The organism is Neobacillus sp. 204, from assembly GCF_046562815.1.
Lineage (GTDB): Bacteria > Bacillota > Bacilli > Bacillales > Cytobacillaceae > Neobacillus.
Map to the genome: position 1 here is coordinate 57,672 of NZ_JBJORY010000004.1, position 57,671 is coordinate 115,342.

Genomic DNA, 57,671 nt, shown 5'->3' on the forward strand with positions numbered 1-57,671 from the left:
CGGATTTATATAACGGCAACATATCTATTTTTGATGAAAAGGGAAAATTCATTAAGTACTTCGAAGAGCAGGATAAGAAAGCTAAGTTAATTCATTCTCCAGCAGGAATTAGAATTATAGATGAAAAGTTGTATGTAACTGATATTAAATCATCTAAGCTAGTAGTCTTTAATTTACAAGGAAAAAAATTGCTAGAAATAGCAAATGGAGCAAATAAAAAAGACCTATTAAATGCACCAAACGGTGTTACTACTGATAAAGATGATAATATCTATGTCTCTGACTCTGGAAATAACCGTGTAGTGGTTTACGATCAAAAAGGAAAATATTTAAGAACAGTAAATGGCTCCAAAGATGGTAAAGGATCGTCATCCTTCGTCAACCCTCGTGGAATTGCTGTTGACTCACGTGGAATACTGTATGTGGTAAACAACCTGACTCACTTTATCTATGGTTTTGATGAATCTGGTAAAGAGGTATTTACTTTCGGTGGGATGGGTGATGGAAACGAACAATTCTACCTACCAAATGGGCTCTTTGTTGACAGTGATGATCAAATCTATATCACCGATACATTAAACCAACGGGTTGCAGTTTATTACTAATCTATTTATTACCTTATCCTAAGTTATTTAAGGAGGTGATGTGCTCAATATAGAGTAATAGATATACCTCATAAGTAGATATTTATAAAAAGAGAGAGAAAAGAGATTATGGGAGGTTTTTGGAATGAGTAAGATTAAATTAAGCTTTTCATTCCTACTAACACTATTATTAGTGGGAATGTTTAGCGCCTTAGCTTTTGCTGCTGCACCTAATGCACCAACTGGGCTTAAAGCAGAATTAGAAAAAATTAAATCTACTACCTCTACTGGACAAAATGTTACTGAGTATGATTTAGATCTTACTTGGGATGCAGTAAGTGGTGCAACTAGCTACGATGTTTATCTAAATGGTGTTTTAAAAGAAAATGTTACAGAACAAGAATACAGTTTTGTAGGAATTGAAGAAGAGACTAGTATCGAAGTTGCAGCGGTTAATGCTGATGGTACTTCCGCAAAAGCAGCTTTTGCATGGAACGCAGACGTTAATGTAACCAAAGCGGTTGATGATGATGAAAATGACAACAGCTTAACAAACGCGAACCAAACTGGTCTAGGTGCTGGTGGACAGTCCGAAAATTATTCTAATGTGATTAAATCTGGTGGAATGACAAACAAAGATGGTTCAACTTCAACTCATAAAACACACGGTGACTATGCAAACAACACTAACTCTTGTGCAAGCTGTCACCAAACACATACAGCCGCTTCTAAGAACTTATTGTTCAAGAATGGTGTTTATGCAACATGTACTGCATGTCATGATGGTACATTAGGTTTCTACAACGTATTTGCAACTGGTACTGATGCTTCTAAATCTGCTGGTACTTTTGGTGGTACTGAAGATGGAAATATGTCAGTTCACTTAGCTACTGGTGCGGTAGCAATTAAAGCAGCTCCTGGCGGTAACAAAACTGGTGAGGGTTCTTGGGCTGGTGAATTTACTTGTGCAAGCTGCCACGCACCACATGGATCCTACAGTGATCGATTATTACATTACAATCCAAACGGTATCGCTACAACTCCTGTAGCTGATGGCGGTCAAAAATTAGTTGGCGTTCCTGTTGTTACTGGCATTCCAACTGAAAAAACAACAGATTTCATTCTTGTTAGAAATACTAATATTGATGCTGCAAAAATAGCAGCTGATAAAATCTTTGGATTATCTCCAGGAGCAACTGTTATCCAATTATACAAATGGAGTGGAACAGCATATGTTTTAGATACAACTCCATGGGTATACACTGGAACATATGATGCAACTCACACTTACAAAGTGTATGATACTGCATTCTGGGCTCCAAAACCAACAGTACCAGCTTCAGGCAAGACTTTAGAACAAACTATATATACAGATGCCACAATTGCAACTCCTTTGAAAAGTGGTAAAGATATTCGTTCATCTAATAACTGGATCGGTTCTAACACAGGAGCTGCTGGTAAAGTACTTTTAGACGCTGCAACTGAAGGCGATATCGCTCGTGCTTATGTTGTGGATTTAGACGTAACACCAGTAGCGGACGCTGGTTTAGCTGCTAAAAATGTAACAAAAACAAATGTTTTATCTTTATGGAATGGTTTAAATTGGGATGAAACTGGTGCTAAAAAATCAGGTAAAGGTGTTGTAATGTCAGGCTTCTGTTCGGCTTGTCATACTGACTACCTTGCTAAATCTGGTTCTGAATCTGGTACCTACAGTCATGCATATCGTCACACTACAACTTCTGATACTTACTCTTGCGTACGTTGTCACTTTGCACATGGTACTGACGTAACTGTTATGAAGGATGCTCAAGGCTTTACAGCACAAGATTTAGTTGACAATGGTCAAATTGCTGACATCACAACTGCTAAAGCTTATATGCTTGACAAAGCTCCATCATCTGCTTTAAAACGTTACACAAACATGTCTGTATGTTGGGGATGTCACACATCTTCACATGCTGAAGGTATAAGAAACGACCAAGGCTATGGTAATGATTCTGATGACCCAATGCCAGGCGGATTAGATGCTAGCAAACAATAAAAAAGCTACCAAATAGCCCTACTATTTGGTAGCCCTGAATGAAATATGTAAGTTTTAAGAGGACAGCTCATTTAGGTGGGCTGTTTTCTTATTCGTATTTTTGCACACGTTCACAAATTTGTCAATTATCAACTTCACAGAATCGTCAACAATTCTTCACCGTTCTGTTATTCATTTCCCATATCCAATATAGGTATAATAATAATGTAGGTTAGTGTTTTTTTCCAAACGCTAATTTTCCATAATCTATTCATTCTAACTATGACATTACTAATATAACAACACCATTAGATAACTAAAATAAAACACCAAAAGGGTGGATTAACAATGCTACAATCAATATACAGATACTTAATTATTTATATTGTAATTCAGCTTCTGGTTAGTGTGGTCTATCCAACTTTTCCACTTGCAGTGGATGTGATTGAGCCAACGATTACAGAGCCTGTGTCAGGTGACAATGCTGAACCAATTACTACTCCATCAACGGATGAGGGTGTTGAGACGACTACTAATCCAGTATTGTCTATTACCACGGATGTTAAGGGTAATGAGGTCACCGTAAACGGCCAGATTATTGCCGAAGGGGATCTAAGTGAAGTCCAACTAAAGATCGATGGCGGCACTGATAACTTCGTACCTATCCCTTTTGATGAAAGTACGGGTAATTTTTCCTATATAATGCCAAAGGAATTTAATGATGGTAAATATACGTATAGAATGACGGCAACACCTCTAACTGGTTCTCCTACCGAAGTAGATTTTTCATTTACGGTAGATACAAAGTTGCCTAGCTTGAAAGTCACTAGCTCAAGATTACAAAATAAGAATGTTACCATTTCCGGGACTGTTAAGGATAATATTACATCTGGAAGTGAAATCATATTGCAACTTTATAATAAAAGTGATCCTAATACTCTGATTACAATAAACAATACTATTAACAATCAATGGACTTATACTTTTCCCGATGAATTTGTTGAAGGGCAATATAATTATATAATTAGAGCAACCGATTCTAACGAAAATTATACGGAGAGAAGTTATAGCTTTTACGTAGGGGAATTGCCTAAGGTTGCCTCTATTAAGGTTAATTATGCGGATGTAAATCCTACGACGGGTGAAAGAACTACACCACTTGTAGATTTACTTACTAGCGAAGACATGAATCATGTAACTACAAATACAAAAATTACAGTTCGAATTTCTGATAATATGATAACAGCTGATACTATTAAAAATCCTATCGCCGTATTAAATAGTGAAGGCGGTAGTGTTGAAGGTGTTATTTCGGAACCCCAAAAAATTGGTGATGATATTCAAGTAGATTTTACACCAAATGGTGATTCATTTAATCATAGTACCACCTATTATGTCTTAATTAATCCATTATTAATTAATAAAAATAATGAGGATTCGAATTGGACAACTGACTTTTCAGGTAACCCTCTTTTACCATTGATTAGAAAATTTACAACCGAGAGGGAACCTAATATTTCTGAAATACCAGGGGATAAACAGGGTTACCATCAATTAAAAGATCCACACGGAAATAATGGAATGAATACCAATACCTGTAGTACTTGCCACAGTACACACGCTTCAAACCTGAGGGAGAAGACGGAACAACAAAATTCTAACTTAGGGGATAATTTACAACAAACAAACTTTGAATATTCAACCTATAACTATTGTATGGCTTGTCATGATGGTACGGTTGCTCCAATGCCAGAAAATATGCACCAAAATAATCATACACCGAAGTATTCCAATTCTACTTCTTCAGTAATAAATAATGCGGGAGATTGTGCATCATGCCATAATCCACATCTGTCGTGGAGCAAAGAGAATCCAAATAGATTGAAGGATCATTTTGTTCATACACATAACGATACGGGTATAGGAACAATTGATAGTTTAGATCAACCTTGTGAAATGTGCCATGACAGTGATTCTCAAAAAGTAAAAGATCAATATATTTATGAGCATAATGATATTACTAAAAAGGACAATGAGGAGTACCCATACTATCCATATGGCCAAAAATTTAATAGCCAAAATCAGCCTTGTGAAAAATGTCATATAAGTTCATCAAAATTAGTAAGTCTAATTAAGGAATATGATTCTAAAAATCAAGATCAGCCCATAGCAGTAAACTATAAAGTTCTTCAATATCGAAATGCAAATGCAACTGGAATACCTGACGATTATGCATTATGTTTCAGGTGCCATGATGGTTCGAAGAAATGGACCGATAGTGAAAAGAATGAACATACGATTACAGACATTAAACAGTATTATGACGTAGATAAGGATGATAATGACACGACTAATAGTAATCTATCAGCGCATCGTATTACTGCAATAGATGGTAGTAATTTAGTTAAAACCGATGGGACGACATCAAATGACGGACATATCCCATGTGCAGTTTGCCATGACACTCATGGCTCAGACAGTATAAATATCCTTAACAAGAAACTTGGTTTAGAGGATAGACGTACTTTATCAACTGTCTCGGGTGATTGGGATAACGAAAAGGAACGAAAGTTTTGTATAACTTGCCATAACGGTTCAACAGCAATTTACGGTGTTACCGGAAAAGCAATTTTTGATGAAACTACGGGAATAACTTTAGATCAAACCAATACAGAACATAATAGAGAAAGTACTAAAGCATGTTCTGAATGCCATGGTACCGGCAAAACCATTGAAGAAAAAGCAATGAGTGCTGCCCATGCACCAATGGTAGGACTGCAGTGATTTTATTTATAAAGGAAAAACCGAGAGAGCTCTCTCGGTTTTTCGTTTGGTGTCATCTTAGGGTTAATTTTCCGGTAGTAGTTTTCTTACTTCATCAATCTGTTTTAACTTTTCATCTTCATTTTCTAAAGGAATATTCCCATATTTGGGCATCATTTCAAAAAAAACCTTTTTTGTTCTAGTTAGGAAAAATAAATACACTTGATTCTTTTTAAGCAATGGAGATCTTTCGTAGGAAAGGAGATATAAATTCCCATTCTCCTTATAATATCCGCCCTCTTGATTGACGGTAATGTCTCCGAGGAGGGCACCTTTTATGTTTTGCGTTATCCGTACTAAAAATTGAGTATTCGGAATGCCTGTGTATTCTTCATTCCCAACCTCCCGAATCACCTCACCAATAAAAATATTATCAACAGCATTCGTTAATCTTCGTTTATCTTGATAATTATCCTTAAATGAATAGTGCTTATTAACAATAATGGCTGAATCCTTTGAATCCAATAATGTCGTATAATATTTAATCGAGAAAATTCCTACCCCAATAAGAATCAAAACTATAACTATCATCCATTTTTTCATTAAACAGCCTTCCCTTCAAATATCACTCCTGTTCCCAATTATATCTCCAAGACCTAAAGTGTTTTCTTGGGTCTTGTGAAACTTTCAGGAACTAATCCATAATTTGAAATCGCTCAATATAATAGGGATGGGGTCAATTCAAAAAAGCCCTCGGTAACTAGGTGTTACCGAGGGCTTAAAATGTTTAGGGAATTCTTATTTGTTTTTCGACCACTCCTCCAACCCTTCAATCTTCTTCCACAAATGCAAATGCATATTCGCATAGACAATTGCTTCATTTTCATCACCAAAGCCGTAATAGTCAGGTGGATAGGCGGGCAGGCGTTTTTTTTCTGTTAGGTAGTTTAACACAAACTTATTTACTTTTTTTGCTTCCTTCAGCAGCTTTGCGGCTTTTGAAGTGAAGCCTTTTTCATGAATCTCAAGTAACAACTTATTATATGAATTTTGGGCGGTCTCCTCTTCATATTGTTTCAGCAAGACCCCAGCTTTCTGATACTCTCCTGCATCTATGTAGGACACAAACAACGAGTACCGAACACCTTGGTTATCCATTGGGTTAAGTTCTAGTAATTCTTCATATTGCTGGGTTGCTTCGGAGATTTTTCCCAGCAAAGTCAAGGCCTCAGCGTAACAAAGTTTTGCGCGCATGAAGGGTCTTGTTTCAACCAATCCCCAGAAATAACCCTTGTTTTCCTTGAAAAAAGCTTTACCGAGTTCACGCTCCCCCGCCTGGATTCCTTTTTGATAAAGGAGGATGGCTTCTTCGAGACTTTTTGTTTTTTCAGCCAGAATGACATAGGCATCCGAACAATTTGGATTCAGTTTTAAAGCTTCGTTAGCCAGCTTATAACGCTGCTGACCGTCAGTTTGATAAGCGTCGTAGATTAAATTTCGAGCACGCTCCTCATCCTGCCTAGATACCTTTCGAGCAAGACCCTTTGCTTTCTTACTTGATGGTTTCACAGGCGTTAGTGTCTGAATATTTGAATCCGTGACACCTTCTAATTTCACTGTTTCTCCAGTACCTGAACCACTTTTTCTTGGAAACTCAATTACAGACGCTCTTTCAGTGACTAACTGCAGCGGTGGATCATCGAAACCGTAGACCATTCCCATTAACTCATCGAGTTCCTGCGATAATTCTGTTTCTAATTCTGAATATACAGAAGAAACAGACCCAGCTGATACTCCATAGTACTTGGCCAATTCCTTTTGAGTATAGACTTTTTCCAATGGTGCAATCTTGGACAGTAAATAATGAAGGGCAGCTACATAAATTTTTGGATTTTGGATGCGCTTCTTTCTTCTTTGACAAAAATTAAGCCAAAGAATAACAACTGTGTCGATTACAGTTTTAGGTATATCTAGTGCTTTCAACTCTCGTTCAAAAATACTGGCAACATCTTTATAGACCGGTGCTGGCCAGTTCATGCTATCAATATCCAAGAGACCACTGCTAATCATCGGAAGATCGCTCAACACCTCCATGAAGAAGTCGGTCAAATATTCCTGCGGTAAGTCGTAACCAGCCTCTATACTGCCGGCTTCAATATATGTAAAGGCATCTTCAGGTTTTAGATCTGGTAAATCAAAGGGAGATGGGTAGAAGACATAATGTTGGTTATATGGAACCATGATTCCTGCGATAAATGAATCTTTTTTTACTATAGCGGACGCATTAGCAACTATCGCTTCAATTACTTCAGACGTAAAGCCATCCTCGATGAATAAACGGTTGCTTTCAACGGCTAGAACCTTCCCCGCAATTGTTCGAGCATCGGTCCATGTTTGTAATATCTTTCGAAGTCTTGGTCGTTTAATTTTCCCGATTTCAGCAGAAATAAATTTATTGATAATCGTTTCACCATCATCTAACCCTTCAAAAAGAGTAAACCAGATGGCATGAATCAATTCATAAAATTCCCGTTCTTTTTCATTATCGATATCAATCACTTCACCAAGGTCTTCGAAATCTTCCTGAATTTCTTGTTCGAAATGATTGTAAGCGTAATGGAGGATATGCTTTTGGAGTACTTCAATTTCACTATCAATCAAATCGGTGATTGATATAGCTTCATTTGCCCCGCAACACTTTTTATACTTTTTCCTGCTTCCACATGGACAAGGGTCATTCCGGTTTATCTTCTCCAACATTCTCCGCTCCTTTAATAACTCTATTTCTCTTAGTTTAATAGTATCATTATTGACCAGTTGAAATGGATAAAAATGATAATGAAATTGCTAGGATGGAATGTGTAGATGTTTTCATTTACACAGGTTCGCCCTTTTTTTGGCCAAACTTTGAAATTTAGACGGCTATCACGCTATAATGGTATAGGAACTGAGAATCGTTTTCGGAATAAAATACAATACAGGATATATTTTAATTTTTTATAGAGGTGAAAATAATGGAATTAGCAGAAATTCGTAATGAACTTGAAAAAACAGCTAAGAAATTAGCGGACTTTAGGGGGTCTCTTTGACCTTGAGAATAAAGAAGCAAGAATTGCTGAGCTAGATGATGAGATGCTTCATCCTGATTTTTGGAATGATCAGCAAGCAGCACAGACAGTCATTAGTGAAGCAAATGGACTAAAGGATCAGGTTAATGAATTTTATGATCTAAACAATAGCTTTGAAAATCTGGAAATAAGCTATGAACTTGTCAAAGAAGAAAATGATGAAGAATTGCGTGCTGAGTTAGAAGATGAACTTCAACAGCTAACAGCGCGATTAAGTCAATTTGAACTGCAGCTTCTCCTAAGTGAGGAGTACGATAAAAATAATGCGATTTTGGAGCTTCACCCTGGTGCTGGCGGAACAGAATCACAGGACTGGGGCTCGATGCTGTTACGGATGTATACCCGTTGGGCGGAGAAAAAGGGCTTTAAGGTCGAGACACTCGATTACTTGCCAGGTGATGAAGCGGGGATTAAGAGTGTGACGCTGGCGATCAAAGGACATAATGCCTATGGCTACTTGAAGGCAGAAAAAGGGGTTCATCGTCTGGTAAGGATTTCTCCATTTGATTCCTCAGGCCGTCGCCATACTTCGTTCGTTTCCTGTGAAGTAATGCCTGAACTTAATGACGACATCCAAATAGAAGTTCGGACCGAGGATTTAAAAATTGATACGTATCGTGCGACTGGAGCGGGCGGACAGCATATTAACACCACTGATTCAGCTATCCGGATTACCCACCTGCCAACTGGCGTGGTTGTCACATGCCAAGCGGAACGTTCGCAAATTAAAAACCGCGAGGCAGCGCTGAAAATGCTAAAAGCCAAGTTGTATCAACTGGAAATTGAGCGTCAAGAACAAGAGTTACTAGAAATTCGCGGCGAGCAGAAAGAAATCGGCTGGGGAAGTCAAATTCGTTCTTACGTTTTCCATCCATATTCGATGGTGAAAGATCACCGGACTAGCACAGAAAGCGGGAATGTTCAGGCTGTTATGGACGGGGATTTGGACCAGTTTATTAATGCGTATCTAAGGTCGAGAATTTCATAATTCGGACAATAAATATATGAAGCCTTTGCCGACCCATTCGGCAAAGGCTTATTTTTTTGGATTTAGTTGCCGATCATGTTGGGGGTAGTGTGATCGTGTCTTAGGGGCTGAGGTAGAATTACTTAAAATTTTGAAGCTACACTGCTCCAATGAGAACTCTTTATAAAAACCAGTTAAATGGTAAATGCTAAGGGTAATTTTAATCCTTTACCACGTCAACTTACTGCCATTTACACCAAAATTTGACCATGCTATACTCACTTTCGGTTGGTAGAAATTATCTTTAAATAAGGCTCTTTTCGTAAATATTGTTGCTTTTGGAGCTTTATAAGGGTCATTTACTAAGTTTCTAGGCATTTTCGCAAATGTTCTTACGAAAAGATGCCACGAAGCATATAGGTATACGGGTTGATGAACTTATACGAAAAACAACAATCTATGCGAAAATAGCCTTAAATAATCAATTTTTGAGGAGAATAGCTTTATGAATATATTAAGTAATTTAACACAATCCTATCCCAAAATGAGAATAGCGATCGATTATCTTTTTGTCTTAATTGGTTCGGGAATTATTGGTCTTGTCTTTAACGTTTTCTTGCTTCCGAACCAAGTGGCCTCAGGTGGAGTAAGCGGCATTAGTACGATTCTAAAAACAGTCCTAGGTTGGGAGCCAGCATACGTACAGTGGGCTTTTAATATTCCCTTATTTATAGCAGGTGTGGTCTTTTTAGGAAAGCATTTTGGTGTAAAAACCCTAGTGGGAACGATTTTTTTACCGTTAGTTGTTTTTTTTACAAACAAATTAGAGCCTTGGACGCATGATGCCTTACTCGGGGCATTATTTGGTGGAATTGGTGTCGGGCTTGGTCTGGGAATTGTTTTCAGGGGGAAGGCATCGACTGGAGGGACGGACCTTGCCGCCCAAATTATCAATAAATATACAGGGTTTACCCTGGGACGATGTGTTGTCATTATTGATGGATTAATCGTACTCACTGCTGCGATCGTGTTTGATATCGAGAAGGGATTATATGCATTGATTGCCCTCTATGTAACCAGCAAAACGATTGACCTCGTTCAGGTTGGGTTTGGAAGATCAAAAATGGCCATGATTATTACAAATAAACAAGATGAAGTTCGTGCAGGAATTTTGAATAAAATAGATCGTGGTGTGACAAAACTATCAGCATATGGTGGATTTACCGACCATGAACGACCAGTTTTAATGTGTGTTGTTGATCAAACAGAGTTCACAAAATTGAAACAATTGGTCAAAGCTCTTGACCCATCTGCATTTGTGGTCGTTATGGATGCTGCAGAAGTGCTGGGAGAGGGTTTCAAACGGGAGTAGGATTGGTATAATAGGGCATTGATGGTAATTATTTCTGAAGGGGGTAAAAGTATGAAAAAAAAGCTACTTACAATGTTGATGGGAACGGCATTGGTTTTGGGTCTTGCTGCCTGCGGAGGCAACGATAAAGACAATGACAACAATGGAACAGAAACCGCGACTAGCGATGCGGGGGCAAAGATTTTTGACCAAAAATGTTCTAGTTGTCATGGCGGCGATTTAACGGGAGGTATGGGTCCAAACCTAACTAAGGTTGGTTCTAAGTACTCTAAGGACGAAATATTAAATATTATTAAAAATGGTAAAGGTCAAATGCCTGCAAACGTAGTGAGCGGCGATGATGCAAATCAAGTGGCTGAATGGCTTGCAGCAAAAAAATAAGAGTATCTAAAACGTTCTGTTAAAAAAACAGGGCGTTTTTTTTCGCCTGAAAATGAAAAAAATGTCGAGTTTTGTAATTCTTTGAAAAGAAACTGTAATATTTTTACCGCTTTTTTTAGCAATTTATGATGTTATAATAGAATTATGCGAAATTATGCACATATTTTTTGTTATCCTAGTCCATTTTGCAAATAAATAAAGATTATTGTCGAAAAAGTTTCGAGAAAATCTTTAAATAAAGGTGATAAAAATGATAGAACTACAAGATGTTTATAAAAAATATCCAAATGGAGTTTCAGCCATTAATGGGATGGACGTCCGGATAAACCAGGGCGAATTTGTCTATGTCGTCGGACCAAGTGGTGCCGGAAAATCGACATTCATTAAAATGATGTATCGTGAGGAAGTTCCTACTTCTGGAACGATCACCATGAATGGTGTAAACCTTGCAAAATTAAAAATGAAAAAAGTTCCTATCTTCCGACGGAATCTTGGCGTTGTCTTTCAAGACTTTAAGCTTCTACCAAGATTAACTGTCTATGAAAATGTAGCCTTTGCCTTAGAGGTTATTGAAGCCCAGCCTAAGGTTATTAAAAAACGAGTAATGGAAGTACTCGAGCTTGTTAACTTAAAGCATAAGATAAAAATGCTGCCATCAGAGCTTTCTGGTGGAGAGCAACAACGTGTTTCTATTGCCCGCTCCATCGTCAATTCGCCGAAAGTGGTGATTGCGGACGAGCCGACCGGAAACCTTGACCCGGAAACATCGTGGGAAATCATGAAAATATTTGAAGAAATAAACTCAAGAGGAACGACTATCGTTATGGCAACCCATAACCGAGAGATTGTTAATACATTGCAACATCGTGTAATTGCCATTGAAGGCGGAAAAATCGTGCGAGATGATGAAAGAGGTGAATACGGTTATGAAAATTAGAACAATTGGCCGTCACTCTCGAGATAGTCTAAAGAATATCAGCAGAAATGGCTGGATGACCTTTGCATCCGTAAGTGCTGTTACCGTTACCTTGATTTTAGTTGGTGTCTTTTTCGTTATTATGATGAATCTTAACAGAGTGGCAGAAACGATTGAAGAGGATGTGCAAATTCGCGTTCACATTGACGTTGCTGCAAATGCACAAGATCAGCAAAAATTAAAAACTGAGATAGAAAGCATGCCTGAAGTAAAAAGTGTCACCTTCTCCTCTAAACAGAAGGAACTAGACAATTTAGTTGAAAGTCTTGGGGAAGAAGGCAAGTCCTTTAAACTTTTTGAACAAGATAATCCTTTAAACGATGTATATATCGTAAAAACGAAAAAACCGACAGATACAATGGAAGTAGCTAATCAAATCAAAAAATCCAATTATGTTGCCAAGGTAAAGTATGGCCAGGGCAAGGTGGAAAAATTATTTAAGTTTATTAAAGCAAGCCGCAATGTTGGAGTGGTATTGATTATCGGCTTATTCTTTACGGCTATTTTCTTAATCTCAAATACTATTAAAATTACGATTATTGCAAGACGTAGAGAAATAAAGATTATGAGGTTAGTAGGAGCAACCAATACGTTCATCCGTTGGCCGTTCTTTTTAGAAGGACTATGGCTCGGTATAATTGGGTCGATTTTGCCAATTATCTTGATTTCAATTGCCTACTATCGTGCTTATGATTATATTGGCCCGCGTCTTGAAGGAACCTTCATTAAGGTGCTTCCATTTGACCCATTTATGTACCAGGTTTCCGGGATTCTGATTTTAATGGGTGCGCTGATCGGAATTTGGGGCAGCTTAATGTCCGTAAGAAAATTCTTAAAGGTATAATCAGTAAAGCAAAAGCGATCGTTTAGTAGCAACAAGTCTGAAATCAATATCGAAATAGTTATGTTTCTTATTGAATCAGGAAGGATGTCTCTTTGACCCTTCCTGATTTACTATTGTCGTCCGACCTATTACTAGAATAGACGCATGAGTCACTCAAAATGTTTCGTACAACAACATTCGTCCACAAACAGATAAACATTCGATTTACCTGTACATAGAGAGAAGGGGAGGAGTAACCGGAAAATGAAGAAATCAGTAATCACAATCGCCGTTGCTGCAACGGTTGGGCTAGGGACAATATTTGGCGGAGTTTCTATTAAAACAGAAGCTGAATCAATTTCCAGTCTAAAAGGTGAACAAAATAAAATCCATGACAAACGTTCCAGTATAAAATCGGATATCAATCAAGCAAACGATAAGATTAACACATTAAAAGATCAGCAGATAGACGTAAAGAGTGAAATGAAACGTCTTGACTTTGCGATTGAAGATACCATCACGAAAATAGATGATAAATCGGAAAAGATAAAAGAAACAAAAGCCGAGGTTGCGAAACTCCAAGCAGAAACCAAAGTTATCATCGAGCGGATTAAAAAGAGAAATGTACTTTTAAAGGAACGGGCCCGCACCTATCAAGAAAATGGCGGCATGGTCAATTATTTGGATGTGTTAATGGGATCAACGAGCTTTAGCGATTTCATTGACCGTGCCAATGCGGTTGCTACCATCGTGCAGGCAGACCAAGAGATTATTAAGCAGCATGAGGCCGATAAAGAGGAACTTGCTCAGAAACAAGCAAAAGTAGAAAAGGATCTTTCCAGCCTACAAACCATGCTAGCAGACTTAAAAAATATGAATCAGCAATTGAATCAACAAAAGAAAGAAAAAGATAAACTATTAGCAAGTCTTAAAGACCAGGAAGAAGAAGCCCATGAGGGTATGATGGAATTGCAAGAGGAGGAGCAACTTCTTGCTGCTCAAGAAGCTGCGATTCAAAAGGCCATTCAAATGGAAAAAGAGGCTCAAGCAAGAGCCGCAGAAGAAGCGAAAAGAAGGAGTACCACAAGCTCAAACAATGGAAATAATAGTGGTTCTCAATCTAATTCCACACCGAATGTTTCCAGCGGATATTGGACCCAGCCGGCTGCGGGATACCTTAGTTCGGGTTTTGGCGGTCGTGGTAGCGAGATGCACTATGGCGTCGATATTGCTAACGGGAACAAAGTGGCAATCGTTGCGGCAGCAAGTGGTGTAGTAAGTAGATCCTATTATTCTAGTACGTATGGAAATTGTATTTTCGTTTCTCACTCGATTAACGGACAAGTTTATACAACCGTCTATGCTCATATGACCTCACGTTCTGTCGGCAGCGGAGCTTCTGTTAAAAAGGGTCAAAAGATTGGTATTATGGGTAATACGGGTGCCTCACATGGGCAGCATTTGCATTTTGAACTTCATAAAGGTCCATGGACAATGGATAAGCGTTATGCAATCAATCCTGTCGGTATTGTCCCATTACCATAAAAAATCGGAGAAGCTTCTTGCTTCTTCTTTTTTTATACCTATCTATCATCATAACTCGTCCATTCCTTACATATATGTTAATTAACGGGCAGGAATTTGGTGCCTTTTTAGAAAAATAGATAGGACAGGCATTTTTAACTCGAGGAGGACCTGAGATGAATCGTAGATGGATTGCCCTGTTAATGACGGGTTCGCTCCTGACAGGAGCGGGAGGCACATATGCAAGCATGCAGTTATTAGATCATAATGTGGGCAGCAAGAAATTTGAACTCATGCAAGCCCCAAAAGCGAATGGAATGATTACCAAAGACAATGGCGCGGAGCTTGAAAAAGTAGAAGATGCCTATGATCTTATTTTAAGCAGGTACGTTGAAAAAGTAGATCAGGAAAAATTAGTGGAAGGCGCGATCCAAGGGATGTTATCTGTCTTAAAGGATCCATACTCTGTCTATATGGACAAGGAAACCGCCAAACAATTCACCCAAGCCTTGGAATCGTCCTTTGAAGGAATTGGAGCCGAAGTGGGGATGGTGGATGGGAAGATTGTAATCGTTTCGCCGTTCAAAAATTCCCCTGCTGAAAAAGCAGGCATCAAGCCAAATGATCAAATTTTAAAAGTCAATGGTAAAAGTATTGAAGGGCTAGACTTAAATAAAGCAACACTCAAAATCCGCGGTAAAAAAGGGACAAAGGTTCACTTATTAATTGCCAGAAAAGGATTAAAAGATCCGCTCGACATTGATGTCACCCGCGATGAAATTCCACTTGAAACAGTCCATGCTTCTATTAAGAAACAAGAGGGCAAAAAAATAGGCTATATCGAAATAACGTCTTTTTCAGAGGATACGGCCGCTGATTTTGAAAAGGAATTATCTGCCTTAGAAAACGATGATATTAAAGGGTTGATTATTGATGTGCGTGGAAACCCTGGCGGACTTTTAGACAGTGTCGGCGAGATATTAAAGGAATTTGTCCCGAAAGATAAACCTTATGTTCAAATCCAGCAGCGGAATGGTGAGAAAAAACGATATTTCTCAAACCTGACTGAGAAAAAGGATTATCCTGTACTTGTCCTTGTCAACAAAGGCAGTGCCTCCGCATCGGAAATTCTTGCCGGTTCCCTACAAGAAGCGGTTGGTTACCAACTTGTCGGCGAGACTACGTTTGGAAAAGGGACTGTTCAACAGGCTGTACCGATGGGCGATGGAAGCAACATTAAGTTAACATTATTTAAATGGTTGACCCCAGATGGACATTGGATTCATAAAAAAGGAATTGAGCCTGATGTAGCTATTAAACAACCAGCCATCTTCGCCACTCATCCGATTCAGGTAGAGAAGACATTGGAAGAGGATATGAACAATGAGCAAGTTAAAAACGCCCAAGAGGTGTTGACTGGCTTAGGTTTTGCTACAGGTAGAACAGATGGTTATTTTAGCAGGGAAACGACCTTGGCCGTTAAAGGCTTCCAACTCCAAGCTAATATGGAGCCAACGGGGAAAATTGGTCCTGCAACAGCTGCCAAGCTTGAAGAAGCAGCCATAGACGAAATGAAAAAAGAGAAAAATGATCTACAGTTACAAACTGCATTGCGATTAATAACCAAAGAGTAAAGCAGGGGCCTTACGCCTCTGTTTTTCTTTTGATTTTTAGTGGTACAATATTTTTACCATTTTCTAAAAACTAGCAATATGTTTTATGGTGGTAATTTGGTAAAATACTCTTTAGGAGAGGCTCTTTTCGTAAACTTTGTTGCTTTTGGAGCTAATTAAAGGTCATTTACTAAGTTTCTAGGCAATTTTCGCAAATGTTCTTACGAAAAGATGCCACGAAGCATCAGTTATACGGGTTGATAAACTAATACGAAAAACAACAATCTATGCGAAAATAGCCTTAGGAGACTTTTACATATTAGATTACTAGAAATTTAGATAGAGGCAGGTGGCAAGAATTGGTGCAAATATGGCTTGTGGAACTTCTGAAAGGGACAGGCAAGTTATTTCTTCATCCTGTTTTATACTATCTCGTTTTCCTTACTGGAATTTTAGGTGTTATGAGGGTGAAACGTGAGCGGAAAAATTTTCATATTCGGGCACATGACGCCTATTTCGAACTTCGGCAGTTATTTCCACTCGGACTTATGATTGGACTTGTGCTTTCGATCATCGTTATTGTGGCAGGGATTACGGTTCCATTTGCCACCATCCTGCTTATTGCGGGCTTTACATTTTTGTGGTCACTAACCACAAATGTACGATGGATTTCACCGGTATATACGATTGGGGCAGCCTTTTTCTCCATCATATTGATAGGTGAAAATAATTGGTCAATTCCGCTTTTTTCAAAGTCGTTTCATGCACTTAGTGACAAGATATATCCTTCTATTGTCGTCGTACTAGGGCTGATGTTAATTGCAGAAGGGATTCTAATTTTTAAAAATGGCAGTTATGGAACTTCTCCTAAACTTGCCAAAAGCAAACGCGGTCAAAATGTAGGTTTACATGAAGGAAAGCGTCTCTGGATGCTGCCGTTATTCTTACTTATTCCAGGTAATGCACTGCATCTTCCTTTCGATTGGTGGCCGATCTTCCATTTGGGTGCTAAAGAGTACTCGTTGATCTTTGTTCCATTCGCGATTGGCTTTCATCAGCAAGTTAAAGGAGTACTGCCTAAAATAGCTATTCAGCTTCATGGCCGCCGGGTCATCGTCCTTGGGGTGTTCATTACACTTCTATCAGTCGCAGGCTACTGGTTCCCGCTCAGTTCGATTGTAACAGCGGCTCTGGCCGTTCTCGGTCGTGAAATCATTACCTTACTCACAGGAATGAAGGACGATAATCTCCCGTTTTATTTTTCCAAAAAGAATCAAGGTCTGATGATTATTGGTGTCATTCCTGAGTCTCCTGCAAGTAAAATGGGTCTGCAGGTGGGGGAAATCGTCTCAAAAGCAAATGGCGTCTTGGTTCATGATGAAAAAGTTTTTTACGAAGCACTGCAAAAAAATCGCGCCCACTGTAAGCTAGAAGTCCTCGATACCAATGGAGAGATTCGGTTCGTCCAACGTGCCTTGTACGAAGGTGACCACCACGAACTTGGCATCCTCTTTGTTCAGGACGAGCGCAGGTATGACGTGAAAATTGGATAATAGCCGGTGCCTGACACCGTTCACCCCAACCACCTAGCCAACTGTGCTACGTGGTTTTTTTCTGTTCTTTTTGGGTAACCAAAATCTTTCATAAACCAAAAGTTAAATACGTTGACAAGAAAAGGTATTTATTATAAAATTATTTTGAATTAGAGATATATTATTTTGTAATACTTTAATTAAGGACATCTTAATGGAAAGTACTGCAGGGGAATATCCTGTAAAAGAAGTGTTTTGTTTATTTATGAACACTACGTAATTTTATAGATAATAAATCTTGATAGGTGGTGTTGGAGTTGGGTTTTTTAGATAGACTATTTGGTGAATCCACAAAGGAGGAAAAAACAATGACAAAATTAAACATTGGTATTATTTTAGGCAGCACACGTCAAGGACGTGTTAGCCCGCAAGTTGGAGAATGGGTGAAGGGGATTGCCGACAAACGCGGCGATGCAAATTATGAAATCGTCGATATCGCGGACTTCAATTTACCATTCTTAGGTACAACTGATGCTTCAGAACCAGGTATCGCAGAATGGAATGCTAAACTTGAGAGCTTAGATGGCTTCGTATTCATTGTTCAAGAATACAACCACAGCATCACTGGAGCATTAAAAAATGCCCTTGATTTTGCACGTGATGCATGGAACAACAAAGCTGCAGGGATCGTAAGCTACGGTTCAACAGGCGGAGCACGTGCTGCTGAACATTTACGTGGAATTTTAGGTGAGTTAAAAGTGGCCGATGTTCGTACACATCCAACCTTATCATTATTCACAGACTTTGAAAACGGCAGTGTCTTCAAACCAGCTGAATTACACCTTACTAATGTGAATGCTATGCTTGACGAAGTGAATCAGTGGAGCGGCGCATTAAAAACAATCCGATAAAAATATTAAAAAATGGGGGGAAGATTAATCCCCCTTTTTTTGTAATAGCTTTAGAGACAGGGCATTCCTACAATTACTATAGTTCCTTTACCCGGTTCACTACGAACCTCAATAGACCCTTTGTGAGCCTCTATAATCCATTTACATAAAGATAATCCCAATCCGGTTCCACCTTGATCTCTTGATCGGGAATCGTCCACCCGATAAAATCTCTGAAATATAAAAGGTAAGTGTTCCGGGGGGATACCGATCCCTTGATCAATTACTTCAATATAAATTATTTCTTTTTTAATAGATACCTTGATATCAATTGTTCCACCTATTGAGGTGTACTTAATTGCATTTTCCACTAAATTGATAAACAATCTTCGCAATAAATCTTCATCCCCGTATAGAATTAGGGGTTCTGGAGTTTGGATATTCAAATTAATCTGTTTTTTTGTAACCAAAGATAGTAAATGATTTCTAACATATTGAAGTAATAACACTCCGTTCACTGGTTTTTGCTTTATCTGATTTGAATTTGAGGTATCTCTTGATAAATATAAAAATTTTTCCACCATATCAGATAAATAAATGACCTCTTCTAAAATTGTATGAAGAATACGTTTATATTCCTCCTCTGATCTACTTCTATTTAGAGCAACATCCAATTCTCCTCGCATAATCGTTAAGGAAGTACGAAGCTCATGAGAAACATCGGAAGTAAACTGTTGAATTTGAGTGAATGAGGTTTCTAGTCGATCAATCATTCGGTTAAGAGTTATGCATAAACTCTGTAGTTCATCTTCCTGCCCTTTAATAGGGAGCCGTTCATATAAATTTGTTGCCGTAATTTGATTAGTAGTATTAATTATTTGATGAATAGGCTGTAATGTTTTTTTTGAAATCAACCACCCGATGAACCCCGAAATCCCAACAAAGCAGCATGTAAGAAATAATAGAATATGTTTTAGATTTAGAATAGACTGTTCTAAAATTCTACTGTATGTAGCCACTATGACTTGATATTTGAAATTCCCCTTAGGACTCATAGGCACCGACATTGCACGAATCGGTGTACCATTTAACTCGGTATTCCAGACCAAAAAATTTTCATTCTTCTTTTCTATCAAATTTGAGCGTTTGATTCTATTACCATGCAAGTTATGGGATTCTGAGATGATTTGCCCTTGCTCGTTTTCAATTTGCCAATATATTTCCTCTTTATTAACCCTTGCAAAACTGGGCAATCCGGAAATGTGTTGTTCAATTTCAGCAAAAGAATCCTTTTTCTCTAAACAATATGTAATTAAACCGAGCTCCCTAGCCAGCATCGAATCAACTTTTTTAGTTAACATATCTGAAAAGGTAATATACAAGAATCCACTAAATAGGAATAAAACGAAAATAAACATAACTGAATGCCAAATTGTAATTCTCCATCCAATACTTTTAAAAAATTTCATATACCTTACTCTTCTCCTTTGATCATATAACCCACACTATGAATTGTTCGTATGAGTTTTAAATCAAAGTTTTTGTCAATTTTATTCCTTAAGTGACTAATGTATACATCGACCACGTTGGTTTCTATATCGTAAGCATCCATCCAAACATGCTCTAGAATCAGAGTTCGGGGCAAAATCTTACGTGCATTTCTCATCATGAATTCCAAGATTGCATATTCCTTATTGGAAAGAAAAATAGATAGTTCCCCTCGTGACGCTTCTCGCGTAGAGGGATTTAACTTCAAATCTGCAATTTGTAATAGAGGTAACGACTTTTCTTGGTTTCGCCGTAACAGACTACGAATACGTGCTAATAATTCCGTAAATGCAAAAGGCTTTGTCATATAATCGTCTGCTCCTAAATCAAGTCCATCTACTTTATCAGTCACAGAATCTTTGGCGCTAAGGATAAGAATTGGAATGTTTTTTCCATTCAATCTCAATTCCTTAATTAAACGAGCTCCATTTTTCTTTGGAATCATAAGATCGACAATTAAAAGATCATAATCTTCAGCATAAGCCAGCTCATAGGCCATTTCACCATCGCTCGCCACATCTACAACATATTGGTGCTCTTTTAATCCCTGTGATATAAAACGAGCAACTTTTATCTCATCTTCGACCAAAAGCAATCGCATTCCATTTCCCCCAGCAGATACAATCATTTTATATTTTGAAAATGATAATCATTATCAATATTTAATAAATATATCCTAGATTAATATGACTGGTCAATCCAATAAAAGTTACCATTTTAATCCTAAAAACACTCTTTACAGATAGCATTAATATTTTTCTGCTAAATTTAAAAAATAATCTGATAAAAACTAGATTAAAAGAAACTGAAAAAAAGCATATAGATAGGCACTTCGATCATTGTAGAAAAAATTAAATTTTTTTAATGTTTTTTAAAAGAATTTTTAATTTTTATTTTGTACTATAACAACATCATCAAAATAATTGATAATGATTATCATTATTAACGTTTGACTTTAGATCATAATCGGAGGTATTGCATATGAGAAAATTATTATTAATTTTAGTATCAATGGTAATTGTTGTATTATCGGCTGCTTGCACGAATCAAAAAGAAAAGGCTTCTGAACAACATGAACAAAAGCATAAGGAAGCTGGAGAAGATGTAACAATTGGTCAGGTAATTAAAAACGGAATGGAGATTAATGCAGTTTATATGCCCCATTCAGTTGAAGTGGCACCAGTTGAAAAGGGTGGAAAAGAGGGAAACATTCATTTAGAAGCAGACATTCATGCAACGGCAGATAATACTTTTGGATTTCATAAAGGTGAATGGATTCCATATCTAACAATTAAATATAAAATTCATCAAGCAGATACAAATAAAGTAGTTGCGGAAGGACAACTTTATCAAATGGTGGCAGGCGATCCGCATTATGCCTCAAACGTTAATATTTCAGAATCAGGTCATTATGAATTGATTTATGAGATCAGCGCACCTGATTTAGCTCGTCACGTTGATGATGTTAAAGGTTTCTATAAACCTATGACATTAAAATGGAAATTCGAGTATAAAGATTCTAAATAATTAACAAATGAATAATAGAGTTTTAAATATACCTTTGAAATTCAAGTTGAAACTGAAAAGTTAAATTGAGGTGACAATATGAAAAAATCGATCAGTAATATTATATTTAAATCTCTTGTAGTGCTCATGAGGGTATTAATTGGAGTTGGGTGGTGTTTAGCAGGGGTAACTAAAATTACAGGTAAAACAGGGGAGGTATCATGGTACGACCAACCGACTGTGTTCCTTACTGAATATTTGACAAAAGCATTAGACAAGCCAAATGTCCCAGAATTTTACAAGAGGTTTATTCATGATGTTGCTTTAAATCATGTGAAGTTTTTTAATTACACAATACCTATTACTCAATTAATCATAGGCATATGTTTAATAATTGGAATCATGACATTACCTGCTATTTTTGTCTGCTTATTTATGCAAATTAATTTCATCCTTTCCGGAAATATGAATTTGCTTAGCCTAACCCTCTATACGTCAGCATTCGGATTAATACTCTTTAGGAAAGATGCATTGATTTTAAGTTTAGACCGATATTTTAATATTGAAGATTTCTTCAAAGTAAAGAAACTTAACTACCTGGGATTGAATAAAGCAGAAGAAACATTGCTCTCAAAATAAAAAAAAACATGGCTTCATAGAGCGATGCTTTAAAAACTTTACGTTAAAAACCATTAGAAAGGGGAGGATGATTCAACCTCCCTTTATTTGTATACTGACTTAAAATTATTGTTTACGATATTTTTTTAATGCAAAGATATTTAGTATGATGAAAATTACTGCGAAGATTAATAAAGCGAATAGATCGCCGCTAATCTCGCTTAAATCTAACCCTTTATACATTACGCCTTTTAGAGCGTCCCCTGCATAGTACATCGGAATAACCTTTGCGATAGCCTGTAACCAATCTGCCATCCCTTCAATTGGGAAAATTCCTGCGAAAAATATTTGGGGGATCACGGCGATTGGGATAAATTGAATCATTTGAAACTCTGAAGCTGCGAATGTGGATAAAAGAATTCCAAGTGAGAGAGCTACCAACGCTAGAATTAAATTGATGAGAAGCACATTCCCAATGGACCCGACAAGAACGATATCTAATACATTTATCGAATAGAATACAACGATCATGGTTTGAATGACTGCAAAAATACCATAGCCCACTAAGTACGCGGTAACAATTTCCCATCTCCGAATCGGCGTGGACATCAGCCGTTCTAAGGTTCCCGTTGTCCGCTCGCGTAATAACCCAATACCTGAAATAATAAAGACGAAGAAGAAAACAAAGAACCCAACCAATACCGGACTTAATACATCAAAAAAGACGGTGTCTGCATTTCCATACACATAATCTATTTTGATGCTTTGCTGGATCATACCTGCAGCGGCTGGATTTTGCTGAATTAACTTAGCTTGACCCTGAGCGGCGACCGCTTGGCTGACTTTCATTTGCAAGCCTTTCGCGGCGGATGGATCGCTATTTTGCAAGGTTAATTTTATTCGGCCATTCTCTTGTTCTAATAATCCATCAAGGTCGTCATCTACCACCGTATCAGCGTTGACTTTTTCATATTGTTTTACTTGGATGTCTGCTTTTTTTAATACGCTGATAAGCTGCTTATCGACACCCATAACACCTAGTTTTGGTTCCACTGAACTGCCGTTAAATAAAAAGTACATCAGGGTCAGGATGAGCAGTGGCGCCACAAACAACAGGGCCAAGGTGCGTTTGTCCCGAAACATTTGCCGGAAAATTCTTTTAACTAACGCAAACACTCTCATGATTGCTTCACCCCTGCTTTCAAGAATACCTCATCAAAATCGTCGGTCCCGTATAAGGCCTTTAATTCTTTTGGCGTTCCACTTGTTAAAATACGGCCATCGCGAACCATGGCTACATAATCACATTTCACGGCTTCATCCATGACGTGAGTGGTAACAATAATGGTCTTTTGCTCTTTATTTTTCAAACGTAAGAATTCTTTCCAAATCGACAACTTTAATTCGGGATCTATTCCGACGGTTGGTTCATCTAAGATTAATACTTGAGGATCTTGGATTAACGCAATCGCTAAGGATAAGCGTCGTTTCATCCCACCGGAATAAGCACTAACCCGTTTTTTTAAGTCGTCAGTTAGGTTAACTAAGTTGGCTACATACGTGATCCGCCTTTTCTGCGCTTCTTTATTTAATCCGAATAGGGAAGCGAAAAACTTTAGATTCTCTTCGCCGGTTAACTCGCCATATAAGGCGTCAGCTTGGGCCATATAGCCAATATCTTGAAGTAAAGAAAGGTTCGGCATTTTCTTATCTAATACTTGAATCGAACCTTCATCCGCTTTTTCCATGCCAACTATCATTTTGACAAGTGTGGTTTTCCCGGCACCAGAAGGTCCAATCAAGCCAAATAGCTGCCCTTTCTCAATGGTTAGGTTGACCTCATTTAATACGGTTTTTTTTCCAAAGCTTTTACTGACTTGTTCTACTTTTATGGTTGAATCCATCAATCATTCCCCCTAGGATTGTTGACGCTGTTATGATTTTATTTTACATCGCAATGGAAGATAAGCAATAAACAAAAAACAACAATGTGTTGATTAACATTCACTGGTCAACAATGTGTTCATTTACAATCAAAAAAGGCAGCCTAGTTAAAAGGCCGCCTAATTTATTTTCAACCCGGTCACATGCCGAGGTCCCAATAAGGTGATTCGCGATAAGATTATCGCCATTTCGTGCGGGGATTTTTCCATCCCGCTTTCTAGCCAATGCTGAATCACACCAAGATGGGCAGAACTGACATAGGCGAAAAGATAATCGACTGGGACAAGCAAATTTTCCTTGTTTATTCTTGACATCACATTTTGGAAAAAGGCCTTTTTAATGATATCTCTTAATTTCCCCTGGAATGATGCGTCGCCTTTTGGGCCCAAAATCACTTTGATAAAACTTGAATTTTCATGGAAAAATTCAAATAAGTTAATGATGAACGGAAATGGTTCATTCTCACTATTAAAGTTCATAAAATCAGAAGGGTTTATTTTTTGGGTCATTTTTTCAATCTCATTTAAAATTTCCACTTCACTTTGCTCCAATAAATCAAATTTATCATGATAATGTAAATAAAAGGTTCCCCGATTAATATCCGCTTTTACTGTTAAATCTCGGACCGTTATACCTTCAAACCCCTTTTCCTCCATTAACTCTGTAAGTGCATCACGAATTAATCGCTTTGTTCGTACAATTCGTCGATCGGTTGATTTTTCAGGCATGACTATTCCTCCGAAAAAATTTTTTAAGAAAAAATAAACGTATCATTCATTTGTGTTAATTAATAGACAGATAGCTTTTTATTGTTTATTGCCATCCTGCATAAACAAATTATAATATACAACATGGACATTAATCAACATTGTGTCTAATTATATTGGAAAACTAAAAGGGGGATTTCCATGAAATTATTCAAAAGTAAATTGGCTTTTTTATCACCGATTATTGTATTAGTTGTCGTGCTTATTTTTGGATTAACGCTCATTCCATCCGTTCAACCTACTCCAAAAAATTTACCAATTGTGTTTGTTAATGAAGACCAAGGGGTAGATATTCCTAAGCAAGGGAAATTGAATATGGGGAAAACAATTGCAGACATGATCCAGAAAACAGCCAAATCTACTTCTGGTGAAGAACCTGCCGTCAAATTTATCTCCGCCCCAAATTATCAGGAAGCAAAGAAGGGTTTAGATGATCGTGATTATTATGCAGCGTTAGTCATTCCAAAGGATTTTTCCAGGAAGCAGGCCTCACTTCGCGGTCCTGAACCAATATCTCCTGAAATTGAAATAGTAGTGAATCAAGGAATAAACACAGCTGGCTCCACGATGGCAGGTACTGTCCTAAATGGAGTTGTCGACCAAATTAATAATAATGTCCGCACGCAATTACTTGCAGAATTTAATTCTCATGGGGGGATGGTGACTACGAAACAGGCTTCAGCCTTTGTGTCACCAATCACGAAAAAAGTAACGAATATTAATGAAACCGGTACAAATAGTATGAATGGAAATGCTCCAGTTTCCTTATTCCAGCCGCTTTGGATGGCAAGTATTGCAGGTGCGGTGATCATCTTTTTAACGTTATCTAAATTATCGTTTACGAATCGAAGAGAGAAGTTCAGTTCATTAGTGGCTCAAGTATTGATGGGAGCAGTTATTGCCCTTGTGGCAGGATTTGGATTAACATGGATGGCGGAGGCAATTGGGGTTCATATTTCTCAATTTGGAGATACGGCCATGTTCTTAGCCTTGGCTTGCTACAGCTTTTTCTTAATGATTTCGGCAGTTCTTTCCTGGACTGGAATTAAGGGGGTTCCAATTTTTGTGATTCTTTTATTCTTTGGTGCACCTTTATTAGCGATGGCACCCGAGTTCATGCCGCCATTTTACCAGGATTGGATTTTTCCTTGGCTGCCCATTCGGTTTTTAGTCGAAGGGCTCAGAGACTTGTTCTTCTTTAGCAAGAATTTAAGCTGGAATCATCCAACGTCAGTTTTAACATGGATTGCGCTCGGAAGCATGGTCGTGATATTTGCCTCGGTGGTAAAATTCCGGTCAAACCAAGAGGCCAAATCTCATGCAATGTAAATAAACACTTTTACAAGTTAGAAGAGCACAAAAGAGGAATATTTTTGTATATTTGGAAGCATGGCTGTTAAACCTAAAGTGGGAAATTCTTATCCATGAAAGGTGGTTTAGCCATGATCATTAACTTGCTGAATGGTATTGAGTTTCAAAATCCAGATCTTTTTAACCTTGAAGGAGCAGCGGCGATTATTTTTTATTTCACAGTTTATTCGTTACTAGGCTGGCTCCTTGAAAACAGTTATAACTTTTTGACAAAAAGGGAATTTTTAAAGCCGAATTTTCTCTATGGCCCATTTAAACCGATGTACGGCTTTACCCCTGTGCTTTTGGTCTTTTTTATTTCACCAGAGTCAAATATTGGAGTGGTCATGCTCTTTTGCCTCCTAATCCCAACAATGGTGGAATATTTGACAGGAGCACTGTTGCAGAAGCTTTTTAACCGGAAATGGTGGGATTATACCGATACACCAATGCAGCTTCATGGCCATATTTGTCTATCCTTTTCTTTATCCTGGATGATCCTGTCGCTCCTATGTATTAAATGGGTTCATCCTGGGATAGTCTCACTGTACGATGTAGTAGAACCCTTTTGGACATGGGTCTGGTCAGCAATAGGCTTATATTTCCTAGCCGATCTTGTATTAGCCATCCGAAAGCATTCTCTGCAAGAGCTGTTGACGGAAAAAGCAAATAATCAAATTCAATAGGTGCCTGACACCATTATCCTCAAAAACTCCTTCCACAAAATGAAGGAGTTTTTGACGTGTACATTTAACGTGAATCAAGAATGAGTGGAAGATTAAAATTCAATGAAAATAAGAAAACTAAGCAAAAATAATGCTAAATTGAAGTAGAGAGTTTCACGAATTATAAAAATCATCTAGGCTATAGAATTAGAAAAGGAGGGATGACGATGAAACAGCGAATATTGGTGGTAGAGGATGAAAAACAAATTGCCAAGATATTAAAGATCGAACTCGAGTATGAGGGATACGAAGCAATTATCGCATATGATGGGAAATCAGGTTTGCAGGCAGCCTTAAATGAAGAAATAGATTTAATATTATTGGATGTTATGTTGCCTGAGATGAATGGCATTGAGGTTTTAAGAAAAATACGAAAAGAAAATAACCTAATCCCTGTTATTTTATTAACGGCCCGTAATATGACAATGGATAAGGTTGCAGGACTTGATCAGGGAGCGAATGATTATATCACAAAGCCTTTTGAAATTGAGGAATTATTAGCAAGAATTCGTGCTTGTCTTCGTCAAAGTTCCATTGCGGTCATGGCTTCACAATCAAATGATTCCTTATTAGAAATAAGGGATTTAACTGTTAATTTAGATACGAGAGAGGTCACAAGGGGGGAGACTCTGATCACGTTAACCCCAAAGGAATTCGATTTACTTGTTTATTTACTATCCAATAAAAATAGAATTGTCACGAGGGAGAGCATCCTTCTTCATGTATGGGGCTATGAATATGAAGGGGAAACAAATGTAATCGATGTATTTATAAGACATTTGCGAAAGAAAATTGAAGAAGGTTTTTCGGACCCAACGATTATCCAGACAGTAAGGGGAATTGGTTATACCATAAGGGAGATTTAATCCAATGAAGATTACGACAAAAATAAATCTAATTACAACAACATGGATACTTTGTGTGTTACTTGCTGTGAATGCGGTTGTCTTTTTTTCATTTATGAAGATTACTGTCAATATGGAAGATGGTGAACTATTTCAAAAGGCTGATTATTTGATAAATGAAATCAACAAGCAAGATTCTCCTACTGTTATTAAAGAGAAATTAACGCCCTATTTAACGAACCATTCCTTTATAAGGATTGTTCAACCAGATTCGAAAATTGTCAATCAAGTTACGAATGATCCTCAATTGGCGGCTAAAATAAAACCGCAATTCGCTACTGAAAAGGGGACACAAAGGCGCACAATTAGACAAAAGAGCGGTGAAGAACAAATTGCCATTGTTAGGGTTCCAATTCAATCAAAGGGACAAGTTGTTGAAACTCTAGAGTTCGGGGAGAAATTAGTAGGATTGGAAACTGGAAAAGACTTATTACTTTCTATTCTTATCTTTTGTACCATTTTAGGTGCGGTATTATCGCTGCTCGGCGGCAGATGGTTATCGAATCTGATCATGAGGCCGATCTCTAATATGATCAACACTATGGAGGATATTGAACAAAGTGGTATTCCTAAAAAGATAGTGATCCAATATGAAACAAAGGATGAACTGCAAAAGTTAGCGGTTACGTTTAATCGGATGATTGGCAGATTAGAAGCAAATCTAGAAAAACAGAGGCAATTTATTTCTGATGCTTCGCATGAATTAAAAACCCCGCTCACGGTAATCAAAAGTTATGCGGACCTTTTGCTAAGACGGGGACTAAAAAATGAAGAGGTTGCCCATGATGCGATTGAATCGATACATTCCGAAGCAACTAGAATTCAAAAAATGACAGAAAGGTTTCTGGACTTAGCTGATACCGAATCAGGAAATCGTTTAGAGACAAAATTAATCAATTTAGTATCGCTGTGTGAGAATATACTTAAGCAGATTAAAAGTGCCTATAAAAGAGAAATTAATCTCCATTACCAAGAACCTGCTATTTCGGTATTAGCGGATGAAGTCAAGCTAAAACAAGCGATTATTATTTTAATCGATAACGCGATCAAATACAGTACAGATAAGATTGATGTGTATTTAATGGAAAATAACCAATTGACCATCATTACCGTAAAAGATTATGGGATTGGCATACCTGAGTGTGAAATAGAGAATGTCTTTGAGCGTTTTTACCGGGTGGACAAGGCCAGGAGCAGGGAAACAGGGGGGTCTGGTCTAGGGCTATCGATTGCAAAAAATATTTTGAAGCAGCATCAAGGGGAAATCATCGTAAAAAGTATAGAGGGAGTGGGGACAGAAGTGGAGCTTTACTTACCCAAACGGAAAGATGGAAAGGAAATGTTTTTTGAGTGACCAACCTGATAATCGTGAGCTTTATTCTTTTATTTAGTCTTTTTCTAATGTACGCAATACTGCCAACGATCATCATTCGTGTTAACGGGTGGAGAATTACCAAAAGGATAAATGAAGCCGCCATTGCGATAACGTTTGATGATGGCCCCAATCCTGAATATACACCACTATTGCTAGACCTTTTAAAAAAGTACGGGGTAAAGGCATCCTTTTTTGTGGTGGGGAGCAAAGTAAAGGCCTATCCTGACATTATTAAACGAATGAGTCAAGAGGGACACACAATTGGAATTCATCATTATGATCATATTTCGAGCTGGATTGTCTCGCCCTTTCAATTAAATAAACAACTGCAAATGACAGAGCAAGCCATTCAAGAATGTACGAATGAAAGGGTAGATTTCTATCGGCCGCCATGGGGGCATTTTAATATTTTTAGCTTATTGTTGAGTAAACGATATAAGATAATCATGTGGTCGCACATCTTTGGAGATTGGAAAGTTGCGAAGGGAAAAAACGGCCTGCTTAATCAATTGCTTCAAACGACAGAAGCGGGTTCCGTGCTACTGCTTCATGATTGCGGAGAAACATTGGGAGCGGATAGATTAGCTCCCTCCTATATGCTAAAGAGCTTAGAAATTTATTTACAGGAAAACGTAAATAAGGGAACAAAGTTTATCACATTAAAAGAAGTTAACTTTTAGGGGATCCTATGAATGTAGAAACAATCATCAATTATATTAATATCTATGGTTACCTAGTCATTTTTCTATTTTTACTTTTTGGTATTATCGGGATTCCTGCACCGGAAGAATCGCTGCTCTTTTTAATCGGAGTGCTGAGCTTTCATCATCAACTCTCATTGGGTCTAGCTATGTTGTGTTCTATTCTTGGGGCATTTATCGGAATGCAGACCGCCTATGCGGTCGGAAAGTATGTAGGATCTCCTTTTATTAAGAAATACGGGAAGTATGTAGGGATTACTGATGACCGATGGGAAAAGGTAAGTAGTAAATATACAAAAAATGTACGGAAGACAATTGTTATGGGGTTTTATCTGCCAGGTATCAGGCAAATAAGCCCTTACTTTGCTGGGATTACAAACATTCCATTTCAGAGGTTTTTCTTCTTTTCCCTGCTAGGCACTCTGCTCTGGACCATTCCTTTTATTGTAGCTGGCTACTATGGAGGAAAGGTGTTTCATATAAATCCAGATTATGTTCCATATTTAGGATTGGTATTCTTCATTGTTTTTTTGATTTATATTATAATTAGGTATATAAAAGGAAAAATACGGAATCAACTAAATAGGGCAAAATAAAACAAAACCTGAAAAGACAACTTTTCGGGTTTTGTTTTATTTTACGACCAAACTAAAAAAAGGCTGAAGGTAAGATTAAAAATCCATTAAAAACCCAGTTTTTCAAGAAATGAGTGATACATTGGAAGGGTAATTTTGAAATCATTATTTTTCAAGGAACGATTTCTAGTAGAACAGGAGATGGAATAAGTGAAAAAGATTTTGTTTCTACCACTCTTACAAATGCAGTCGGGGCATCATCAAGTCGCTGAAGCATTAATGGATCATTTAAAAAATCATACAGACGACCTTACGATAAAAAAAATAGACTTGTTAAGTTATACGAATAAATCGCTAGAAAAAGTGATTACAAAAGGCTACCTTAATTGGATTCGATATGCACCAGAAACCTATAATCTCGCCTATAAGAGCTTTTTTTACGTACCACCAACTAAAAAACAGTCCTTTAAATGGTATCAACCGCTCTTTTTGAAAAAAATGGAGCAATTGTTAGCTGAGGAAAAACCAGATTTAGTTGTTTGTACGCATGGGTTTCCTTCCTATCTTCTCAGTAAGTTAAAAATGAAGGGGAAATGCGACATTCCGATTATAAACGTTTACACAGATTTCTTTATTAATAGTGTTTGGGGCAGAGAGGGGATTGATCTCCATTTTCTACCGAGTCAACAGGTCAAAGCAAAACTGGCTAGGAAATATCAAATTGCCAACCACAAGATGTTTGTTACTGGTATTCCTGTCCATGAAGAAATGACGAAAACCATAGATCGTAAAAAATACAATGAACGCCTCAAAATCTTATTATCGGGAGGAAATAGTGGCTTGGGCGGAATTTTAAAGTTAGCGGATGAGTTAAAAAGCTCATCAAACGTAGACTTCTTAGTATTGTGTGGCAATAATAAGAAACTATATAATGAAATCCTCTCGTGGGATTTAGAACATATTAAACCACTTGGTTATCTTTCTTCAAGATCAGAAATGAATAAGCTTTATGAAGAAGTTGATGCGATTGTCTCAAAACCAGGTGGGGTCACGATCAGTGAAGCAATCCGAAAAAGACTGCCGATCTTTGTTCATTCTGCTCTTCCAGGGCAAGAGGAAATAAATCTTCGGTATTTAAAGGAAAAAGAGCTAATATTTGAACTCGATCAGAAGGCTTCATTGGAAAATCAAGTGTTAAGTGTATTAAGGGATCAGCAAAAAATGAATCATTGGGAGCAAGCTATCACTGCGTACTTGCAGGGAATAGAGCTGGAGAAGCCTGAAATAGTAGAGTTGATAAAAACATTCCTTAATCAAAAGACGTGCAGCAGACAATCGGGATTCATAAAACAGTCTGAAATTTTTCATGTTGCACGGGCATAATAGAAATAAAAGGAGGACAGGACCTTGAACCATATTACAGCTTACATCGATCAGTATGGGTATATTGTCCTTTTTATAGCACTAGTACTAGAATTAATTGCCATCCCCTTACCTGGCGAAGTTCTAATGACCTATAGTGGCTTTTTGGTTTTTCAAGGGCAATTAAATTGGCTGGTAAGCATTTTAATGGCAAGTTTCGGAGCCTGTATCGGGATGACACTTTCCTACTGGATTGGTTATAAGTTAGGTAAACCTTTTTTTTATAAATATGGTCATCGGTTTCATATGGGTCCAGAAAGAATGGAGAAAATGTCTGATTGGTTTACCAAGCATGGGAATAAGCTGTTGATTATTGCCTATTTCATTCCCGGAGTCAGGCATATAACTGGATACTTTTCAGGAATTACAAGGCTTCCTTTTCGGAAGTATGCTCTGTATGCATTTACAGGGGCTTTTTTTTGGGTGACAGTATTTATTACACTTGGTAAGTTATTAGGTCCCCAGTGGGAGCAGTTTCACAGTTCGATAAAAAAATACCTCATTATCGGGAGTATTTTAGCCGCAGTTATTATCATAGCTTATTATCTTTATAAAAAGTATAAAGTAGAACTCCAAAAAGCTGCAGTCCGAACATTAAATTGGACATTGAATATATTCCATACACGTAAGCGGGTGGGGATTCTCCTAACAATTACGTTCACCCTAACGTTAAGTCTCGTTATTCTTATGATCGGGATGATACAAGATTTTCTTGGGGGAGAATTTACAAAATTTAATCAGATTGTCAGTTTGTTGGTTCCATTGACTTTTGATAAAGACTGGACTCCAGCGATGCAGGTCTTCTCTGCTTTGGGCTCAAGAAGGGTTCATTTATTGTTAATAATGCTGACTTTATTTTGGATTTTATGGAAGGGTAAGGAGAAATCAATTGAATTATTTTCTCTTACACTTGTGGCATGCGGTGGTGAACTTTACGAAGAAAGCTTAAGGAGGTTTTTCCACAAATTCTCTCCGTCTAATCACTCGATAATCGATCAGTTTTTTTATACATTCCCAAGTGAACAGCAGCTAATAACAATTGTCCTTTACGGCTTTGCCGTTTTTATTTTTGTCCGCCATTCACGAAGGATTTGGGTTCATTCATTTGGACCAATCACTGTTTTGGTTCTTATAGCCTTAATTGCCATCAGCCGTTTGTATTTTAATTTAGAGGTGCCTAGTGATATGGCGGCAGGTTATGTTTTTGGGGGAGTGTGGCTAGGATTTAATATCCTTCTTCTTGAGATTTTAAGATTATTGAGGAACATGGATCCAAATGAGATTAGCCAGGCAGGATAAAAGGAAGCCATAAATTGTAGAATCATTTAAAGTAAGCCCGACACCTTGATAAATGAGGGTGCTGGGTTTTTTTATGTTTTCTTAAGAAAGGTGAAGATAAGTTTTCATTAATTTTTAATGAAACATTCAGAGGAAATTCAGTTTCTAGTTTTATATTAAGATAGAACAAAAGCAAGAACTATTTTCATTGAATATGAGAAAAGCAATGATGGAGGTTAGTAATGTCTCATTTAGACTATGGAATCTTTCGAATAATCAATCACCTCGCCGTAAGTGAGCGATTTTTAAACCCGATAATGATTTTTTTAGCAGAAAAAGCAGAGTACCTATTTTTTGTTGGGATCATTTTTTATTGGTTTTATCCTAAATCAGAAAATCGAAAAATGGTTGTTGAGGCAATGCTTGCTGCTTGTATTGCGCTTAGTATAAATGGAGAAATTGGTCACTTTTTTTACCGGGATCGTCCTTTTGTCATTCATCATGTAAATTGGTTAATTCCCCATGCGAAGAATGCCTCGTTTCCGAGTGACCACGCAACAGCAGCATTCGTGATTGCAACAGCGATTTGGATTTGGAAAAAACATGCAGGCTGGCTGTGGTTAGTTTTAGCATCAGGAATTGCACTGTCCCGTGTTTGGACAGGTGTACATTATCCATTAGATGTGGTAGCAGGAATGCTGATTGGTGCAGTTGTGGCTTTGGCCATCCATTTCTTAATACATCGGTTCAAGGAAATTGAAAGAGTCATCATTAGGTTCATTGAATTCTATGAAAAAATAGAAAGCAACCTTTTGAAAAAGACCCAACTGATTAGAAAAAGGTAGTAGCAGCGTGTCAGCTACTATCTATTGTGTTAAAAATTTTATGTAGCAGAGTGGTGTGAAAACAATGAAACGATGGACATCTCTGAGTCCGGAAAAAAAGCATGTTTGGCTAGCTTTATGTCTATTACTTATCTATGTTTCTCCGCTGTTTATCTTAGGAGAAAACGCCCATATCAGGGTTCACGATAACCTTGATTCGAATATTGCTTGGTATAAAGTACTAAAGGATAGCGGTCAATTATTTGGCTCTAGTAATGCAGTTATTCCGCAGATCATAAATGGACTGCCGCGAAATGCCTTTGGTACAGAATTTAGCGGGATCGAGTGGCTGCATCATTTATTCCCTTCAATGCTTGCTTATGCCCTTAGTCAACTACTAACAAGAATCATTGCTTTTATCGGTATGTTTCTTTTACTGAAAAAGCACTTTGTGAAAGCAGCCGAAGCCTATCACATTCGAGTCTGGGTATCGCTTGCTTTTGCACTGACTCCCTTTTGGCCTTCCGGAATGCTTAGTACACTTGGAATGCCGCTTGCACTGTGGGCTTTTATGAATATAAGAAATGGAAAGTTTACCTGGAAAGAGTGGCTGACGATTATTCTGATCCCCTTCTATTCCAGTTTCGTTCTCGGCTTCTTCTTCTTTTTATTTTTCATGGGGCTATTATGGTTGAGAGATTTGCTTGTTAAAAGAAAACCAAATTGGGGTTTCTTTAGCAGTATCTCACTAATGACTCTCATATATCTGATGATAGAATACCGGCTTGTCTATTCATTAGTATTTCCTGAGGCGCCAACCAGCAGAAATGAGTTCGTCAGTTCCACTCTTGGTTTCTGGCACACGATCCGGTTATTTATAAAAAACTACTTTCTTGGACATACCCATGTTTTAACACTTCATACATTGGTGATCGTACCACTTTCCTTTATTGTAGTGGTAATGATTTGGAAAAAGGAAATGCGAGGAATCATTGAAAAAAGGTACCTGTACCTGTTCATTTTTAATATTATCCTCTCTATCTGGTATGCCTTTTGGTTTTATCAAGGCTGGCAGCCGCTTAAAGATCGTATATCTCTGCTCAATACCTTCAATTTTGCCCGCTTTCATTTTCTACGGCCGCTGGTTATCTACCTCATGTTTGCTGTAGGGGCCTTTCTCCTTTGGGGGAAAAGTGGGAAATGGAGGTTGTTCGTAAAAATATGTTTGATCGTTCAACTACTCGTTCTGTTTGCTGCAAACGATGAAATCGTCTACAGAGTAGAGGGGAAACCATCTGTTAAACAGTTTTATGCAACCACTCAATTCAAAGAAATTGAACAATACATTGGAAAACCCCAAAGCAGCTATCGAGTGGCTAGTATCGGGATCCACCCAGCAATCGCTCAGTATAACGGGTTTTACACCTTGGATACTTATAATAATTTCTATCCATTAACGTATAAACATCAGTTTAGGAAAATCATTGCAACAGAATTGGCGAAGAGTCCAACCTTGAAGAAATACTTCGATCAATGGGGCGGGAGATGCTATATTTTTGTCGCAGAATTAGGGAAAAAATATGAGTTTAAAAAGGATTCTAAGGTTAAAATTCACCATTTACAACTGAATACGAGCGTATTCAAACAAATGGGCGGACAATTTATTCTCTCGGCAGTGCCAATCACGAATGCTGAAGCGAATAGCCTTGAACTTAAAAAGACTTTCGACCAAAAAGATTCAGCGTGGAGAATTTACCTTTACCATGTCAAATAAGGAGGGGATTTCATATGAATAAGCCTATCTTAACAATAGTCGTTCCATGCTTTAACGAAGAAGAGGTATTAAATGAAACGATTTTACAATTATCTACTTTTTTAGACGATTTAATTGAGGATTTCCTCGTCGCAAAGGATAGTAAACTCTTATTTGTCGATGATGGCAGCAAGGATCGAACATGGGAGATCATCGAGCATAAAAGTGAGAAAAATCCCTTAGTTACAGGGCTAAAGTTGGCAGGAAATGTAGGGCATCAGAACGCACTAATCGCTGGGCTTGAAACTGCCAATAAACACTCTGATTGTGTTGTGTCCATCGATGCTGATTTACAGGATGATGTCAACGTTATTCGAACGTTTGTTGAGAAGTACTGGGAAGGTTTTGATATCGTTTATGGTGTGAGAGATAGAAGGGATACGGATACCTACTTTAAACGGAATACTGCATTAGCATTTTACCGTCTTGTAGGAAAAATTGGAATTAAACTCATTCCAAACCATGCAGATTTTCGGCTTATGAGTAAACGCGCCTTGGATGAACTGTTAAAATATAAGGAGACGAATGTATTTTTGCGGGGACTTGTCCCTCTTGTTGGTTTTGCATCCACAAAAGTATATTATGATCGGAAAGAACGGCTTGCTGGAGAATCAAAATATCCTTTGAAAAAAATGCTCGCCTTCGCTTTTGATGGGATTACTTCGTTTAGTATTGCCCCAATCAGATTTGTTACATTTTTAGGTTTTCTGGCAGTGATACTAAGTGCATTTGCAGGCGGATATGCCTTAATTCAAGAAATCTTAGGACATACGGAAACGGGCTGGACTTCGTTAGTTATCTCGATCTGGTTTGTAGGCGGACTGCAATTAATGGGCATTGGGATCATCGGTGAATATATCGGTAAAATATATCATGAAGTTAAGCAGCGTCCAAGATATGCGATTGAAGCTGATAACTTCACATCAAAGGTCATGGGAAAGCCGCAGGAAGAACTTGTTTTAAGTAGGGGAAGAGCATGAAAAACACATTTGTCCGTTTTATCATGGTAGGGGTGGTCAATACTTTGGTGGGATTATCCGTGATGTTTCTCTTGCTGCATGGCCCTGGGCTCTCCTATTGGTTGTCTACCTTTCTTGGGAATTCTGTTGGTGCATGTGTAAGTTTCTTTTTGAACCGTCGGTTTACATTTAGAAGTGAAGTTTCTGTCTTAAAAGGGTTGCCTCGGTTTGGTTTGATCATTCTGAGTTGCTATTTCATCTCCTATAGTATGGGGGAAAATTTAGTTCAAGGGCTCCTCAACAATAATGGTATGATCACATCGAAGGTAAAGACCGACCTAGCTGTTTTAATAAGTACCTTTTTATATACAATGTTAAATTATCTATCTCAAAAACTTTTAGTTTTTCACAAAAGAGAGACTTTGCTTTAAAAGTAAAAATAAGGTCATGAGAAAGGAAGAGCCACTATGGTTCTTCTTTTTTGTCATAATTCAGCTAATCAATCATAAAATTTAAAGTTAATTTGCTCGCTTAATACCTAAATATAATATGTAGGAGGGGATTTCATGTTCTATGCAATGTGGCTTGAAGGTCAATGGATGTGGAATTTGCCATTACTAGCCTGCCTAATTTGCCTAGCAGCGATTTATGTATACGTCGTAGTAACCTATACAAACATCAAGCTTTATCAAAAACAACCACTGCTGTATTTCCTCAGTTTAGGCATCATGTACGTAACCTTTGGCAGTCCATTTGAAACGATTAGTCATCTGTCGTTTAGCCTGCACATGCTTCAAATGAGTATTTTATTTTTTATTGTCTCCCCTCTATTTGTATTAGGGATTCCAGTTTCGTTAATCCAAACGATTCGAAATCACTCGCACTCTATACGATTAAGCAAATTGGTCTTATCTTCTAAAGCCTCATTATATGTATTTGGAGTCATGTTTTTAATGTACCATGTCCCAATAGTTTTAACATTTCTATCTCAAACAGCCTTTGTCCATAATGGATACTTATTTATGCTGCTGGTCCTTTCTTTTAGGATGTGGCAGCCCATCACCGTCCCAGATTCGAAGACGTTTCATACACAAGATCAGAAAAAACGTTATCTATTTCTTAGCGGACTAGTTATTATGCCGGCCTGTTTGCTATTTATCCTTACTGCCTTCCTAGGTGGAATGAATAATCCTCTTCTTTCACAACTCACCACAAATCTTTGTATTTCACCTTCCCAACTAAGTCAATTAAGTTCCCTCGATATTCTTCCTTCCTCATTTAATACAAGACTTGATCAAATGTTTGCGGGAATTCTTATGTTAGGCATGCATAAATTTGGATTGATCCTGACCGTTCATCTTGAAAAAAAACTAAAAAGCGAGGCTGCGTTGAGCGTGGTGGACTGACCACACTTGCTGCGGATAGGATGAAGATTCGATTAGTGTTCAATATATTCTACAATAATTTTGGGAATGGTATGAAAGAGAGTAGTAAATAATCTGGGTTTAGCCGAGTTGTTAGGGGGGATTTTTATTTATAAAAAGCAAGAGCGGAAACTCATTTGGCTGGCCTTTATTGTGGCATCAATTATGGGACTGTCGATCATTGGACGGCTGTTTTCAGGATAAGAAGGGTGGTAAGCAAATTGGGAAATGAAGATGCCGTTTTTTTTAGCCGTGTCCTAACAGAGTTAACTCTATCCTTCCACATCATTTATGCAACCATTGGTGTGGGTATTCCGCTGATGATTATGATTGCTCAATGGGTTGGGATAAAGAAGCAGGACGAACACTACATTTTATTAGCGCGGAGATGGACGAGGGGATTCGTGATTACCGTGGCAGTTGGGGTTGTAACTGGGACGGCAATCGGGTTACAGCTCTCGCTTCTCTGGCCCAACTTTATGCAGTTAGCAGGTAACGTCATTGCCCTGCCGTTATTTATGGAAACCTTTGCGTTTTTCTTTGAAGCGATATTTTTAGGTATATACATATACACTTGGGACCGGTTTGAAAATCAGAAGAAACATTTACTCCTGCTGATTCCAGTTGCATTAGGTGCCTCATTTTCTGCCGTTTTTATTACGATTGTAAATGCATTTATGAATGCGCCGCAGGGCTTTGATGTGGTCAATGGCCAGCTCGTCGATGTGAGCCCGATTTTGGCGATGTTTAATCCGGCCATGCCTACAAAGGTTGCCCATGTTGTTGTTACAGCTTATATGACTTCCGCCTTTGTCCTCGCTGCGATTGGTGCTTTCCGGCTACTAAGAGGTTCCAACCATACGTACCATAAAAAGGCTTTGTTTTTAACAATGAAACTTGGGTTCGTCTTTTCAGTAGCAACCGCCCTCTTAGGAGATTTCTCCGGAAAGTATTTAGCCGAATACCAGCCGGAAAAATTAGCGGCAGCGGAGTGGCATTTTGAAACAGGGAAGGGTGTTCCACTCATCCTTTATGGTGTTCTTGATAATGGAGAAGTGAAATATGCACTGAAAATCCCCTTTGCTCTCAGCATTTTAGCACATGAAGTTCCTAATGCAGAAGTGCTCGGGCTTGATCGATTTCCCAAGGATGAGGTGCCGCCGCTTTATATTCACTACCTGTTTGACACGATGGTAACCATTGGTATGTGGATGACCCTGCTCTCCTTCTTATATGCAATCGGTATTTGGCGTAAAAGGGGTTTCGTTTTATCCAATTGGTTTCGCTGGCTGGTTGTACTTGGTGGTCCTCTTTCTATTCTGGCGATTGAGGCAGGGTGGTGGCTGGACGAGGTTGGCCGTCAGCCATGGATCTTACGGGGAATTATGCGGACAAAAAACGCAGCAACGACAAGCGATCAAGTGGATTTAATGTTAATGCTATTTGCTGGTCTTTATCTGATCCTCGGGGTTGGAAGTGTGGTTGTCCTGTGGCGGATGTTCCGAAAAAATACGGTGGAACAGGAACTGGGCGACCGCGCTTCCGAGAAAGCAGGTGATAGGATATGACACTTGAAATTGTCGGTATTAGCGCACTGGGATTGTTTCTTTTTGGATATATTATTGTCGCATCGATTGATTTTGGGGCAGGATTTTTTAACGCCTTTAGTACAGTAACTGGCAAGCAGCATATTTTGACGAAGATTATTCAACGCTATTTATCGCCAGTCTGGGAAGTCACGAATGTGTTTTTAGTGTTTTTCTTTGTCGGAATGGTAGGTTTTTTTCCAAAAACAGCTTTTTACTTTGGGACTACCCTGCTTGTACCAGCAAGTATCGCACTTATTCTGCTAGCGATACGGGGAGCCTATTATGCCTTTACTACCTACGGAGGACTTAAACATAAGCGATACACCATTTTGTATGGGTTGACGGGATTATTTATTCCAGCATCCTTATCGAGCGTCTTGACGATTTCGGAGGGCGGCTTTGTGAAAATAAAAAATTCAGCTCCTGTTCTCGATTATTGGGCATTGTTTACCAGTCCTTTATCATGGAGTATTGTAGTTCTTAGTCTGACGGCAGTGTTATATATTTCAGCTGTATTTTTGACTTGGTACGCCCATCATGCAAGGGATGAGGCTGCAACGAACCTATTGCGGAAGTATGCGCTCATCTGGGCTGGGCCGGCGATTATTACGGCCGCAGGGATTATTATTGAAATGAGGATACACAATCCCGAACATTATCAGCGCTTACTAAACCTCTGGTGGTTGTTCGGGTTGTCGGTCGCTTTCTTTGCGGGAACGGTATATTTGATCTGGAAACGTCGTGCCTATGGTTTGGCATTCTGGCTAATGGTCGGGCAATTTGCCCTTGCCTTTTTGGCCTACGGAACGTCTCATTATCCTTATTTACTATATCCATATCTCACCCTTTACGACAGCTTTACGAATCAATCGATGGCGATTGCCTTGATTGTGGCTTTTATTGCAGGATTGGGATTACTCCTCCCGTCCCTGTATCTGTTATTAAAATTGTTTTTGTTCAATAAAGAATATGTCCAGGGGAATAGAAATGATGAACATGCTTAGGGGGGCTGGACTTGTTAGATAATTTCTTGCTTTTTTATGCACCTTTTCTTGTGCTGATAGTGTCGATTGCCGTGGCGTTTTGGGCTGCTCTGAAAGATGATTCTATAACCAAGTGATTTTTAAACGATTGGCTGTGTTTAACTTGTCTGTTGATATCCGCTCCAGGCGCTTCGCTTTCCGCGGGCGTTGCGGGGAGCCTCCTCGTCGCTGCGCTCCTGCGGGGTCTCCCTTGCCCCGTACTCCCGCAGGAGTCTTCGCGCCTTCCGCTCCAATCAACAGAGTGGAAAATCATCAATTACCTTTAACACAGCCAAGCTATTAAAATGAGAAGAGCCACTGTGGTTCTTCTTTTTATATAGTAAGAAAAAATGTTACATTTTGGCGTTCTGGTATCTGTTAAAGATGTATAATTAACATGATAAAAATTGCACTGTCCGAAGATAAATGGAGGAATCACGTGGTGGCACAAAACGATGGAAAGTCACTTATTGAAATACTAGTAGTCTCAACCAGACTTGGTTTAACCTCGTTCGGTGGACCAGTCGCCCATTTAGGTTACTTTTATGAAGAATATGTTCAAAAAAGAAAATGGATCGATGAAAAGGGTTATGCTGATTTAGTAGCTTTGTGTCAGTTTTTGCCTGGTCCGGCAAGCAGTCAGGTTGGGATTGGAATCGGTGTGATCCGTGGCGGTTTCTTGGGCGGAATTTTAGCCTTCCTTGGCTTTACCTTTCCATCAGTTATTCTCTTAATTCTTTTTGCACTAATTCTTCAGGGTTTAAATATAAATGACACTGGCTGGATCCATGGGTTGAAAATCGTTGCGGTAGCAGTCGTGGCTCATGCTGTTTTAGGAATGGCCCAAAAGTTAACCCCTGATATCCAAAGAAAAGCGATTGCCTTATTTGCTTTAGTCGGTATGCTGATTTGGCAGACGGCCTATACGCAGGTCGGGATAATTTTATTGGCAGGAGTTGTAGGATTGCTAATTTATAAAAAACATGAAGAGGATAAAGAAGCACCCTATATTCATTTTCCGATTTCCCAAAGGTTTGCTGTTATCTGTTTAGCGTTGTTTTTCGGTTTATTAATTGTTCTGCCAATATTAAGGGGACTCACTTCTTCAAATGGGGTTGCTCTGTTTGACAGTTTTTATCGTTCGGGCTCGTTGGTATTTGGCGGAGGCCACGTGGTGCTGCCATTACTTGAACGCGAATTTGTTCCGACGGGGTGGTTGAGTAAAGAAGAATTCCTTAGTGGTTATGGAGCAGCACAGGCTGTACCAGGACCGTTATTTACCTTTGCTGCTTATATTGGTGCGGTCATTAACGGCTGGAAGGGTGGAATTCTAGCAACAGCAGCTATTTTCTCCAGCATTCCTGCTTGTTTTAGGAACACTGCCGTTTTGGAACACGCTTCGTCAGAATCCTAAGATAAAAGGCGCATTGATGGGAGTAAATGCTGCTGTTGTTGGAATATTGATTGCTGCATTCTATAATTCCATTTGGACAAGCTCGATCTTAGCTCCTGCAGACTTTGCCTTTGCGGCAATATTGTTTAGTATGTTGGCTTATTGGAAGTTGCCGCCTTGGATCATTGTTATTACAGGGGCTGTTGGCGGTTCGTTAATTACACTAATTTAAACATAACTTCTTTTCCCTCTAACCAAGAGGGATTTTTTACGTTTCTTTTTGTTTACTTCGCATCAAAAGGCGCTCCGTGATTGGAACGCCTCTTTATTTATTAAACTTGATTATTGAAGAATTCAACGCAACGATTATTTTAAGCTGCGTTTCAGGAATGCCTTGGTTCGTTCATTCTTAGGATTCGTAAACAGCTCCTCAGGCGAACCAGATTCAACAATTTCCCCATTATCCATGAAAATGACCCTGTTTGCTACTTCCTTGGCAAAACCCATCTCATGAGTCACGACGATCATTGTCATGTGTTCTTCAGCCAGATCCTTCATGACTTGTAATACTTCGCCGGTTAATTCTGGATCCAAAGCGGAAGTTGGTTCATCAAATAGAAGAATTTCTGGATTTAACATGAGAGCCCTGGCAATGGCGACTCGTTGTTTTTGTCCACCTGAAAGATTTGCAGGATAGGATGATGCCCGGTCAGTGAGACCGATTTTTTCCAGGAGCTCATTGCTTCTTTGTTGAATTCTAGCGGATGATTCCTTCTTCAACATTCTTGGAGCGAGTTCCAAATTCTCCTTTACTGTAAGATGAGGAAAAAGGTTGAAATGTTGAAAGACCATCCCCATTTTAGCATTAATCTCTTTGACTTCTTGCGGTTTTGCGTAAACACCATCCTTTACTAAATGTTTACCGAAAACACTGATGGTGCCATCGTCAATTTTTTCAAGATGGACCAAACTGCGGAGCATTGTGCTTTTTCCAGAGCCGGAGGGACCGATTACGGCAACCACATCGTTTTTATTTACATCAAAGGAAATTTGTTTTAAAACATCCAAATTGCCAAACGATTTTTTGAGCTTAGATATTTCAATGACAGTCATATTCACCACTCCTTCCTATTCAAATTTGAAGCGTTTCTCGAGCCATTTAAAGAACATGGTTAAAATGAGCGTCATGATCAAATAAATAATACCGGCGACGAAGAATGGGACGATGGTAAAGTCTCGATTTACAGCTGTCTGAGCAAAATGTAACAATTCCGGTACAGCAACAGCATAGAGCAGTGCAGTATCTTTAACTAACGTAACGGATTCGTTAGCGACAGCCGGTAGGGCAATTCGGAACATTTGCGGCAGGACAACCCTAGTTAACGTCTGCCATTTATTCAGACCGAGGACTTGCGATGCCTCATATTGGCCTTTATCAATCGCAAGAAGACCGCCGCGAAAGATTTCAGCAAAATAAGCAGCATAGTTCAAAATAAAACCTATACAGGCTGCAACAAAGCGATCCAAAACTAAGAATTCACCTACTACTGGGATCATTGGCAGTCCGAAACAAATGAATAGTAGTTGGAGTAAAAGCGGCGTGCCGCGCATCACGTATATATAACCCTGAGCAAGCAGGGAGAGAGGCTTAAGGCGGCTGTCGACAGCCATTGTTAAAACAAACCCTAATGGAATGGAAACTAAAATCGCAATCAAAAATAAGAGGACAGTCATCTGTGCCCCTTCGAGCATTGGTTTAAGTATGGAGATCATATAATCAAGTGACATCTAATTTTCCTCCAAAAACAAAACAGGGTTCCCAAAGGAAATCCTGTTTTGCCTTATATTCGGTATTACTTTACAACTTTATCCTCGCCAAACCACTTTTTCGAAATTTGGGAGGCCGTGCCATCCTCATTCATCTCATCAAGTGCTTTTTGTAGATTTTTTAGTAATTCTTCATTACCTTTTTTAACACCTATACCGTATTCTTCAGGAGCAAGTGATTCATCGAGTATTTTAAAAGCTTCTTTTTCTTGAGTCATGTAATAATTAATAACAATTTCATCAATAACGACCGCATCCAAACGACCACTCTTTAGGTCTGTCAATGCTTGGACATTATCAGCAAACTCGGTAACTGTCTTAATTTTGGCTTTAATGGGTGCTGCGTCCAAGGCATCTGCCGCAGAAGATAACGTTTGTAGACCAACAACTTTCCCATTTAAATCATCTAATTTAGTAAGCTTTGAATCAGCCAATGTTACAACTACTTGTGCATTTTTCAAATAGGGCTTAGTGAATAAGACCTTTTGTTTACGTTCATCTGTAATTGTGTACCCGTTCCATATGAGGTCAATCCGTCCGCTGCTTAGCTCAGCTTCTTTCGTACTCCAATCGATTGGTTGAAACTTAACCTTTTTCCCCATTTTTTCTGCCGCTGCTTTAGCGTAATCAATGTCAAACCCAACAATCTCATTGTTCTCATCTCGGAAACCCATAGGGGCAAATTTATCATCAATCCCGATTACGAGTGTGTTGTCTTTTGCTCCAGCTGACTTAGATGAGCATCCTGTAAGAATAGAGAACAATGCTGCTATTACTAATATAATAGTTGCAAAACGTTTCATATGATTTAACCACCTTATCTATTTTTTACAAACGCTTTAGTACGTTACCATGTTATTATACTACCATATTATAACGCTATAACAATACTTCATACAATACCCTTTTGAATTAAAGTAAGATTAAGAATATTCTCGTTTTGTAAAATAAAAAATCCTTTATTAAAAGGTCAGATTAATAGTAATAAACCAATATAAAAAAAGTTGCCTGATTTTACAAAAGTATGAACAAATGTAGAAATACGTTAAAAGCCATATTATTTCCAATAAAAATGCATGAAAACTGCAAATTTGCCCATTACATTATACGTATAACATTAAATCCCTTAATTAACTTTATGGAGGTGGAAAATTTGAAAAAGGTATCTTTATGTTTATTTACATTAGCATTTATTTTCTCTTTTAATGTAAGAGCTTTAGCGGATGGGGACCATAGTAAAAATATTAAACAGGCTACAGAAAATTTTAAAAATGGAAGTAGCAATGATCAAGCCGAAGATAATGCGGGCATGGATCATGATAACGGAAGTGATATGGAAGGAATGGACCATGATAGCGGAAGCGACATGGAAGGCATGGATATGGGGGACGACAGCAGTGGTGCAGCTCATGATCATCATGCAGCAGTTGTTGAAACGCCACCAAACTATAAAGTGTTAGGGACATATGGAGCAGTAAACTTAGTATTTATCTTAATTGGTGTTTGGAATAAGTGGTTTAGAAGAAAGGGGGATTTGAATAATGGCAATGCCTGAGAAAAACTTACCAGAAAAGGAACCTTTTGATCTCCTATCAATACCGGTTGTGAAAAAGTTTGTAAAAAGCAAATGGTATCCAGGAATCTTTCAATGGATAGTCATTTTCGTGTTTTCCATCATTGTATATGAATTAGTGATGGGTACCGTAGATCCTAGTAAAAACTTTGGTACAACAATGACATGGGTGTTATGGTGGCCAATTATTCCAGTATTATTTTTAGTTACTGGCCGCTTCTGGTGTGCTATCTGTCCATTCGGTAAATTAAGTGATATTGTTCGAAAATTTGTTGGCAGCAAGCGTCCAATGCCTAAGTTTTTAAGAAAATATGGAATTTGGCTGATTGATTTATTCTTTATTGCCATCACTTATAGTGACCATGTTTGGGGAATTGTAGAGTCACCACGAGGGTCAGGTTATCTATTGCTATTATTAGTAACAATGGTTGTAGCAACTTCTGTTTTTTACGAAAGAAGAACCTTCTGTAAGACGCTGTGTTTCCTTGGTGGTTTGGCAGGGAACTATTCACGCTCTGGAGCATTAAAAGTTCAGGCAACACCTGATATTTGTAAAACCTGTAAAGTTCAATCCTGCTACAAAGGATCTGAGGGTGTCGAGGGATGTCCAATGTTCCAGTTTCCACGGACAATGGAATCGAGTGCAGAATGTAATATTTGTGGGAACTGTGTGAAAAACTGTCCCAATAATTCGGTGAAAATTACGACTAGAGTTCCGACAAAAGAGTTATGGGGCTTAAAGAATCCGAAGCTTGAGCATGCATCTTTAGCAGCTGTTATTATGGGGATCGTGTTCGTACAAAATATTACCATGCTTGAACCATGGCAGAATATTTTAAGTGCGATTGGCTCAGTTACTGGTACTTCCAGCTATGTTGTAAACTTTACGATTGCCTTCATTATTGCCATGGCATTACCGATTCTATTATTGTTAGGAACTGCAAAACTAGCATCATTTCTTGGAATGGAAGGTTCAATTAAAAAGAACTTTACTCGTTTTGGTTATGCGATCATTCCGCTTGATCTTGCTGGGCACTTAGCCCATAACCTGTTCCATATTTTCACTGAAGGTAAGGCGGTATGGTTTAACTCGATTAGATTATTTGGAGTCGATTCGAATCCAGCAAGCTTAAGTCTTGCTCCAACCCCAACAGTTCAAATGATTCAATATATTGTTATCCTAATCGGATTGGTCGGTACTTCTTATGTAGTATATAGAATGGGCAAAAATAAAAATACCGCTTTTAAAGCTATGCTCCCTTATTATGTACTTATGACAGTACTCGCGATTACTAATATTTACTTATTCTCGCTCCCTATGATGCACAGGGTATAATTAAAAGGAAGATAATAAAGAAGGACCATAGTGGTTCTTCTTTTTTCAGATTGAATATGCTTGGTAAATGGTATCTTCATAATTACTACATCATTTTATGATAATCATTTTATCTATTAAATATTGATTTCAGGTGATTAAATGTACAGTATATTGAGTCAATTTAGTTCGTTTGTAAGTAAACCCTTCTTCAATATAGCCTACGGTTTAGAATCATGGCCCATTGCCTTTGCTTTAATTTTAGGTCTTATAGGGGCCCTTGCACCTTGTCAGCTTACTGGTAATATCAGTGCTGTAACATTGTATGGCAATCGTTCTTTTCAAAAGAAAATTGCTTGGAAGGATGTTTTCTATTTTACTATAGGAAAAATAGTAGCCTTTTCTTTATTAGGAGTTTTGGTGTGGCTGCTTGGAAGGGAGATTGAACAAAATCTTACGTTATATTTTCCTTGGCTGAGGAAGATAATGGGACCTTTATTAATAATCGTTGGTGTGTTTATGTTGGGTTTTATAAAATTACAAGGAACGATTAATCTATTTAGGGGATCGAAAGAATATAAACACGAAAATCCACTCGGATCATTTATGCTGGGATTTAGCTTTTCGCTTGCATTCTGCCCGACTATGTTTATCCTATTCTTCGTCACCTTAATGCCAGTTGTGTTGTCTAGTTCCTATGGGTTTATTCTACCGCCGATATTCGCAATTGGAACAGCTATTCCACTACTAATTGTTATTCTAATTATTTGGTACCTCGGTGGAAGTGGTGCGATAATGAAAAAAAGCAGATCCTTTGGTATTGTCATTCAAAGAGTGGCAGGCATTATGATGATACTATTAGGGATATTTGATACCATTACGTATTGGTCTTTATAACAATGCTTCATACAGATGCAAAGAAACAACGATATATGGTCGTTGTTTTTTTTAATGTAAACCTTTTGAGGATTAAGCCTTCCTTAACGGGAAAATAATCACTTGTTTTTTTGCTGCATAGTGTAATAGCAGCGGGTCAGTGGTTAATGGAAAAGGTGCAACCTCATTTTCCATTATTCTATAGTTCACCTCACTCACTTCCCATTTTTCATGGCGGATATCCCCCCGTAACAGCAGATTTCCCCACTTGGTAAACAAGCAATAACGCTCTAGCAGCCAATAATCTAGGCTTCCAGGTTCTAGCTGTTTAGGCTGCGAAGCTGACTCATACCTAGCTGAAAACTCCCCGTATTCAAACAACCTTCTGCTTTTAAAAAGAATCTCATTATTTTCTTCGACCATCTCCATCTTGGAGAGTCGATACGGTAATGACATGGCCTTAGTGCCTAAAACAGTAAGGGGATGGTTCGCATCGAGCTTGAAAAAGTAAACTCCGGCCTTCCCCTTGAACTTTACATATGTCCTCACATTTAATTCTAAATACGTATTCCAAAGTGGGATTTCTGGGAGCCAATGAAATTTTTGATGAGTAACTTTAAATGGAAGAATAGTAATCCAAGCCTTCCCATTATACAAATCTAGTTCCAGTTCACTTGGAATGAGAGCCTTTATTTTGTCCGGAGTCTGCTCCCAATGCATAAACATTAAATGCTCCCATGTTTGGGTCATCACCCAAGCCGAACTCTTTTTCATTTGAAAAAATCCCCTTTCAAAAACAGCAAAAATGATTGACATTCAAACCACCATTTGAATATCATATAATCAAACAAACATTTGAATGAAGAAGGTGACCAAAATGAAAGAGCGTGATGTTTGCGAAATAACTTGTGTGGATACCGAGAAAACCACTCGAGTTCAACAACTTCTTCAAAAAGATAACAATATCCCGGAAGTAGCTAAGCTATTTAAAGCATTGTCCGATGAAACGCGCTTGAAAATAGCTTATTCTCTAACACTTGAGGAAGAGCTTTGCGTTTGTGATGTCGCCCATATTGTTGGGGCAACAACAGCTACAGCCTCCCATCATTTGCGTCATCTAAAAAAACTTGGGCTCGCGAAGTATCGTAAAGAGGGGAAGCTTGCTTATTATTCCCTTGATGACGACCATGTTAAACAATTAATCCATATCGCAGTTGCCCATCAGGAAGAGGTGGCAGGTCGTGGGTAAGACAGTTGAAAAACAAGTCTATCGAGTCCAAGGTCTTTCTTGAACTAGTTGTGCCGAAAAATGCAATTCATGCCTTAATTGCCGTGGCTGATGAAGTGGGAGAAAGCAGCAAAACAGTTATCGAACGGCTGCATCAACTAGGAATTAAACACACGATTTTGTTAACCGGCGACAACAAAGCAACTGCGGAGACGATTGGTCGACATGTGGGTGTGACCAGCATCGAAGCAGAACTGCTGCCACAAGATTTGCGGTTAAGTGGCGTGTATCGAAAAATATGGATTAGAAAACACTATCCTTAATCGTAATATTTTCGTTTTAGAAAGAAATAAATAAAAAAGCCATTTGCATTAGGCTTTTGGGGGGATAAACATGGGTCATCACCATCACGGACATTCACATGGACATTCACACGACCACTCACATGGTCATTCACATACGAGTAATAAAAAAGCATTATTGAGTTCCTTCATATTAATTGCTACCTTTATGGTCGTCGAAGTAATCGGTGGTCTTTTAACGAACAGTTTGGCGTTATTATCAGATGCCGGTCATATGCTAAGTGATGCGGCTGCACTTGGGTTAAGCTTTTTTGCCATCAAACTTGGTGAGAAACAGGGATCACAGGAAAAAACGTATGGTTACAAACGATTTGAAATTATCGCTGCAGCCCTAAATGGATTAACACTTATGGTTATTTCAATCTATATCTTTTTTGAGGCTTTTCAACGCTTTTTTAATCCGCCTGAGGTGCATAGTACCGGGATGCTAATGATTTCTATTATAGGATTGCTGGTAAACATTATTGCTGCATGGATATTAATGAAGGGTGACAAGGATGAGAATCTGAATGTCAGGAGTGCTTTTTTACATGTACTTGGCGATATGCTGGGGTCTGTTGGCGCGATTGTCGCTGCCTTGCTGATCATGTTTTTCGGCTGGGGGATTGCCGATCCAATTGCCAGCATCATTGTTGCGGTATTAATTTTAATCAGTGGATTTAGGGTAATAAAAGACTCCTTCAATATTTTAATGGAGGGTGTACCATCGCAAATTGACATTAATCATGTGAAGGAAGAACTCTGCAAAATACCATTGGTGAAGGAAGTCCATGATTTGCACATATGGACCATCACCTCTGGCTATCCAGTATTAAGCTGCCATATTACCATTTCGAATAACGGTGTTCATGATGACGTCCTCTCACAATCACAGCGAATTCTTCACGACGATTTTCACATCGAACACAGCACCATCCAAATTGAAAAAGAGGCCAACGGCTGCCCTAGCCCGCATGGGACTTGTAACTAAATAACTTTGTATTATTTAACCTATCCCCTTCTCTACCGTAAACGATAGAGAAGGGGGAGGTTTTTATTTTGCTCATTTTTTCTTTTTCCGCTAGGATTAGATTGGTTATTTTTTCTTTATTGGTTAAAAATAACATGACTTTATTGAGAGAATTTTCACGAAGGAGGAATATAACGATGAAAAATGGTAATCCGCTGGACAAGCGCTTCAAAATCGCTCACCGTGAAGCACTTATAGGAATTATCCTTGTTTTGATTAATTTTATCTGGTGGTATGGTTTTGCATATGGGCTCGGTTCAGCCAAAGTAGAACATTATTCTTACATATTTGGTTTACCAACTTGGTTTTTTTATAGCTGTGTTCTTGGCTTTATTGTTATGGTTTTACTCGTTATTTTTACTGTAAGAGTTTTATTCAAGGAAGTTCCCTTTGAAGTGGAAGAGAGGGAAATCAAGTGAACTGGGCCGTTATTACACCGTTACTTATTTTTTTATTGATTATCTTTGCTGTTGGCATGTGGTCAAACAAATTCGTCATCAAATCAAACTCGTTTTTGGAGGAATACTTTTTAGGAGAACGTCAAATGGGCGGGTTCATTCTTGCCATGACAATGGTGGCAACGTATGGCAGTGCCAGTAGTTTTATTGGCGGGCCCGGGATTGCTTATACGCAAGGATTAGGCTGGGTCCTGCTTGCAATGTCCCAGTTAGCAACAGGTTATTTTACATTAATGGTATTGGGGAAGAAATTTGCGATTGTTTCCCGTCAATACAAGGCGATTACCTTAATTGATTTTTTAAAAGAGAGATATAAAAGTAAAGCTGTCGTGTTAATCTCGGCCGCAAGTATCATTATTTTTCTGTTTTCATCGATGACCGCGCAATGGATTGGCGGAGCACGTTTGGTAGAAAGTTTAACAGGCTTACCCTACATGTCAGCTCTATTAATCTTTGCTTTTTCGGTCCTTGTCTTTGTTATTGTCGGCGGATTTCGTGCGGTTGCCATCACAGATACGATCCAAGGTGTCGTCATGTTTGGCGGTACATTAATCCTTTTGATTGCAACCATTAAAGCGGGTGGGGGAATCCCAAAGATTATCTCAGACTTGGCAGCAGAAAATCCTAATTTAATTAGTCCCTTCGGTGCCGATCGTAGTCTGACCCCTACCTTTGTATCCTCCTTTTGGATTTTAGTAGGGATTGGTGTCGTCGGTCTGCCGCAAATCGCTGTCCGAGCGATGTCTTATAAAAATTCAAAGGCAATGCATAATGCGATAATCATTGGCACAATTGTGGTCGGCTTTATTATGCTTGGTATGCACCTCATTGGTGTATTTGCAAGACCCGTACTTCCAGGTGTGAAAATTGGTGACACCGTCATGCCGCTTCTATCAATAAAAGTCCTGCCTCCCTATCTTGCGGGCATTGTTCTCGCTGCCCCAATGGCAGCAATTATGTCGACTGTGGATGCATTATTAATCTTAGTCAGTTCAGCATTGGTCAAGGATGTCTATTTAAATTACATCAAGCCGGATGCAGGGAACGACCAAGTAAAAAAAGTTAGTTTTACGGTGACTGCCGTCATTGGAATTGCCGTCATTCTTCTTTCGTTAAGTCCACCAGATTTAATCGTTTGGCTGAATCTTTTCTCATTTGGGGGATTGGAGTCGGTTTTTATCTGGCCGGTGATTTTAGGGTTGTATTGGAGTAAGGGGAATAAATACGGCGCTATCACTTCGATGATTTTAGGGATGGGTTCTTATATATTATTGGATCAATTATATCCGAATCCATTTGGCTTTCACACAGTCGTCCTGCCCATTCTCCTATCGTTTCTAGGATTCATGCTGGTTAGTGTACTTACTCAACCCAAGGAAGGGAATATGAGTGTAAGGATGGGAAAGTGAGTTTATATATTATTTTTGTTGCAATTTTGTGAATTAATTTCTAGAATGAATTAACAGAAATTAATTAAATGAGGTGTACTCATTGGAAACCGTAATTCGATATATGTCAGCGCTTTTTATTCCGGGGCTGCTCGTCTTGCTTTTTACACGGGTTACATATAACCGAGTCATCGGGCTCATCTTAACCGTTGCCCTGATTGCCACTTCCGTCTATAAAGGTTATACCAACACATTCATGCTGATCGTGGTGGATGCTTTCTCATTAACCGCAGGCTTTTGGATCGCTGAAAAAATGAAGGAGAGGGCATTGAAGAAGACCTAGACATTGAAACAATCATGTAAGTCTGTCAATAAATTGGCAGGCTTTTTTGTTTTTGGCTGTGTGAAAGATTATTGTTGATTTTTTCACTCTGTTGATTGGAGCGGAAGGCGCGAAGACTCCAGCGGGAGTTCGGGACAGGGGAGACCCCGCAGGCGCTAAAAGCGCCGAGGAGGCTCCCCGCAACGCCCGCGGAAAGCGAAGCGCCTGGAGTGGAAATCAACAGACAAATTTAACACAGCCTTGTTTTTTAATAAAAACGAATATTCGTTCGCATATTATTGGTTTGTTTTTAGGTGAATGTGGTAGAATGTTAATATGAATTTTAGAGGATACACTTGAAAGCAACCATCCCGGTCCAATAACAATGTACATATGCTGAAAAGTGATTGATTTTTACGGGAGGGAAAATTTGTGAAGGATCAATTTGAATTAGTGTCAAAGTACTCGCCCCAAGGGGATCAACCGGAGGCGATTAGACAATTAGTTGAGGGGATCAAAAACAATAAAAAACAACAGACACTGCTTGGTGCGACAGGTACGGGTAAAACTTTTACGATTTCAAATGTGATTAAAGAAGTAAATAAACCAACACTTGTCATTGCACACAACAAGACTCTGGCTGGCCAACTATACAGTGAGTTCAAAGAATTTTTTCCAAACAATGCTGTTGAATATTTTGTTAGTTACTATGATTACTTTCAGCCAGAAGCTTATGTTCCACAGACGGATACCTTTATTGAAAAAGATGCAAGTATTAATGATGAAATTGATAAATTGCGTCACTCTGCGACCTCTTCCCTCTTTGAACGGAAAGATGTCATTGTCATTGCCTCTGTTTCTTGTATTTATGGTTTGGGTTCTCCTGAAGAATATAGTGAAATGGTGTTATCGCTCCGAACGGGAATGGAAGTAGAGCGCAATCAACTGCTGCATCGCTTAGTCGATATTCAATACGACCGAAATGATATTGATTTCAAGCGAGGAACCTTCCGTGTCCGTGGCGATGTTGTCGAGATTTTCCCTGTTTCTCGTGATGAGCATTGCCTTCGTGTCGAGTTTTTTGGCGATGAAATTGACCGGATTCGTGAGGTGGATGCGCTGACAGGCGAAATCATAGGTGAACGGGACCATGTTGCGATTTTTCCAGCCTCCCACTTCGTTACAAGGGAAGAAAAGCTGCTAAAGGCGATTGAGAATATTGAAAAAGAACTAGAAGTACGCCTTGAAGAATTGCGCGAGGATAATAAATTGCTAGAAGCCCAAAGGCTTGAACAAAGAACACGTTATGACTTGGAAATGATGAGGGAAATGGGTTTTTGCTCAGGAATTGAAAACTACTCACGTCATTTAACCTTAAGAGAAGCTGGCTCGACCCCATATACCTTGCTTGATTATTTTCCAAAGGACTTTTTAATGGTTATTGATGAGTCGCATGTCACTTTACCTCAGGTGAGAGGAATGTTTAATGGAGATAAAGCACGAAAACAGGTCCTTGTTGATCATGGCTTTCGTCTGCCATCAGCACTTGATAACCGGCCATTAATGTTTAATGAGTTTGAGAAGCATATTCACAATATCATCTATGTTTCAGCCACACCTGGACCGTATGAACTTGAACATACTCCGGAAATGGTTTCACAAATCATCCGCCCGACAGGATTGTTAGACCCTACGATTGAAGTCCGTCCAATTGAGGGGCAGATTGATGACTTGATTGGTGAAATTCACGAGCGGGTTAGGAAGAATGAACGGGTCCTTGTGACCACGTTAACGAAAAAAATGTCTGAAGACTTAACGGATTATCTGAAGGAAATCGGCATTAAAGTTCAATATTTACATTCAGAGGTAAAAACGCTCGAACGAATTGAAATTATTCGAGAACTTCGCCTTGGAAAATATGACGTGCTTATCGGGATTAACCTGCTCCGAGAAGGCCTTGATATCCCAGAGGTTTCGCTCATCGCGATCCTTGATGCCGATAAAGAAGGCTTCCTCCGTTCAGAACGATCGTTAATCCAAACGATCGGCCGGGCCGCCCGGAATGCCAATGGCCATGTCATCATGTATGCCGACAAAATCACGAATTCGATGGAATTAGCGATCAGTGAAACAAAGCGACGTCGTTCCATTCAGGAAGAGTATAATCGCAAGCATGGCATCACACCAATGACGATTCAAAAGGGTATTCGCGACGTGATTCGTGCAACACATGCAGCAGAAGAGCAGGAAGAGTATAAACCAACGGCATCCTTCAGCAAAATGTCGAAGAAGGAAAAAGAGAAATTGATAGCCACGATGGAAAAAGAAATGAAGGTCGAAGCCAAAGCGCTTAATTTCGAACGTGCAGCCGAGCTTCGTGATTTAATTTTGGAACTAAAAGCGGAAGGATGACGTAACAATGGCAATGGAAAAACTGATTGTGAAAGGCGCAAGAGCTCACAATTTGAAAAATATAGATGTCACCATTCCGAGAGATAAGCTTGTTGTTTTAACTGGACTTTCCGGGTCTGGAAAGTCCTCACTTGCCTTCGATACGATTTATGCCGAGGGGCAAAGACGTTATGTTGAATCCCTTTCTGCCTACGCACGGCAATTCCTTGGCCAGATGGATAAACCAGATGTGGATGCCATTGAGGGTCTTTCCCCAGCCATCTCTATTGATCAAAAAACAACAAGCCGTAATCCTCGTTCGACGGTCGGTACGGTGACTGAGATTTATGATTATTTACGTTTATTATTTGCAAGAGTCGGACATCCAACTTGCCCGATTCATGGGGTTGAAATCTCCTCCCAAACGATTGAGCAAATGGTCGACCGGATTCTAGAATACCCTGACCGGACCAAAATGCAAATCCTCGCCCCGGTGGTATCAGGCCGGAAGGGAACGCACGTGAAGGTACTCGAGGATATTAAAAAACAAGGATTTGTCCGAGTCCGTGTCGATGGAGAAATGCTCGACCTTAGTGATGAGATTGAGTTGGAAAAAAACAAAAAGCATTCCATTGAAGTCATTATTGACCGGATTGTGGTCAAGGAAGGGGTTTCAGCAAGGATTGCTGATTCACTCGAGACTGCTTTGAAGCTGGGCGAAGGAAAGGTCATCGTAGATGTGATCGGTCAGGAAGAACTGCTGTTTAGCGAAAATCATGCTTGCCCCCACTGTGGTTTTTCGATTGGAGAACTGGAACCGCGGATGTTTTCGTTCAATAGTCCTTTTGGTGCCTGCCCCGAATGTGACGGGCTTGGTTCTAAGCTCGAAGTTGATATAGACCTTGTCATCCCCAATCGCGATCTGACATTGAAAGAACATGCGATTGCCCCGTGGGAACCGACAAGCTCACAATACTACCCGCAACTCTTAGCGGCAGTGTGTGACCATTTCGGAGTGGATATGAATATCCCTGTGAAGGAAATACCCGAACACCTTTTGGAAAAAGTCCTCTATGGCGGCGGTCGTGAAAAGATCTATTTCCGCTATGAAAATGATTTTGGCCAAGTCCGTGAGGGCAATATTGAATTTGAGGGTGTCATCCGCAATGTGGAGCGCCGTTACAAAGAAACAAGCTCGGATTTTATCCGCGAGCAAATGGAAAAATATATGGGACAGCAGCCCTGTCCAACCTGTAAAGGCTATCGTTTGAAAAAAGAAACCTTGGCCGTTCTTATAAATGGCCGTCATATTGCCCATTTAACCGATCTTTCGATTGAAGAAGCGCATCAATTTTTTACCGAACTAAAGCTGTCTGAAAAAGAGATGCAAATCGCCAAATTGATTTTCCGTGAGATTATTGAGCGACTCGGCTTCTTAATCAATGTCGGACTTGATTATTTAACACTGAGCCGTACAGCTGGGACACTTTCAGGCGGTGAGGCCCAGCGGATTCGCTTAGCCACACAAATCGGCTCGCGTTTAACCGGAGTTTTATATATTTTGGATGAACCGTCGATCGGGCTTCATCAACGAGATAATGACCGCTTGATAGGGACATTGCAAAACATGCGTGATATCGGCAACACATTAATAGTCGTTGAACATGATGAAGATACCATGCTTGCTGCCGATTACCTGATTGATATCGGTCCGGGTGCCGGGGTTCATGGCGGTGAGATTATTTCGGCTGGAACTCCTGCGGAAGTCATGGCAGACCCTAAATCATTGACAGGCCAATACTTATCCGGGAAGAAGTTTATCCCGTTGCCGCTTGAACGGCGCAAACCGGATGGCCGCTTTATTGAAATCAAAGGCGCCTCAGAAAATAATTTAAAAAATGTTAATGTAAAGCTGCCGCTTGGATTATTTATTGCCATAACAGGTGTGTCTGGATCTGGAAAAAGTACTCTTATTAACGAGATTCTCCATAAATCGCTCGCTCAAAAGCTTCATCATGCCAAAACAAGGCCTGGTGAGCATAAGAGTATTAAAGGTATCGATTATTTAGAGAAAGTCATCGATATCGATCAGTCGCCAATTGGCAGGACACCACGTTCGAACCCAGCCACATATACTGGTGTTTTCGATGACGTTCGTGACGTGTTTGCAAACACAAATGAGGCAAAGGTCCGCGGTTACAAAAAGGGTCGCTTTAGCTTTAATGTGAAGGGTGGCCGCTGTGAGGCATGCCGCGGCGATGGAATTATTAAAATTGAAATGCACTTCTTACCAGATGTGTATGTTCCATGCGAAATTTGTCATGGGAAACGCTATAACCGTGAAACCCTTGAAGTAAAGTACAAAGGGAAGAACATTTCTGACATTCTGGATATGACAGTGGAAGCTGCAGTAGAATTTTTCGAAAATATTCCTAAAATCAGCCGCAAGCTCCAAACAATCTTGGATGTCGGTCTTGGTTACATCACACTTGGCCAGCCGGCAACAACTCTTTCTGGAGGGGAAGCCCAGCGCGTCAAGCTGGCTTCTGAATTACACCGCCGTTCTCAGGGGAAATCCTTCTACATTCTGGATGAACCAACAACAGGT

General features: G+C 38.9%; 51 protein-coding genes and 2 pseudogenes (2 of these 53 cut by a window edge). 42 read left to right on the forward strand and 11 right to left on the reverse strand.

Annotated elements, in window-relative coordinates:
* The 3 genes from ACJ004_RS09610 to ACJ004_RS09620 form a co-directional block, all read left to right on the forward strand.
* A protein-coding gene (locus tag ACJ004_RS09610; RefSeq protein WP_410892699.1) for a 6-bladed beta-propeller crosses the window boundary here: on the forward strand, window positions 1–605 show its 3' portion. 367 nt of this gene lie to the left of the window's left edge; only the last 605 of its 972 coding nucleotides appear in the window; its start codon lies beyond the left edge, outside the window; the stop codon is at window positions 603–605.
* A gap of 124 nt (window positions 606–729) precedes the next feature.
* Window positions 730–2,628, forward strand: a complete 1,899-nt coding sequence (locus ACJ004_RS09615; protein WP_410892700.1) for a cytochrome c3 family protein — start codon at window positions 730–732, stop codon at window positions 2,626–2,628.
* Window positions 2,629–2,955: 327 nt separating this feature from the next.
* Window positions 2,956–5,391 carry an Ig-like domain-containing protein gene (locus ACJ004_RS09620; RefSeq protein WP_410892701.1) on the forward strand — a complete coding sequence of 812 codons (2,436 nt, stop codon included), beginning with the start codon at window positions 2,956–2,958 and terminating at the stop codon, window positions 5,389–5,391.
* Between the two features lie 63 nt (window positions 5,392–5,454).
* On the opposite strand, the gene ACJ004_RS09625 is transcribed toward ACJ004_RS09620, so the two are convergent.
* Both ACJ004_RS09625 and ACJ004_RS09630 read right to left on the reverse strand, forming a co-directional pair.
* Window positions 5,455–5,973 (reverse strand): hypothetical protein, encoded by a 519-nt coding sequence (locus ACJ004_RS09625; RefSeq protein WP_410892702.1) that lies wholly within the window; start codon window positions 5,971–5,973, stop codon window positions 5,455–5,457.
* Window positions 5,974–6,168: 195 nt separating this feature from the next.
* Window positions 6,169–8,127, reverse strand: a complete 1,959-nt coding sequence (locus ACJ004_RS09630) for an SEC-C metal-binding domain-containing protein (RefSeq protein WP_410892703.1) — start codon at window positions 8,125–8,127, stop codon at window positions 6,169–6,171.
* A 257-nt stretch (window positions 8,128–8,384) separates the two neighbouring features.
* On the opposite strand from ACJ004_RS09630, the gene prfB reads away from it, so the two are divergent.
* From prfB to ACJ004_RS09675, 9 genes are all read left to right on the forward strand, one after another.
* Window positions 8,385–9,486 (forward strand): peptide chain release factor 2 gene (gene prfB / locus ACJ004_RS09635; protein ID WP_410892704.1). Its coding sequence is split into 2 segments (ribosomal slippage): window positions 8,385–8,456 and window positions 8,458–9,486, totalling 1,101 coding nucleotides; the frame shifts between segments, so codons are not numbered across the junction.
* A gap of 484 nt (window positions 9,487–9,970) precedes the next feature.
* Window positions 9,971–10,837: a YitT family protein gene (locus ACJ004_RS09640; protein WP_410892705.1), complete on the forward strand. Its 867-nt coding sequence runs from the start codon at window positions 9,971–9,973 to the stop codon at window positions 10,835–10,837.
* Window positions 10,838–10,888: 51 nt separating this feature from the next.
* Window positions 10,889–11,218: a cytochrome c551 gene (gene cccB, locus ACJ004_RS09645; RefSeq protein WP_410892706.1), complete on the forward strand. Its 330-nt coding sequence runs from the start codon at window positions 10,889–10,891 to the stop codon at window positions 11,216–11,218.
* A 250-nt stretch (window positions 11,219–11,468) separates the two neighbouring features.
* The gene (gene ftsE / locus ACJ004_RS09650) at window positions 11,469–12,155 is read left to right on the forward strand and encodes a cell division ATP-binding protein FtsE (protein WP_410892707.1); all 687 of its coding nucleotides are present in this window, start codon (window positions 11,469–11,471) and stop codon (window positions 12,153–12,155) included.
* Entirely contained in the window at window positions 12,145–13,038 is an 894-nt protein-coding gene (gene ftsX, locus ACJ004_RS09655) for a permease-like cell division protein FtsX (RefSeq protein WP_410892708.1), read from the forward strand. The genes ftsE and ftsX overlap by 11 nt, the downstream gene beginning before the upstream one ends.
* Window positions 13,039–13,281: 243 nt before the next feature.
* Complete coding sequence (locus ACJ004_RS09660; protein ID WP_410892709.1) at window positions 13,282–14,562, forward strand: murein hydrolase activator EnvC family protein; 1,281 nt, start codon at window positions 13,282–13,284, stop codon at window positions 14,560–14,562.
* 155 nt (window positions 14,563–14,717) lie between these two features.
* Window positions 14,718–16,175 carry a S41 family peptidase gene (locus tag ACJ004_RS09665; protein ID WP_410892710.1) on the forward strand — a complete coding sequence of 486 codons (1,458 nt, stop codon included), beginning with the start codon at window positions 14,718–14,720 and terminating at the stop codon, window positions 16,173–16,175.
* A gap of 338 nt (window positions 16,176–16,513) precedes the next feature.
* Window positions 16,514–17,707 carry a PDZ domain-containing protein gene (locus tag ACJ004_RS09670; RefSeq protein ID WP_410892711.1) on the forward strand — a complete coding sequence of 398 codons (1,194 nt, stop codon included), beginning with the start codon at window positions 16,514–16,516 and terminating at the stop codon, window positions 17,705–17,707.
* A 296-nt stretch (window positions 17,708–18,003) separates the two neighbouring features.
* Window positions 18,004–18,597, forward strand: a complete 594-nt coding sequence (locus ACJ004_RS09675; protein WP_410892712.1) for an NADPH-dependent FMN reductase — start codon at window positions 18,004–18,006, stop codon at window positions 18,595–18,597.
* Between the two features lie 50 nt (window positions 18,598–18,647).
* Here ACJ004_RS09675 and ACJ004_RS09680 read toward each other — a convergent pair whose 3' ends face one another.
* The gene (locus ACJ004_RS09680; RefSeq protein ID WP_410892713.1) at window positions 18,648–20,045 is read right to left on the reverse strand and encodes a sensor histidine kinase; all 1,398 of its coding nucleotides are present in this window, start codon (window positions 20,043–20,045) and stop codon (window positions 18,648–18,650) included.
* 5 nt (window positions 20,046–20,050) lie between these two features.
* Window positions 20,051–20,725, reverse strand: coding sequence for a response regulator (locus tag ACJ004_RS09685; protein ID WP_410892714.1), 675 nt, complete (start codon window positions 20,723–20,725; stop codon window positions 20,051–20,053).
* Between the two features lie 380 nt (window positions 20,726–21,105).
* On the opposite strand from ACJ004_RS09685, the gene ACJ004_RS09690 reads away from it, so the two are divergent.
* On the forward strand, window positions 21,106–21,651 hold the full coding sequence (locus tag ACJ004_RS09690; protein WP_410892715.1) for an iron transporter: 546 nt from the start codon (window positions 21,106–21,108) through the stop codon (window positions 21,649–21,651).
* 78 nt (window positions 21,652–21,729) lie between these two features.
* Window positions 21,730–22,269 carry a hypothetical protein gene (locus ACJ004_RS09695; RefSeq protein ID WP_410892716.1) on the forward strand — a complete coding sequence of 180 codons (540 nt, stop codon included), beginning with the start codon at window positions 21,730–21,732 and terminating at the stop codon, window positions 22,267–22,269.
* A gap of 105 nt (window positions 22,270–22,374) precedes the next feature.
* Here the strand turns inward: ACJ004_RS09695 and ACJ004_RS09700 are convergent, their stop codons facing one another.
* From ACJ004_RS09700 to ACJ004_RS09710, 3 genes are all read right to left on the reverse strand, one after another.
* Window positions 22,375–23,430 (reverse strand): ABC transporter permease, encoded by a 1,056-nt coding sequence (locus tag ACJ004_RS09700; protein WP_410892717.1) that lies wholly within the window; start codon window positions 23,428–23,430, stop codon window positions 22,375–22,377.
* Entirely contained in the window at window positions 23,427–24,152 is a 726-nt protein-coding gene (locus ACJ004_RS09705) for an ABC transporter ATP-binding protein (protein ID WP_410892718.1), read from the reverse strand. The genes ACJ004_RS09700 and ACJ004_RS09705 overlap by 4 nt, the downstream gene beginning before the upstream one ends.
* 159 nt (window positions 24,153–24,311) lie before the next feature.
* Entirely contained in the window at window positions 24,312–24,920 is a 609-nt protein-coding gene (locus tag ACJ004_RS09710; protein ID WP_410892719.1) for a TetR/AcrR family transcriptional regulator, read from the reverse strand.
* Window positions 24,921–25,100: 180 nt separating this feature from the next.
* Here ACJ004_RS09710 and ACJ004_RS09715 point away from each other — a divergent pair, with 180 nt between their 5' ends.
* The 17 genes and pseudogenes from ACJ004_RS09715 to ACJ004_RS09795 all read left to right on the forward strand — a co-directional run bounded on the left by ACJ004_RS09715 (window position 25,101) and on the right by ACJ004_RS09795 (window position 42,546).
* Complete coding sequence (locus tag ACJ004_RS09715; RefSeq protein ID WP_410892720.1) at window positions 25,101–26,288, forward strand: YhgE/Pip domain-containing protein; 1,188 nt, start codon at window positions 25,101–25,103, stop codon at window positions 26,286–26,288.
* Window positions 26,289–26,401: 113 nt separating this feature from the next.
* Window positions 26,402–26,995 carry a putative ABC transporter permease gene (locus tag ACJ004_RS09720; RefSeq protein ID WP_410892721.1) on the forward strand — a complete coding sequence of 198 codons (594 nt, stop codon included), beginning with the start codon at window positions 26,402–26,404 and terminating at the stop codon, window positions 26,993–26,995.
* 206 nt (window positions 26,996–27,201) lie between these two features.
* Window positions 27,202–27,900: a response regulator transcription factor gene (locus ACJ004_RS09725; RefSeq protein ID WP_410892722.1), complete on the forward strand. Its 699-nt coding sequence runs from the start codon at window positions 27,202–27,204 to the stop codon at window positions 27,898–27,900.
* A gap of 4 nt (window positions 27,901–27,904) precedes the next feature.
* The gene (locus ACJ004_RS09730; RefSeq protein ID WP_410892723.1) at window positions 27,905–29,293 is read left to right on the forward strand and encodes a sensor histidine kinase; all 1,389 of its coding nucleotides are present in this window, start codon (window positions 27,905–27,907) and stop codon (window positions 29,291–29,293) included.
* Window positions 29,294–29,307: 14 nt separating this feature from the next.
* The gene (locus ACJ004_RS09735) at window positions 29,308–29,994 is read left to right on the forward strand and encodes a polysaccharide deacetylase family protein (RefSeq protein WP_410892724.1); all 687 of its coding nucleotides are present in this window, start codon (window positions 29,308–29,310) and stop codon (window positions 29,992–29,994) included.
* 8 nt (window positions 29,995–30,002) lie between these two features.
* On the forward strand, window positions 30,003–30,611 hold the full coding sequence (locus tag ACJ004_RS09740; protein ID WP_410892725.1) for a DedA family protein: 609 nt from the start codon (window positions 30,003–30,005) through the stop codon (window positions 30,609–30,611).
* 189 nt (window positions 30,612–30,800) lie between these two features.
* On the forward strand, window positions 30,801–31,973 hold the full coding sequence (locus tag ACJ004_RS09745) for an MGDG synthase family glycosyltransferase (RefSeq protein WP_410892726.1): 1,173 nt from the start codon (window positions 30,801–30,803) through the stop codon (window positions 31,971–31,973).
* A 24-nt stretch (window positions 31,974–31,997) separates the two neighbouring features.
* A complete protein-coding gene (locus ACJ004_RS09750; protein WP_410892727.1) occupies window positions 31,998–33,311 on the forward strand; it encodes a VTT domain-containing protein in 1,314 nt (437 codons plus the stop codon).
* Between the two features lie 221 nt (window positions 33,312–33,532).
* Window positions 33,533–34,135, forward strand: a complete 603-nt coding sequence (locus tag ACJ004_RS09755; protein ID WP_410892728.1) for an undecaprenyl-diphosphatase — start codon at window positions 33,533–33,535, stop codon at window positions 34,133–34,135.
* Window positions 34,136–34,199: 64 nt separating this feature from the next.
* Window positions 34,200–35,888 carry a DUF6044 family protein gene (locus ACJ004_RS09760; RefSeq protein ID WP_410892729.1) on the forward strand — a complete coding sequence of 563 codons (1,689 nt, stop codon included), beginning with the start codon at window positions 34,200–34,202 and terminating at the stop codon, window positions 35,886–35,888.
* A 14-nt stretch (window positions 35,889–35,902) separates the two neighbouring features.
* On the forward strand, window positions 35,903–36,907 hold the full coding sequence (locus ACJ004_RS09765) for a glycosyltransferase family 2 protein (RefSeq protein ID WP_410892730.1): 1,005 nt from the start codon (window positions 35,903–35,905) through the stop codon (window positions 36,905–36,907).
* The gene (locus tag ACJ004_RS09770; RefSeq protein WP_410892731.1) at window positions 36,904–37,317 is read left to right on the forward strand and encodes a GtrA family protein; all 414 of its coding nucleotides are present in this window, start codon (window positions 36,904–36,906) and stop codon (window positions 37,315–37,317) included. The genes ACJ004_RS09765 and ACJ004_RS09770 overlap by 4 nt, the downstream gene beginning before the upstream one ends.
* A gap of 135 nt (window positions 37,318–37,452) precedes the next feature.
* Window positions 37,453–38,292, forward strand: a complete 840-nt coding sequence (locus ACJ004_RS09775) for a cytochrome c oxidase assembly protein (protein ID WP_410892732.1) — start codon at window positions 37,453–37,455, stop codon at window positions 38,290–38,292.
* Window positions 38,293–38,531: 239 nt separating this feature from the next.
* Window positions 38,532–39,878, forward strand: coding sequence for a cytochrome ubiquinol oxidase subunit I (locus tag ACJ004_RS09780; protein WP_410892733.1), 1,347 nt, complete (start codon window positions 38,532–38,534; stop codon window positions 39,876–39,878).
* Window positions 39,875–40,903 carry a cytochrome d ubiquinol oxidase subunit II gene (locus tag ACJ004_RS09785; protein WP_410892734.1) on the forward strand — a complete coding sequence of 343 codons (1,029 nt, stop codon included), beginning with the start codon at window positions 39,875–39,877 and terminating at the stop codon, window positions 40,901–40,903. The genes ACJ004_RS09780 and ACJ004_RS09785 overlap by 4 nt, the downstream gene beginning before the upstream one ends.
* Before the next feature lie 11 nt (window positions 40,904–40,914).
* Window positions 40,915–41,019, forward strand: a complete 105-nt coding sequence (gene cydS / locus ACJ004_RS09790) for a cytochrome bd oxidase small subunit CydS family protein (protein WP_410892735.1) — start codon at window positions 40,915–40,917, stop codon at window positions 41,017–41,019.
* 299 nt (window positions 41,020–41,318) lie between these two features.
* A pseudogene (locus tag ACJ004_RS09795) lies at window positions 41,319–42,546 on the forward strand (chromate transporter).
* Window positions 42,547–42,680: 134 nt separating this feature from the next.
* On the opposite strand, the gene ACJ004_RS09800 reads toward ACJ004_RS09795, so the two are convergent.
* The 3 genes from ACJ004_RS09800 to ACJ004_RS09810 all read right to left on the reverse strand — a co-directional run bounded on the left by ACJ004_RS09800 (window position 42,681) and on the right by ACJ004_RS09810 (window position 44,944).
* Entirely contained in the window at window positions 42,681–43,427 is a 747-nt protein-coding gene (locus ACJ004_RS09800) for an amino acid ABC transporter ATP-binding protein (RefSeq protein ID WP_410892736.1), read from the reverse strand.
* 15 nt (window positions 43,428–43,442) lie between these two features.
* Complete coding sequence (locus ACJ004_RS09805; RefSeq protein ID WP_410892737.1) at window positions 43,443–44,102, reverse strand: amino acid ABC transporter permease; 660 nt, start codon at window positions 44,100–44,102, stop codon at window positions 43,443–43,445.
* A gap of 65 nt (window positions 44,103–44,167) precedes the next feature.
* Window positions 44,168–44,944 (reverse strand): amino acid ABC transporter substrate-binding protein, encoded by a 777-nt coding sequence (locus tag ACJ004_RS09810; RefSeq protein ID WP_410892738.1) that lies wholly within the window; start codon window positions 44,942–44,944, stop codon window positions 44,168–44,170.
* Window positions 44,945–45,294: 350 nt separating this feature from the next.
* Here ACJ004_RS09810 and ACJ004_RS09815 point away from each other — a divergent pair, with 350 nt between their 5' ends.
* From ACJ004_RS09815 to ACJ004_RS09825, 3 genes are all read left to right on the forward strand, one after another.
* Window positions 45,295–45,696 (forward strand): hypothetical protein, encoded by a 402-nt coding sequence (locus ACJ004_RS09815; protein WP_410892739.1) that lies wholly within the window; start codon window positions 45,295–45,297, stop codon window positions 45,694–45,696.
* A complete protein-coding gene (locus ACJ004_RS09820) occupies window positions 45,683–47,050 on the forward strand; it encodes a 4Fe-4S binding protein (RefSeq protein ID WP_410892740.1) in 1,368 nt (455 codons plus the stop codon). The genes ACJ004_RS09815 and ACJ004_RS09820 overlap by 14 nt, the downstream gene beginning before the upstream one ends.
* Window positions 47,051–47,191: 141 nt before the next feature.
* Window positions 47,192–47,926 carry an urease accessory protein UreH domain-containing protein gene (locus tag ACJ004_RS09825; RefSeq protein WP_410892741.1) on the forward strand — a complete coding sequence of 245 codons (735 nt, stop codon included), beginning with the start codon at window positions 47,192–47,194 and terminating at the stop codon, window positions 47,924–47,926.
* A gap of 72 nt (window positions 47,927–47,998) precedes the next feature.
* Here the strand turns inward: ACJ004_RS09825 and ACJ004_RS09830 are convergent, their stop codons facing one another.
* On the reverse strand, window positions 47,999–48,679 hold the full coding sequence (locus ACJ004_RS09830; protein WP_410892742.1) for a YqjF family protein: 681 nt from the start codon (window positions 48,677–48,679) through the stop codon (window positions 47,999–48,001).
* A 103-nt stretch (window positions 48,680–48,782) separates the two neighbouring features.
* Between ACJ004_RS09830 and ACJ004_RS09835 the strand changes: the two genes are divergently transcribed.
* The 8 genes and pseudogenes from ACJ004_RS09835 to uvrA form a co-directional block, all read left to right on the forward strand.
* Window positions 48,783–49,154, forward strand: a complete 372-nt coding sequence (locus ACJ004_RS09835; protein ID WP_410892743.1) for an ArsR/SmtB family transcription factor — start codon at window positions 48,783–48,785, stop codon at window positions 49,152–49,154.
* A pseudogene (locus ACJ004_RS09840) lies at window positions 49,103–49,402 on the forward strand (HAD family hydrolase); the annotation flags it as partial. The gene ACJ004_RS09835 and the pseudogene ACJ004_RS09840, both read left to right, overlap by 52 nt.
* 124 nt (window positions 49,403–49,526) lie before the next feature.
* Window positions 49,527–50,465 carry a cation diffusion facilitator family transporter gene (locus tag ACJ004_RS09845; protein WP_410892744.1) on the forward strand — a complete coding sequence of 313 codons (939 nt, stop codon included), beginning with the start codon at window positions 49,527–49,529 and terminating at the stop codon, window positions 50,463–50,465.
* A gap of 176 nt (window positions 50,466–50,641) precedes the next feature.
* On the forward strand, window positions 50,642–50,923 hold the full coding sequence (locus ACJ004_RS09850; RefSeq protein WP_410892745.1) for a YhdT family protein: 282 nt from the start codon (window positions 50,642–50,644) through the stop codon (window positions 50,921–50,923).
* Window positions 50,920–52,371, forward strand: a complete 1,452-nt coding sequence (gene panF, locus ACJ004_RS09855; protein WP_410892746.1) for a sodium/pantothenate symporter — start codon at window positions 50,920–50,922, stop codon at window positions 52,369–52,371. Before ACJ004_RS09850 ends, panF begins: the two co-directional genes overlap by 4 nt.
* Before the next feature lie 103 nt (window positions 52,372–52,474).
* A complete protein-coding gene (locus ACJ004_RS09860; RefSeq protein ID WP_410893071.1) occupies window positions 52,475–52,693 on the forward strand; it encodes a CsbA family protein in 219 nt (72 codons plus the stop codon).
* Between the two features lie 411 nt (window positions 52,694–53,104).
* Window positions 53,105–55,084, forward strand: coding sequence for an excinuclease ABC subunit UvrB (gene uvrB, locus ACJ004_RS09865; RefSeq protein WP_410892747.1), 1,980 nt, complete (start codon window positions 53,105–53,107; stop codon window positions 55,082–55,084).
* 7 nt (window positions 55,085–55,091) lie between these two features.
* Window positions 55,092–57,671: the 5' portion of an excinuclease ABC subunit UvrA gene (uvrA, locus tag ACJ004_RS09870; RefSeq protein WP_410892748.1), read on the forward strand. The gene runs 294 nt beyond the window's last position; only the first 2,580 of its 2,874 coding nucleotides appear in the window; it begins with the start codon at window positions 55,092–55,094; the stop codon falls past the right edge of the window.

Bases quoted from the DNA above. Each gene is read 5' to 3' on its own strand.
- ACJ004_RS09615 (WP_410892700.1), top strand. From the start codon at position 730: ATGAGTAAGATTAAATTAAGCTTTTCATTCCTACTAACACTATTATTA.
- ACJ004_RS09620 (WP_410892701.1), top strand. From the start codon at position 2,956: ATGCTACAATCAATATACAGATACTTAATTATTTATATTGTAATTCAG.
- ACJ004_RS09625 (WP_410892702.1), bottom strand. From the start codon at position 5,973: ATGAAAAAATGGATGATAGTTATAGTTTTGATTCTTATTGGGGTAGGA.
- ACJ004_RS09640 (WP_410892705.1), top strand. From the start codon at position 9,971: ATGAATATATTAAGTAATTTAACACAATCCTATCCCAAAATGAGAATA.
- cccB (WP_410892706.1), top strand. From the start codon at position 10,889: ATGAAAAAAAAGCTACTTACAATGTTGATGGGAACGGCATTGGTTTTG.
- ftsE (WP_410892707.1), top strand. From the start codon at position 11,469: ATGATAGAACTACAAGATGTTTATAAAAAATATCCAAATGGAGTTTCA.
- ftsX (WP_410892708.1), top strand. From the start codon at position 12,145: ATGAAAATTAGAACAATTGGCCGTCACTCTCGAGATAGTCTAAAGAAT.
- ACJ004_RS09660 (WP_410892709.1), top strand. From the start codon at position 13,282: ATGAAGAAATCAGTAATCACAATCGCCGTTGCTGCAACGGTTGGGCTA.
- ACJ004_RS09665 (WP_410892710.1), top strand. From the start codon at position 14,718: ATGAATCGTAGATGGATTGCCCTGTTAATGACGGGTTCGCTCCTGACA.
- ACJ004_RS09680 (WP_410892713.1), bottom strand. From the start codon at position 20,045: ATGAAATTTTTTAAAAGTATTGGATGGAGAATTACAATTTGGCATTCA.
- ACJ004_RS09685 (WP_410892714.1), bottom strand. From the start codon at position 20,725: ATGCGATTGCTTTTGGTCGAAGATGAGATAAAAGTTGCTCGTTTTATA.
- ACJ004_RS09690 (WP_410892715.1), top strand. From the start codon at position 21,106: ATGAGAAAATTATTATTAATTTTAGTATCAATGGTAATTGTTGTATTA.
- ACJ004_RS09695 (WP_410892716.1), top strand. From the start codon at position 21,730: ATGAAAAAATCGATCAGTAATATTATATTTAAATCTCTTGTAGTGCTC.
- ACJ004_RS09700 (WP_410892717.1), bottom strand. From the start codon at position 23,430: ATGAGAGTGTTTGCGTTAGTTAAAAGAATTTTCCGGCAAATGTTTCGG.
- ACJ004_RS09705 (WP_410892718.1), bottom strand. From the start codon at position 24,152: ATGGATTCAACCATAAAAGTAGAACAAGTCAGTAAAAGCTTTGGAAAA.
- ACJ004_RS09710 (WP_410892719.1), bottom strand. From the start codon at position 24,920: ATGCCTGAAAAATCAACCGATCGACGAATTGTACGAACAAAGCGATTA.
- ACJ004_RS09715 (WP_410892720.1), top strand. From the start codon at position 25,101: ATGAAATTATTCAAAAGTAAATTGGCTTTTTTATCACCGATTATTGTA.
- ACJ004_RS09720 (WP_410892721.1), top strand. From the start codon at position 26,402: ATGATCATTAACTTGCTGAATGGTATTGAGTTTCAAAATCCAGATCTT.
- ACJ004_RS09725 (WP_410892722.1), top strand. From the start codon at position 27,202: ATGAAACAGCGAATATTGGTGGTAGAGGATGAAAAACAAATTGCCAAG.
- ACJ004_RS09730 (WP_410892723.1), top strand. From the start codon at position 27,905: ATGAAGATTACGACAAAAATAAATCTAATTACAACAACATGGATACTT.
- ACJ004_RS09740 (WP_410892725.1), top strand. From the start codon at position 30,003: ATGAATGTAGAAACAATCATCAATTATATTAATATCTATGGTTACCTA.
- ACJ004_RS09755 (WP_410892728.1), top strand. From the start codon at position 33,533: ATGTCTCATTTAGACTATGGAATCTTTCGAATAATCAATCACCTCGCC.
- ACJ004_RS09760 (WP_410892729.1), top strand. From the start codon at position 34,200: ATGAAACGATGGACATCTCTGAGTCCGGAAAAAAAGCATGTTTGGCTA.
- ACJ004_RS09765 (WP_410892730.1), top strand. From the start codon at position 35,903: ATGAATAAGCCTATCTTAACAATAGTCGTTCCATGCTTTAACGAAGAA.
- ACJ004_RS09770 (WP_410892731.1), top strand. From the start codon at position 36,904: ATGAAAAACACATTTGTCCGTTTTATCATGGTAGGGGTGGTCAATACT.
- ACJ004_RS09775 (WP_410892732.1), top strand. From the start codon at position 37,453: ATGTTCTATGCAATGTGGCTTGAAGGTCAATGGATGTGGAATTTGCCA.
- ACJ004_RS09785 (WP_410892734.1), top strand. From the start codon at position 39,875: ATGACACTTGAAATTGTCGGTATTAGCGCACTGGGATTGTTTCTTTTT.
- ACJ004_RS09800 (WP_410892736.1), bottom strand. From the start codon at position 43,427: ATGACTGTCATTGAAATATCTAAGCTCAAAAAATCGTTTGGCAATTTG.
- ACJ004_RS09805 (WP_410892737.1), bottom strand. From the start codon at position 44,102: ATGTCACTTGATTATATGATCTCCATACTTAAACCAATGCTCGAAGGG.
- ACJ004_RS09810 (WP_410892738.1), bottom strand. From the start codon at position 44,944: ATGAAACGTTTTGCAACTATTATATTAGTAATAGCAGCATTGTTCTCT.
- ACJ004_RS09820 (WP_410892740.1), top strand. From the start codon at position 45,683: ATGGCAATGCCTGAGAAAAACTTACCAGAAAAGGAACCTTTTGATCTC.
- ACJ004_RS09825 (WP_410892741.1), top strand. From the start codon at position 47,192: ATGTACAGTATATTGAGTCAATTTAGTTCGTTTGTAAGTAAACCCTTC.
- ACJ004_RS09830 (WP_410892742.1), bottom strand. From the start codon at position 48,679: ATGAAAAAGAGTTCGGCTTGGGTGATGACCCAAACATGGGAGCATTTA.
- ACJ004_RS09835 (WP_410892743.1), top strand. From the start codon at position 48,783: ATGAAAGAGCGTGATGTTTGCGAAATAACTTGTGTGGATACCGAGAAA.
- ACJ004_RS09845 (WP_410892744.1), top strand. From the start codon at position 49,527: ATGGGTCATCACCATCACGGACATTCACATGGACATTCACACGACCAC.
- ACJ004_RS09850 (WP_410892745.1), top strand. From the start codon at position 50,642: ATGAAAAATGGTAATCCGCTGGACAAGCGCTTCAAAATCGCTCACCGT.
- ACJ004_RS09860 (WP_410893071.1), top strand. From the start codon at position 52,475: ATGTCAGCGCTTTTTATTCCGGGGCTGCTCGTCTTGCTTTTTACACGG.